Below are 55,234 nucleotides of genomic sequence, written 5' to 3'. Positions count from 1 at the left end.
CGAGTGCTCCCGAGACCAACGTGCGCACCCCCGGGGCGATCGTGGCCGGATCGGGCGCGAAGTGCGGGCTGTGATTGCTCGGTACGGCCGAGAACTTCTCGGACAGTGTCTCCCCGGGCGCCTGCTCCCACACCTCGGCCGGGGTGGTCGTCACGAACCAGTACGCGTACGGGATCGTGCCGAGCGCCAGTTCGGGGAAGTCCTCGCTGCCCATCGCCGGGCCCGGGTCGAACACCGTGCCCGGGCCGAAGACCTCGCCGTGCACGGCGGCCACCACGGCGTCGGTGGCGGCGTCGTTGACCGTCATCGGGAAGGTGTTGCCGACGCTCACCTCGGGCTCGCGAGGGCAGCCGGCGGCCAGGCACTCGCCGTGCGCGATGCGCCGGATCGCGGCCAGCATCCGCTGCCGTACCTCCTCGGAGCGCGTCCGCAGGTTCAGCGCGACGCGGGCCTCGGCGGGGATGATGTTGTGCCGGGTGCCCGCCTCGATACGGCCCACGGTCAGCACCGCGGACTCCCCGGCGGCGATCTCCCGCGAGACCACGGTCTGCAGCCGGGTGACGAGGTAGGCGGCCGTCACCACCGGGTCCACGGTGGCCTCCGGGCGGGAGCCGTGTCCGCCCCGGCCGTGCACCACGATGTCCACGTCCGTCGAGGCCGCCATGATCAGGCCGGGGACGTGCGGGTACAGCCCCACCGGGCCGGGCGCCGCGTGCTGGCCGAGCAGCACGTCGGGGCGGCCGAAGCGCTCGTAGAGCCCGTCGGCGATCATCCGGGCCGCGCCCTGCCCGGTCTCCTCGGCGGGCTGCCCCACCACCAGCAGGGTGCCCCGCCACGTCTCCCGCCCGGCGGCCAGCGCCTCGGCGGCCCCGGTCAGCCAGGTGACGTGCAGGTCGTGACCGCAGGCGTGCATCACCCCGGCCGTGTCCGAGGTGTACGGCAGTCCGGTCTCCTCCACCACCGGCAGGGCGTCCATGTCGGCCCGCAGCAGCACGGTCGGTCCGTCCCCGTTGCGCAGCAGACCCACGACACCGGTGCCGCCCACGCCTTCGGCGGTATCGAACCCGGCGTCCCGCAGCCGGCCGGCCAGTCGTCCGGCGGTGCGGTGCTCGCGCAGGGACAGCTCCGGATGGCGGTGCAGATCGCGGTAGAGGTCCTCCAGGGCCGGGACCGCGAAGTCGGCCGTCAGATCGAGGGCGGTACGGGCCGGGATCGCGGTAGAGGTCCTCCAGGGCCGGGACCGCGAAGTCGGCCGTCAGATCGAGGGCGGTACGGGCCGCGGGCGAGGTCACGGGAGGCAGCCTAGTGCCGGCGGCGGCGCCCCGGGGCGGCGAACGCCGCGTGGAATAAAGCCTGTTGCGCTCCGTGTCGGTAGAACGCGACGCGGCGGCGGACAGGTCGCACTCAGTGCCGGGTGAACGCGTGTCGCATCACGCCGTGTTGCGCGACCGGGCCGTGCCGGAGGTGCCCGGTGTGCTGGGTGGCCGAGGGGACGGCCCCGGCATCCGCCGCGCGGGCCGGGCCGGCGTTCGCCGCGACGACCAGGGCCGCCGTGGCGATCACGGCCGCGACCACGCCCCGGACGGTGGAGGCGCCCCGGGCGGTGGAGGCGCCCGCGTCCACGCGATGCCGTGAAGTGGCCGGATGGGGGGTGGGGCGTCCGTAGGGTGCGGATGTACGTCCGGGCACGGCGACCTCGCAACACGACAGCGGTCTGTTAAGCGGGTTTAATTCGCCGTTTAACCTAGGGCTGCGCAGGCTGAACGGCAAGGGTCACCAAGGGAGTTGGAGGCGCGTGGAATGCCGGAACGGGATGATCCGCAGGTCATCGGGCGGCGGGTGCAGCAACTGCGCGCCCAGCGCGGCCTGACCCAGCGGCAACTGGCGGAACCCGCCTACACGCCGGCCTACATCTCCACCCTGGAGGCCGGCCGGGTGCGGGCCTCCGACGAGGCGCTGCGGCACATCGCGGACCGGCTCGGCGTGGCCTTCGAGGAGGTCGCCGTGGGCCGGCCCGCCCACATCGCCACCGGTCTTCGGCTGCGGCTCACCGAGGCGCAGCGCGTCCTGGCCGACGGCAGGGCCGAGGAGGCCGCCACCCAGTACGCGGCGCTGTTCGCCGAGGCGGAGGCGCACGGACTCGCCGCTGAGCAGGCCACGGCGCTGCTCGGTCTCGGCGAGTGCGCCCTGGAGACGGGGGAGCTGGACAGGGCCCGCGAGTGCTTCGAGCGGGCCGAGCAGCGCCTGGCCGGCGAGTCGCTTCCGGTGCGGGTGCCCGCGGTGCGCGGCCGGGCGGTCTCCCACTACCTCGCCGGTGAACTCCGGTACGCCGTCTACCTGCTGGAGTCGGCCCTGGACGAACTGAACCGGGGTGGACTGCACGACCCCGACGCCCTGCTGCTGCTCTACGCCAGCGTCATCGGCCCGTACATGGACATGGGCGCGCAGGCCCGGGCCGCGCAGGCCGCCGAGTTCGCCCTCGCGCTCGCCTCGCAGGCCGGCGACCCCGCGCTGATCGCCCGGATGCACCGCTCGGTCGCCCGCACCCTGCTCGCCGAGGGCCGGGTCGCCGAGGCCGACGCCTCCCTCGCCAAGGCCGCCGAGCTGTACCGCCGGCTCCAGCTGCGCACCGAACTGGCCAACTGTCACTGGATGCGCGGTTACGTCCACGCCCAGAACGGCGAACTCCAGGCGGCCGAAGACGAGTTGCGACAGGCCCTCGCCATGCTCTCGGAGACCCGGGCCGCCCTCTACCGCAGCCAGGCCGCGGTCGAACTGGCCGACGTGCTGCACCGCCGGGACAAGTCCGCGGAGGCCGCGGTGCTGCTGGAGGGGGTGCTCGGGGACTTCTCCTCCGAGCGCGGCGCCGTCCACGCGGCCGCGGCCCACCGGCTGCTCGGCATCATCGCCGAGGACACCCGGGACACCGAGGCGGCCGAGGAGCACTACGTCCGCGCGCTCAGTCTGCTGGAACGCGCGGGCGCCGTCGGTGACCTGGCCGACCTGTGCCGTCTCCTGGGCGACCTGCTGCGCCGCACGGGCCGCGTCGAGGCGGCCCTGGACGCCTACCGCACCGGCCTCGGCCACCGCACCACCCCGGGCACCACCACCCTCGGCCCGGCGCCGGCCCAACCACCCCTGTAGCGCGAACGGGGCCGCGTGCGGGACCCCGGGGCCGGGGCGCGGCGCACACCGAGGCGTCCCCGGCGCGGGCGTCAGACCTGTGCGCGGCCCTGTCGGCGGATGTCCGCCAAGCGGAGTGCGCCGATCTGTACGGCGGCCTGGGTCGCGTCGTTCGGTACGTCCGCCAGGCCCGCGTTGGTGAGGGCGAAGGCGTCCTCGCCGACCCGGACGGCGGCCAGGTCCATCGTGAGCAGGTACTCCTGGCCCTGCGGCGACATCGCGCCGACGCTGACGCGCAGGCCCTGGCGGGCGTCGCCGACCTCGGGCAGCGGGGCGTCCACGACCCGCACGTCCTCCTGGAGCCCGGTCTCGGTGGTCGCCGTGAACTCGGCGCAGTGGGCCGGCAGCGTCGCCAGCCAGGCCAGGGCCGCGTCCACGTCCGCCGGGCGGCGCGCGCCGATCTGGTAGCGCAGCTGGGCCTCGGTGTCGGCGTCGTCGAGACCGACGGCGACGCGGGCGGGGCCGCCGAGGAGTTCGTCGCTGTAGAGGGCGTCCAGCAGCCGCTGGCACTCCGCGACCGAGGTGGTCGCCTTCAGCAGCCCGTCCCGCCAGGTGGCCGCGCCGCGCGTCGCGGTCCAGGGGGCGCCCAGGTCGGACTGGGTGATGAGCGCGGCCTGCGCCTGTTCGTCGCTGAGGGTGGAGCCGTCGGTCCGCGCGGACGACTTGGGCGTCGAGCTCGGCCGGTCGATCGTCGGGAGCGGGTACGGCGCGGTCGCCGGGTGCCGGAGACCGAGCGCCGCACAGCCGCCGACCGCGAGCAGGCCGACGGCTGTCAGGGAGAGCAGGAGGCCACGGGGACGTATCTCGGCGATCATGCGGGTGCCTCCTGGGCTGCGTGGGCTGCGTGCCGGTGACGGGGGCCGGTGAGAGGCCTGCTCTCACGCCACCACCGCCCCGCCCGCCCCACCAGCGCTCCGGTCCGTCCGGGTGACCCGGCCCCCCCGATACCGGCCCGCCCCCTGGGCCAGCCCTCCGCCCTGGGCCGGCCCCGCGCCCCAGGACCACGCCGCCCCGCAGACACGCGTCACCCTGGGCCCGGCCCCGCGCCCGGCCGACGCTGCCCCGCAGCCACGCGCCACGCGCCACGCGCCACGCGCCACGCGCCACGCGCCACGCGCCACGCGCCACGCGCCACGCGCCACGCTGGGCGCCTGGGCCCTGGGCTCGGCCGGGTGGCCCGCCCGACGCCGCCCCGCAGCCACGCGCCACCCTGGGCCCCCGCGCCCTGGGCCTGGTGGCCCCCGGCCTCGTGGACCTGTGCCCCGGACTCCGGGCCGCCCCCCGGCACCTCGCGGACCCCGTCAACGCGGCCTCGCATCCGCCCACCCCGGCGCCCGGGGGCGCAGTACCCGGCCCAGAAGTGACGGCCCGGCGTCTCCGCACCCCGCGAACACGCACCACGCGCAACGCGCCCCGGACATCGCGCCCCGGCGCGTCTCCCCGCCGACGCGCCGCCACCACGCGACACGCCTCGCACCCTCTTTCCGGGCCTCGCGCCCCGGAACCCGTGGCCCCGCATCCCGCGCCCCCGCGCCCGGGGGCCCCGCCCCTCAGCCCCCGCAGCCCCGCACGCCCCCCCCCGCACCCCGGAACCCACACCCCGCCGCGCGGCGCCGTGGTGGAGTTAATCCGTGGTCCGGGCCGCCGCCCCCTGCTAGCTTCGCGTTCATGCAGCGCGCCCAGCAGTGTCCGTCGAGCACGACGACGCCGGTGACCGTCCCGGCGCGCTGACATCCGACCAGCACCGAAGCCCCGGGGCGAGCGCCCCGGGGCTTCGGCGTGTCCGTACCCGGTTCCTCGCCCCCCGCCCCCCGGAGGAACCCGATGAGCGACCAACTGCCCGACCACCGCCGCCTCGGCCGCGAGCTCGGCCTGTTCGACACCGACCCGCTGATGGGCGCGGGGCTGCCGTACTGGCTGCCCGACGGCGCGGTCGTACGGCACACCCTGGAGGAGTACGTCCGGGAGAGGGAACGCGCCGCCGGGTACCGGCACGTGTACTCGCCCGCGCTCGGCAAGCGCGAGCTGTACGAGATCTCCGGGCACTGGGACCACTACCGCGACGACATGTATCCGTCGATGCGGCCGGGCCCGGCGGAGTCCGACGAGCTGGTCCTGCGCCCCAGCCTCTGTCCCCACCACGCCCTGATCTACCGCTCCCGCTCCCACAGCTACCGCGAACTGCCCCTGCGGATCGCCGAGCTGGGCCCCATGTACCGTGCCGAACTCTCCGGCGTCCTCGGCGGCCTGACCCGCGTCCGCGCCATCCAGCTCAACGACGCGCACATCTTCTGCACCCTCGACCAGGCCGTCGATGAGGCCCGCGCCGCCCTGGAGCTGATCGCCCGTGCCTACGCCGACCTCGGCATCGAGGCCGTGCGCCACCGCCTCTCCCTGCCCGGCGAGGGCGGCAAGTACGTCGCCGGTGCCGAGCTGTGGAGCCGGGCGACCGCCCTGCTGCGGCAGGCCCTCGCCGAGGCCGGGGTGGCCTACGAGGAGGCGGCGGGCGAGGCCGCCTTCTACGGCCCCAAGATCGACGTGCAGATCGCGGACCCGGCGGGCCGGGAGTCCACCCTGTCCACCGTGCAGATCGACTTCCACCAGCCGGCCCGCTTCGACTTGCACTACATCGCCGCCGACGGCACCAGGCACCGCCCGGTGATGGTGCACCGCAGCGTCATCGGCAGCGTGGAGCGGGCCGTGGCCCATCTGATCGAGGTGCACGGTGGCGCGTTCCCGGCCTGGCTGGCCCCCGTCCAGCTGGTCGTCCTGCCGGTCGCCGAGGAGCAGGCGGAGCGGGCGGCGGCCGTGGTCCGGGAGGCGGTCGCGCTCGGGCTGCGGGCCGAACTCGCCGACCCCGGCCAGGGCACCCTCGGCGCCCGGGTCCGCGCGGCCCGTCTGGTGCCCTACCAGGCGGTGATCGGCGCGCGCGAGGCCGAGGCGGGGCTGGCCGCCGTACGCCTGCGGGACGGCCGCCGCCCCGGCGCCCTGCCCGTGGCCGACCTGCTGCGCCGGATCGCCGGCCGGGTGGCGGCGCGCGGCACCGCTCTGTGGGAGTGACACGCCCGCTGCCCGGACGGCACCGGGGCGACCTGATCTAAGGTCGCCCCGACGGAAGGAGTCCGCTGTGACCGGTCAGCCCATTCCCGTGATCATCGACTGCGACACGGGTGTCGACGACGCTCTGGCCCTGCTGTTCGCCGTACGCCACCCGAACCTGGACCTGAGGGCGGTGACGTGCGTGGCGGGGAACACGGACGTCGACGGGGTGGTGCGCAACACCCTGACGGTGCTGGAGCGGGCGGGCGCCCCCGACATCCCGGTGGGGCGAGGTGCCGAGCGTCCGCTGATCGAGCCGGCCCGCTCGGCCCGGCACGTGCACGGCTCCGACGGCATGGGCGACCTGGGCCTGCCCGCGCCGACCCGGGCCCCGGCCGCCGAGGACGCCGTGTCCCTGCTGCGCCGCGAGATCCTCGCGTCCCCCCGCCCGGTGACGCTGATCCCGACCGCGCCCCTGACCAACATCGCCCTGCTGCTGCGCACCCACCCCGAGGTGACCGGCAACATCGAGCGGATCGTGTTCATGGGCGGCGCGGTGGCCACCGGAAACGCCACGCCGGTCGCCGAGTTCAACGTGTGGCACGACCCGGAGGCGGCGGCGGTGCTGCTGACCGCCGGGGTACCCATCACCATGTACGGCCTGGACGTCTTCATGCGGGTGGTCGTGCCCGGCCCCGAGGTGCACCGGCTGCGCGCGAGCACCGAGCCTGGCACCCGCCTGGCCGGCGACCTCCTCGCCCACCGGCCGACCACCCAGGGCGGCGAGCCCGAGGCGGAGGAGGCGGGCGGCCTCGGCGACGCGGGCGCGGTGTGCGCGGTCGCCGACCCGCAGGGCATCACCACCCGTCTCCTGCCGGTCGAGGTCTCCCTCGCCCCCGGCCCGTCCCGGGGTCAGACGATCGTCGACCGGCGCCCTCGCCCCGGCGAGTCGGAGATCCACGAGGGGCGCCGCGAACAGACGCTGGTGGACGTGGCGTTGCAGGTGGACGTGGACCGTTACGTGAAGCTGTACCTGGACACGGTCGAGCGGCCGTAGCGCGGCGCGCCGCATCGGGGTGATCCCTTCCGTGACGTGCGAGTGTTCCCTCTCGGGGCAAGGTGGACAGATTCTCTGCTGTCGTCCTTCCCCCGAAGGGATCCCCCTATGGCAGACCTTTCGTCCAGGAACCCCGACTGGTGGCGGCAGGCCGTCATCTACCAGGTCTACCCGCGCAGCTTCGCCGACGCCGACGGTGACGGCCTGGGCGACCTCAGGGGGGTCACCCAGCGGCTGGACCATCTCGCCGCGCTCGGCGTCGACGCCCTGTGGCTGAGCCCGTTCTACCCGTCCGAACTCGCCGACGGCGGTTACGACGTCGCCGACCACCGGGACGTCGATCCGCGCCTTGGCACCCTGGAGGACTTCTCGGCCCTGGTCGCCGAGGCCCACCGGCTCGGCCTGAAGGTCCTCGTCGACCTCGTCCCCAACCACACCTCGCACCTGCACCCCTGGTTCCAAGAGGCACTGGCCTCGGCCCCGGGCTCCGCCGCCCGCGACCGTTACGTCTTCCGGCCCGGCCGGGGGCCGCACGGTGAACTCCCGCCCACCGACTGGCCGTCCGTCTTCGGCGGCAGCGCCTGGCGGCGGACCGCCGACGGCGAGTGGTACCTGCATCTCTTCGCGCCCGAACAGCCCGACCTCAACTGGGACAACGAGGAGGTCCGCGCCGACTTCCGCACCACCCTGCGCTTCTGGTCGGACCGGGGCGTCGACGGCTTCCGTGTCGATGTCGCCCACGGTCTGGCCAAGGACCTCTCCGCACCGCTGCGGGACGTCGGCGGCATCGGCGCCACCGGCGAGGAGTCGCTGGCGCGGGTCGCGCCGGGCAGCCACCCCTACTGGGACCGGAACGAGGTCCACGAGATCTACCGCGACTGGCGCCGGGTCCTCGACGCCTACAGCCCGCCGCGCGCCGCCGTGGCCGAGGCCTGGGTACCCGCCGCCCGCCGCGCCCTGTACGCCCGTCACGACGAGCTGGGCCAGGCGTTCAACTTCGAGTACCTGGAGACCCGCTGGGATGCCGGCGACCTCCGCCAGGTCATCACCGACTCACTGGCCACGGCCCGTGCCGCCGGCGCCTCGGCGACCTGGGTGCTCTCCAACCACGACGTCGTCCGCCACGCCTCGCGCCTGATGCTCCCGCCCGGCACCGATCCGGGCGCCTGGCTGCTGTCGGGCGGAGCCGCACCCGGGATCGACGCGGCGGCCGGGTTGCGCCGGGCCCGGGCCGCGACCCTGCTGATGCTGGCGCTGCCCGGCTCGGCCTACCTCTACCAGGGCGAGGAACTGGGCCTGCCCGAGGTGGCCGACCTGCCCACCGACGTCCTCCAGGACCCCATCTGGGAGCAGACCAGGCACGTGCGCAAGGGCCGTGACGGCTGCCGGGTGCCGCTGCCGTGGACCACGACCGGACCCTCGTACGGCTTCGGGTCCGGCGGGGCCTGGCTGCCGCAGCCGTCGTCGTTCGCGTCGTACGCCGTCGAGGCCCAGGCCGGTGCGGAGGGCTCCACGCTGGAGCTGTACCGCACCGCGCTGCGGCTGCGCCGCAAGCTGCTGGAGGGCGAGACGCTGACCTGGGCGCCGCACGCCCCGGCCGGGGTCCTGGACTTCACCCGCCGCGAGAACTGGCGCTGTGTCACCAACCTCGGTGCCGCCCCGGTACCGCTGCCGCCGGGCGAGCCCCTGCTGAGCAGCGCCCCGCTGCCCGACCCGCGGACCCTGCCACCGGACACCACGGTCTGGCTGGCCTAGGCCCTCTCGTTGACCTGGCTAGGAGCCCCCGCCGGCGGGCGTATGCGCCGCGAATCCCCCGCCCACGGTGTACGCGTGGCCGTCGGCCGTCGCCGTGACGGTGCAGCTGTCGTCCTTGGCGTTGCGGCCGCCCTGCTGGTGGTTGTACTGGCCGGCGAAGACCCACTGGCCCGCCGGGACCGTACGGCCGTCCTTGAGCGTCCAGGAGTAGACGAGGAAGCCGCTCCGCTCCTGGACGGTCTGGGTGAAGTCCGCCTCGGGCAGGGAGCGCCAGGCGCCGGTGGAGGCCACACCCCCGGTCTGGGCGACCTTCAACTGAACGGTGAGCGCGCTGAGTTGGCTGGTCGTCTTCAGGGTGACATCGCTCTGGGCCCAGAAGTCGTTGCTGTGCGGGTTCACAGAGCCGTCCAACCACAGTGGGCCGCTCCGTTCGCCGGGGGGCGCGGGCGGCTGGGCGGAGGCCCGGGCGTTCGGGGACCTACCGGCACTCGGCGCACCGGACGGCCGCGTGGTGCCCACGCCGGGCGCCGGGGTGGCGGTGCGGACGGGCGGACGGCTCGCGGTCGCGTCCGGCGAGGTACTGGGTGTGGGGGAGACGGCGACCGTACGCTTCTGCTCCGGGGGCGCGTTCTTCACCGCGGACGCCACCGCGTACCCGCCGACGGCGAGCACCCCGGCGACCGCCGCGGACGCGCCGACCACCCGCACCCAGCCCAGCAGGGGCCGTGCGGCGCGGTGACCCACGGGGCGGGACGGCGGCGCGGCCATGCCGCGCTCCACGCGGGCCAGCATGCGCGCGCGGTCGGGTTCGTGGGCGCCGGCCGCCTCGTGCAGCCGGGCGCGCAGCTCGTCGTGCACGTCCTGCTGCCTCATCGGTTCCTTCCTCCGCTTTCGGCGCCGCCCCGGGCCATCGCCGCGTGCACCTTCCGCTCGGGACGCCGGGTGCCGAGCAGCCGTTGCAACTCGGCCATTCCCTTCGACGTCTGGCTCTTCACCGTACCCACCGACACGCCGAGGGCGAGCGCGGTGTCCTTCTCCGAGAGGTCGAACGCGTGCCGGAGCACCACGCACGCCCGTTTGCGGAAGGGCAGCCGACGCAGCGCCTCCTGGACATCCACCACGCCCGCGACGTCCGGGTTCTCGGTCCGCTCCTCGCGGTGCGACCAGAACAGTGCGATCCGCCGGCGCTCGCGCACCGCGCCGCGGATGCGGGAGCGGGCCAGGTTGGCGACCACGCCCCGCGCGTACGCCACCGGATGGTCGGCCGCCCGCACCCGGTCCCAGCGGTGCCACAGCGCCAGCAAGGCGTCCGCCGCCAGGTCGTCGGCGGCATCCGCCTCTCCGGTCAACAGGTGTGCCAGCCGGGAGAGTTCGGCGTAGTGCCGGTCGAAGAAAGCATGGAACTCCACGGAGGCTGCGTCGTCGACGACTGTGCCCACGGGCGACCTCTCCTCGGTGCGAGCTCTGCGAGTGTCATGCAAATGACATGCGGACATCCGGAGGGTGGGCCCGGACGGAGATCCGGAAGCGTAGCAGTGATCATTCGGTGAAGACGTACCTGGGTTCGGACGGTGTACGACCTGCTGAACCCGCTTCCTGGACGCGTGTTCGTGGATCTTCGGGCGCGCGGCAACCTTTCCGGCCGCCCGGACCACTCAGTGTTGCCCGGCCGGGTGGTCCGGTCAGATGCAACGCCTGAAAGTGAGCACAGACATGTCCCCTCGCCCACCCAAGTCGACCGACTCAACCGTCGCGGTGAGACGAAGAGCGGCACATCGTGGCCGACGGCTGATCGCGCGGCGCAGTGTCTGGGCGGCCGTCGTCATGGCTGTCGTGAGCGGCGCCGTCGTCGTGGTCAACAGCGCATCGGCCCAACCCGTGGATCCGAAGGCGTGGTACGTGCTGGTCAACCACAACAGCGGCAAGGTGCTGGACGGCCGTGCCGCCGCCACGAACGACGGGGCGGCGGTGGTGCAGTGGAACCGTCACGGTGGAGCCAACCAGCAGTGGCGGTTCATCGACGCCGGTGACGGCTACTACCGGCTGCAGAACCGGAACTCCGGCAAGGTGCTGGACGACTACCACTGGTCGAAGAGCAACGGCTCCGACCTCGTCCAGTGGAGCGACCGGAAAGGCTCCAACCAGGAGTTCAAACTGGCGAAGTCGCCGGACGGCTACGTACGTCTGATCAACCGCTTCAGCGGCAAGGCCGTCGAGGTCCACAACGCCTCGAAGGCCGACGGTGAACACGTCGTCCAGGACCGCGACCGGGGCGGCGCCGAGCAGCAGTGGAAACTCGTCCCGGCCGGGAACACGGGAAGCGCCGGCACGCCCCCCGCGACGGACGGCAGCTCGGCGAAACGCTTCATGGGCAGTAGCACGGTGCTCATCGGCGGCTCGATGTCCGACGCCTCGGCGAACGCCGCGCCGTTCGACGCGCGATACGCCTATGTGCACAGCCGGCCCGCGCCCTCGTCGGCCTACTACTCGGCATCGCGTTGCCAGGACGGGTGGTCGAACTGGTGGGGCTGCTGGAACGGCAGCACCACGGCGCCCGGCACCTACGTGACCTGGCGGGACAGCGAGGTGGCCAAGGCGACGTACAAGGGCCGGCCGCGTCCGCAGAAGATGCTCTGGACGTGGTACTCGTTGCGCGACCTCGGGGATCTGGCAGGCCAGGGCGACGGTCCGGGCGAGGTCCAGGCCATCGACCGGGTGGACCTGCTCACCCGGTACATGAACGACTACCGTTTCTTCCTCCAGAAGATCGGCACGTCGCGCGACATGATCGACCTCGAACCCGACTTCTGGGGGTACGTCCGGTCGCTCGGCAGTCCGCACAAGGTCGCCGCGCAGGTCACAGCCGCGAATCCGAAGGACTGCGGATCCCAGGAGAACAGCGCCGCCGGACTCTCCCGCTGCCTGATCTCGATGGCGCACAAGTACGCGCCGCACACCGCCGTGGGGCTCCACCTCACCTGCTGGGACTGGCAGAACAACACCCAGGCATGCGTCAAGGACTACGCGAACCTCGGGGCGCGGAACGCCGACTTCCTGGTCAGCGACGTGTCGGACCGCGACGCGGGCTGGTACGCACAGCCGGCCCAAGGCGGCCGTGACACCTTCTGGACCGGGCAGAAGGCCGCCGACTCGATGCGGTTCTACAAGACGATGGCCGAGTCCGTGGGCAAGCCGGTCGTCCTGTGGCAGATCCCCGTCGGCAACATGGCGCAGAACAACACCCTCAACCATTACAAGGACGACAAGGTGGACTGGCTCTTCGCCCACCTGGACCAGGTGGCGAAGGCCCATGTCGCGGGCCTGATGTTCGGTCCGGGGCAGCAGGAACAGACCTCGGTCGAGACCGACGGCGGGAACCTGATCGGCAAGACCATCGCCTACCACAACTCGGGTGGTACCGCGCTGAAGTAGGCGATGAGACGCCGCGCAGGAGAGGTGCCCCGGCCGACGTACGGCCGGGGCACCTCGAGCCGGTGAGTACCTTGCGGCGCGGCAGCTCGTACCTAGCCCACGGTGGGGCTCGGGCTGGGGGCGGGGGCGCCGCCGCCCGCGCCGCCGCCGCTTCCGGTGATCCCGTTCAGATCCAGCGCGGTGGACGTGGCGGTCGGCGGCGGAGTGAGGACCACCTCCGGCTGGCCGGCGGGCGGGGCCGGCGGGGTCAGGTCGGAGGAGGGCAGCTTCGGCGGGGTGGTCTGGTTGAAGATGGTCTGGTCGAAGTCGACCAGACCGGTCTTCTCCATCACCGTGATGTGGTCGAGCACGGTGTCGTTGGCCTGGTCGGCGAGGGCGCGCACCAGCGAGTTCTTGGTGGTGGAGCGGACCTTCGCGATGGTGTTGAAGATCGAGCCGTGCGTCATCCGCAGGATGTTGGCGAAGTCGGTGTCGAACTGCTTGCCGCTCTCCGCCTTCAACTGGGTGACGAACCCCTCCTGTTGTGGGCTCGCCACGTTGGGCAGCGTGATGTTCAGCATGGGCGCGATCTTGCGGCAGGAGGCGTCCAGCGCCGCGTGTCCGTCGACCAGGTGCGCGCTGGCCGTCTTGACCCCCTTGGAGGAGCCCTTCTGGAGGCCGATCTGACCGAGCGGGTACTCCCACAGCCCGGCGGCGCGCACCCTGACCACGAAGTCACGGTCGCCTTCGGTGAGCGGCCCCCACTGGGTCTGCGCGATGATCCGTGTCTGCGAGCTGGAGACGGTGTCCAGCCCGAGCATGCCCGGGTATGCGAGGGCCGCGAGGGTGAGGGCCATCGCACCGCCCACGAAGAGAGTTCCCGTCGCGTTCCGCGAAAAGCGCACCGTGCCTCCTGGTCGTGGAGCCGCCCACCATGTCGGCGCGGGCGGTTCGGACGCACAGGTGTACGGACGGGAGAGCGATCCGTCTCTGTTCCGCGGGTAAAAACTCCGGCTTGCCAAAAGTTGGTGCGCATGGCGAACGGTTGCCCAAACGTTGACCCGCCGCCGGGAGAAGCCCGATCGCACGCGTCCTAGATTCGCCGCATGCCCCCACAGCCTCCCAGAACGCCGGCCGCGCTGCCCGTCCTGCCCTACCGCAAGCCCACCAAGGGCCGCGACTACTGGGTGCTGGACGACGTCCTGCCCGACGTGGACGCCGTACGGGAGCGCTGTCTGGCCAAGGACGACTGGGTCGAGGGCTACCCGTACACCTCCGAGAGCTGGCCGGGCCTGCGCGCCATGCCCGGCCTGGAGCCGGCCGAACTCGCCCGCGTGGAACGGCTGGTGCGCAAGTCCACCGGCGCGCGGGAGCTGTGGGTGCAGCGAGCGCCCGGCGGCGGCACCCTCAACCACAACTGCGTCCAGGTGGTCGGCGAGGGCGAGAGCGAGCCACGCCCGCACACCGACTCGCGCGCCCTGTGCCGGTACGCGGCCGTGCTGTACCTCAACCCGGGCGTGCCCAAGGACTGCGGCACCAGTTTCTACCGCCAGTCCCTGCCCGGCGGCCGCCTCGGGGGGAACGTCGTCCAGGCCCCGCACAACAACCTCGTCGAGGCCCTCGGCACCCGTTTCGTGGCCCCGGACGCCTTCGAGGAGGACGTCCGCGTCCCGCACAAGTACAACCGCCTGCTGCTCTACAACGCCAACCTCGTGCACAGCGCGACCGGTTACGCCGGCCGGACGCTCGAGGACAAGCGCATGACGGCCGTCTTCTTCTGGATGGCCTGAGCCGGCCAGGTTATGGCCGCCGGGGCCGGCTGGGCGAGGATGAGGCGGTGACCGAACATATGGATCAGACATCTGCCCAGGGGCCCGGGCCGCGGCCCGTCCGGCTGTCCGGGCAGCTGGCTGTCGGGGGACTGTTGCTCGCCGGGCTCGCCTGGGTGGTGCGCGCGGTGTGGGAGATCCGGCTCGCCAGGGCCGGGGAGCCTGCCTCGGGGCCGCCGGACCAGGGCGGCGGGGTGCACCGGCCGCTCGACGGCCTGGAGAACTCCTACCACCTCGTCACCTCCCTCGGCGGTGGCGCCGCCTTCCTCTGCGCGCTGCTCTTCCTGTCGTGGCTGTGGCGGCTGCGGGACAACGCGCGCGCCCTGTCGGGCCTGACGCCCCGTTACTCCGGCTTCTGGGTGTACCTGGGATGGATCTTTCCCGTGGTGAACCTCTGGATTCCGCGCGGCATCGTCGTCGACGCCTTCGAGACCGGCTCGCCGGGCCGTAGGCTGCCCGTCTCCGTCAACGTCTGGTGGGGCCTGTGGATCGTCGGGCTGCTCAGCGGCGTCGGGATCGTCTACCGGGACTCCACCGACGAGATCATCGCCCGCGCCTACACCGAGGTGTGGCCGCTGCTCGCCAGTGACGTGGCGGTGATCGGGGCCGCCGTCGCGGGCGCGTTCGCCGTGCACGCCGTCACCCGCGCCCAGACGGAACGGACGCGGTCCGGCACGACGGGCGCCGACCCGGTCTGAGCGCAGGCGCCGGCGTAGCCCGGGTCGCCCGTGGCGGACCTGGTGTGTGTGCGGTCCCGGCCCGCGCGGTACGGATGCGGGTATGAGCAGCATCGCCATCGTGGGGGCCGGGCCCGGGCTGGGGGCCGCCGTCGCGCGCCGGTTCGGGCGTGAGGGGTACGACGTCGCCCTGATCGCCCGCGACCGGACCCGGCTGGACGAGCTCGTCGACGGACTCGCGGCCGAGGGGATCACCGTCCGCGGTTTCACCGCCGACGTGCGCAGGCCGCAGGAGCTGACAAACGCTCTGGAGGAGACCGCGGCGACCCTCGGGCCCGTCGAGGTGTTGCAGTACAGCCCCGTCCCGCACCGGGACTTCATGCGGCCCGTGCTGGAGACCGGGCACCGCGATCTCGTCGGCCCCGTCGAGTTCTCCGTGTACGGCCCCGTCGCCGCCGTACGGCAGGTGCTGCCGGGGATGCGCCGGCTGGGGCGCGGGACGATCCTCCTCGTCAACGGCGGGACCGCGGCCGTGCCCCATCCCGACCGGGCCGGCACCTCGATCGCGTTCGCCGCGGAGAGCGCGTACGGGCATCTGCTGCACGAACGGCTGGCCGGGGAGGGCATCCACGTGGCCCAGCTCGTGATCCCGGGAGCGATCGTCCCCGGGCACGCGCGCAGGGACCCGGCCGTGCTGGCGCGGAGCCTGTGGGGCATGCACCAGGACCGGCACGGGTTCCGGCACTACGCCGACGACCTCGACAGCTGACGGCGTTCCGTCGCGCTGCAGGGAGTGAGTTTCTGGGTCAATATGGTGACATTGGCCGCATTGCTCTCTTGACATGGGGGCCTCAATGGCTGTCGAAATCCCTACGCTCGTCAAACCGTCCCGGCTCAGAAGCCGGGGCGGGCTCCTGGGCGAGTGCCTGGCGGAGTTCCTGGGGACCTTCGTCCTCATCTCCTTCGGCTGTGGCGTGGTGGCCATGGCTGTCGCGGCCCTGCCCGGCTCGGGCCGCGCCGCGACCCCCACGACCATCTTCCTGGCGGCCGGTGACTGGCTGCTGGTGGCCTGGGGCTGGGCCTTCGCCGTCATGTTCGGCGTCTATGTGGCCGGTGGCGTCAGCGGCGCCCATCTCAACCCTGCGGTGACCCTGGCGATGGCCGTGCGCCGCGGGTTCTCCTGGGCCAAGGTGCTGCCGTACTGGTTCGCACAGGTCGTCGGCGCCCTCACCGGAGCGGCGCTGGTCTACCTCGTGTACCACAGCGCGATCAACGCCTTCGACCAGGCCGTGCCGGGGCCGAAGGTGAACGGGCACACGAACGCCACGTTCTCCATCTTCGCCACCTTCCCGGCCCCCTACTTCAACGGCGGCGTCTGGGGCCCGCTGATCGACCAGATCGTCGGTACCGCCTTTCTGCTGATGCTGATCGCCGCCGTCCTCGACCTGCGCAACCAGGCGGTGAAGGCCAACCTCGCGCCGCTGATCGTGGGCCTCGTCGTCGCCGCCATCGGCATGTCCTACGGCGCCAACGCGGGCTACGCCATCAACCCGGCCCGTGACTTCGGGCCGCGCCTGTTCACCTACGCGGCGGGCTGGAACAGTCTGGCGTTCCCGGGGAGCGTGTCCGGCGTGTTCAGCAACTACTGGTGGATCCCGATCGTCGGACCGCTGGTCGGCGGGGTCATCGGCATCGTGATCTACGACCTGTTCATCGGTGACGTGCTGGTCGTACGCACCGAGCTCGCCCAACGGCCCGAACCGGGCCGGTCCCGCCCGGTCCGCACGGTCGACGAGGACGAGGAGCTCTGACGGATGACGGGGGCTGCCGGGACTTCACGGCGGCCGTCGAACCGGGGCGTCACAGGGGCGAGTTGGGCCAGTTCAGCAGGCGGGCGCCGATCACGGCCGTCTGCAGCGTGTAGCGGTGGGCCGGGTCCGCCGGGTCGGCGCCGGTCAGGGCGCGGATGCGCTCCAGACGGTAGGTGAGCGCGCGCACGCTCAGCGCGAGCCGGCGGGCGGCCTCGGCGGCCACGCAGCCCGAGTCGAAGTACACGGTGAGGGTCCGCAGCAGGGGCCCGGCACCGCCCCGGGCCCCGGTCAGCGGGCCGAGCGTGTGCGACACCAGGTCCGCCAGGGCCTGCCGGTCGCGGGCGAGGACCGGGTAGACGAGCAGATCGGCGGTGCGCAGCACCGGTTCGGCCAGGTCGAGCCGGTCGGCCATCTCCAGCGCGGCGAGGGCCTCCTCGTACGACTGCACGACACCGCCGGGGCCGGGGCGGGGGCGGCCGATCGCGACCCGGCCGTCGTCCGCGGCCGCCGCCTGCCGGGCGAAGTGGGCGAGGACCTCGTCGTCCTCGCCGGGCGCGACACACAGCAGCCGGCCGTTCTTGGTGGTGAGCAGGATGTCGCGGGTGTCGAACCGGGCGAGGACGGACGCCTCCACCCGGCGGGCGGCCGGACCGCCCTCGACGAAGCCGGTTCGGCCCTCGGCCACGGCCACTGCGTGCGCGCGAGACAGCCGCAGACCGAAGCGTTCGGCACGCTCGGCGAGCCTGCCCAGGTCGCTGCGGCCGTAGAGCAGATCGTCGATGAACTCCCGGCGCACGGCCTCCTCCCGGCGGACGGCCAGGCGCTGAGCGCGCTCGTAGCCCTCGGCGAACGCGTCCACGGCCTGCTGTACGGCGGCCAGCGCGCTGTCGGCCGAGCCGGCCGTGGGCGGCCAGGCGGTGCGGGCGGCGGCGAGATGGGCGACGACGAGGGCGCGCAGGCCGTGGCCGGCGTCGGCGGCCCGCTCGCCCAGCGCCCGGCGGGCCGTCAGCTCCTCACGGGTCAGCCGGCGGCCGGTGGACGCGACCTCGGCCAGGGCACGGGCGAACCCCTCCACATACCGCTCCGGTATGTCCTGCTCCGACACGCCGTTGCCGCTCCCCCGTGATCCTGACGCTCCGGCGACGCTTCCTTGACGCCGGTCCGGCACGAAGACCCTAGTGAACACTGCCGGAGACCGGCAACGCGCGGACGCGTCCCCCCGACGCACCATCTCCGCGGCGAAACCCGGCTGTCGCCCCGTCAGCCCAGGCACACCACGACCAGGCAGAGGCGCGAGGACGACGTGGAGGTGGGCGTCGACGCCGGTGCGGGGGCGGACCCGGTCGTGCCGGAGGCGGTGCCGTCGGCGGCGGGGGTGGCGGGCGTTGCCGGCGCGGGTGCCGTACTCGTGCGCGCGGGCGTCGTGCCGACGGGAGCCGGGGCGGCGGACTGCGGCCGGGGGGTGCTCGGTCCGGCCGGACGAGGCGGTGTGGCGGTGTCCTGACGGGTGGTGACCTGCCGGACGGCCGGCGGTGCCGTACGGGGGGTGATCGACAGGGACCGCTGTCGGTCAGTGTCGGTGGCGGGCGCCTGTGCGGCGGCAGCGGTCGTGCGGGCGGCGGTGCGGTGCGCGGTGGGCACGGCCGGGGCCGGGCCGTCGGACCGGGCCGGCTGTTCGTCGGCCAGGCCGCCCATGGCCCGGTGGTCCGGCGCGGTCGCCGCTTGCGCCCGGCCGGCGGAGCCGCGCTCCATCGAGGCGACGGTCAGGCCGCCCCCGACGATCGCCACGGCGGTGGCCACCGCGGCCCTGCGCCGGCTCTTCTTCCAGCGGGCCCGCTGCCGACGGCGTGCGGCCCGGCCCCGCGACGCGGGGGGCGCTCCCTCGGCATCGGCGGCCGGCCCGGCGGCCACCGCCTCGCTCTCCGCGTCCGCCACCACCGGCCCGGCGTCGGGCGCCCCGGCGTCGGGCGCCCCGGCGTCGGGCGCGGCGTAGGCCAAGCCGTGCGGCGCCGGGTCCGGCCACGTCGGGTCCGGCCACGTCGAGTCCGCGGTCCGGGGCGGGTCGCTGAGACGGACGGTGACGGGTGGGGCGATGTCCGGGGCGTACGCGCCGCACCCGGGACACACCAGGGCGCCGTTGAGGTGCCGACGGCACGAGGTGCAGTAGTCCATGCGCGGTCTTCCTGAGTGGACTGCGCCGACGGCCCGCCGGGCCACGGCCTGGTCACGCTCGAACGGGAAAGCGAGCGACCAGCCACGGTAACGAGCCTTTCGAAAGGCTGTGTGCAGTCCATGTGCCACTCCTGCGCAGATTCGTTCGTCCCCGGCCGGGTGAACCCGCCCGGGTGTCCGGTCCGGCGCCCAGTGCCCCGCTCCCGCCGTCGGCATAGTGGCGGCGGCTTTCGGACCCCACTGGCAGGAGGAAGCGCATGCTCGGTACGGAATTCCGCACCGGATCGCCCATCTGGATCGACCTCGGCAGCCCCGACCCGGACGCGGCCGTCGCCTTCTACGGCGCCGTCTTCGGGTGGCGGTTCGCGTCCGCCGGTCCCGAGGCGGGCGGTTACGGCTATTTCCGGAAGGAGGGCAAGACCGTGGCCGCCCTCGGTCCGCTGACCGAACAGGGCGCCGCGTCCGCCTGGATGACGTACTTCCGGACCGACGACGTCCAGGCCACCGTCCGTGATGCCGTCGCCCTCGGCGGCACCGTGCGCGCCGAGCCCGTGACCATGGGCGCGGTGTCCATGGCCCAGCTCACCGATCCCGAGGGCGCGCGGTTCGCCGTGCTGCAGTCCCATCAGGGTCTGGAGGCGGCGTCCGAGGACGACACGCTGGTCTGGGTCGAACTGCACGTCGGCGACCCCCAGGGGGCGATCCCTTTCTACCGGGACCTGTTCGGCTGGCGCGCCGAGGAGATGCGGGCGCCGGGCATGTCGTACCAGGTGCTCAGCGTCGGGGAAGGCGACCGGCAGGAGGGCGCCTTCGGCGGCGTGGCCGCGCTGCAACCCGGTCACGAGGACGCGCGGTGGGTGCCGTACTTCGCCGTGGCGGACGTGGACGCCGTGGTCGCCGACGTCGAGGACAACGGCGGGACGGTGCTCATGCCGGCGGCGACCGTGCCGGACGTCGGCCGTATCGCCTGGCTGACCGACCCGGACCACGCGGTGTTCGCCGTACTGAGGCCGGACCCGCGCCCGGCGGCGGCCTGACCCGGCTCCCCTACCGCTGTTACTCACTTTCGGGTGACGGCACGTCCGGCTCCGGGACGCGACGCGTTGACGGTCAGGCCGGACAGGCCGGTACCGAAGCGGCCAACTCGGCTGACTCAGGGTCAATGCGGACGTTCGGAGGATATATGGACGTTACAGGTATCTGTAACAGGAAGATGTTGAAACGGTAATGGAAGCCACATCTCCTCCACATACCGGCTGCCCGGGTTGCAGAGTGTGGGTGCGCGGCCAGCCAGCCGCCGAACGCACTAGGCACCACCGCCGGCCTGCGACGTTGCGACGCTCGCGGCGCCGTCCGGAGGTGCTCCGGATCTCTGTAGGAGGATTCTCTTGACCGTTTCCGCTTCTGTGCGTCGCATGACCGCCGTTGCCGCCGTGGCGGCCGCCGCCGTGGGCGCCGTCGCGCTGCCGGCCGCGGCCGCCGATCACCACCCCTCACCCCGCGCGCACCACGGCACCGTCTACATCAGCCGCGTGCAGGCTCCCGCCCAGGGGCGCGACAACCGCTCCCTGAACCGGGAGTGGGTGGATATCACCAACGGTTCCCGCCACTCCGTCAACCTCGACGACTGGACCCTGTCCGACCGGGACGGGCACACCTACACGTTCCGTCACTTCCGTCTCGAGGGCCGCTCGACGGTCCGCGTCCACACAGGCGTCGGCGAGGACACCCGCAGTGACGTGTTCCAGGACCGCCACAAGTCCGTGTGGGACCGCGAGGACACGGCCACCCTGCGCAACGACCACCGCCGCTTCGTCGACGACGCCTCCTGGGGCGGCCGTCGCCACTGGTAGCACCGCGGTGGCGTACCGGGTCGGACCGACCATGCCCTGAGACCAGACCTGTCCGACCCCGGCGCACGAAGAGGCCCACGGTCCCGCGAGAGCGGTCACCGTGGGCCTCTCCCTGTCAGGTGTCCGACTCCTGCGCGCGGGGCAGGACCGTCCGGCGTGTCGACGTGCGCGACACGGGCGTACTTGCACGGGACCGGCGTACGGGGACTGCGCGCCGCGCTCGAAGGGCGGCGGTTCGGCCGGCCGGAGCGGCACGGGAAGTGGCTGCTCGCCCCCACCGGCGACGGCCCCACCCTGCTGCCGCACTTCGGCATGACGGGACTGCTGGTCTGCGGGCGGCCCGACGACCCGGTCGAGGCGTATGACCGCGTCCTGTTCACACTGTCCGGCGGTCACCGGCTGGTCTACCGCGACCAGCGCAAGCTGCGGGGCGTCTGGCTTGCCGAAGACGACGCGGGCGTCTCCCGGCTGTTGGAACGGCAGGTCCCGACGCCCTGGCGGTGGGCCGGGAGGAGTGGGCCGGGAGGAGTTCGAGGCGGCGCTCGCCGCGCGCCGCGGCCATCTCAAGACCGCCCTCACCGACCAGTCCGTCCTCGCCGGGCTGGGCAATCTGCTCGCCGACGAGATCCTGTGGCGGGCCGGGCTGCGCCCCGACCGGGGAGCGCGTGACCTCACCCCGGCCGACCGCCGCCGGCTGTACGCACGGATGCGCGGCACCCTGCGCTCGGCCGTCACCGCCGGCCGCGTCCCGCCGCGCGATACCTGGCTCACCGGCCACCGCGACGACGCCGACCCTCACTGTCCGCGCTGCGGCACCCGGCTGTGCCGGAGCCGTAGGTCCGGCCGTGGCACGGTGTGGTGCCCGCGGTGCCGGCCGGGCGACCCCTGACAGCCGGGCGGCTCCCGGGTGCGGGCCGCCGCTCAGCCGGCCGCCCGGGTCACCAGCCCCAGGAGTCGTCGGTGGTCGGCACTTCCTGGGCCGGCGTGGCGGTGGGGGCGTCGTGGCAGGTGAAGCCGAGCCGGGTCAGGGCCCTGCGCATCTCGGCCGCGGTGAAGTCGCGGCGGTCCTGCCTGGTGACGACTTCCCCGACCTGCTTCACGCAGAAGGTGCGGCGGCCGATGACCACGGACACGCCGGTGACGGGTTCGGGCGTGACGCCCTCCATCGACCGCTCGACCTCGTTCTTGGTGAGGTCGAAGGGGAATCGGGCGATGACACAGCGCATGATGCCTCCACAAAGCTACTGAGACGGCACGGAGTTCGGGGGACGAACGGCGGTCAGGGCGTGAGAGCGAGGACGCCCAGGGCGTAACCCTGTTCGTCGACGACGGGGGACACGTCCAGCGTCCGGACCCGCATGGCGGCTTCCGCGTCGTCGAGGACGGTCGTGGACGGGGTGAACGGCCCGCGGTCGAGCGGGATGTCCCGCAGCCGGGTCGGGTCGGTGTACCAGGAGCCGCCCCGGTGCGCGGCGAGCTGGTCCCGGGTGACCAGGCCCGTGCACCGGCCGTCCGCGTCCTGGAGCAGCAGGTGCGGGACGCGGGCGCCGATGAGCACGGACAACGCCACGTCGACCATCATGTGCTCGTCGACCTGGGGCCCGGGGGCGTGCATGGCGTCACGGGCGGTCAGCCCGGTGCCGTCGTTCCCGGCCCGGTAGGCGGCGGCCGGTACCCGCTGGGCGCGCGGGATCCGGCGGATGGGCGGCACCTGACGGGCATGGGACGGGAACGGCGGCAACGGCTTCTCCTCTGGGGCGGCGGCGACTTCGGCTCTTCGTCGGGCGGAGCGGGACGAGCGGGAGACGGCCTCGGCCGCGGGGAGCGAACCTGCGACCGCCGGAGCTACCCGTCGGTCCTCGGGGTGGAGCGGCGGCTGCGGGTGCCGGAGCGTCCGCGCCGGCCGCGACCGCCGCCGCCACCCGCGCGGTCGCGCCGCTCGGCGGGCGGCGTGGCCACCGGGACGGTGACGGTGACGGGGACGCCGGAGGGCGTCCGGGCGCCGGTGATGCGGTTCAGCTCGGCCTCGCCCGGGCGGACCCGGGCGCTGCGCGGAGTGATACCGGCGTCGGCCATCAGCCGGTCCATCGCGCGCCGCTGGTGCGGCAGGACGAGGGTGACGACCGTGCCGGACTCGCCCGCGCGGGCCGTGCGGCCACCGCGGTGCAGGTAGTCCTTGTGGTCGCCGGGCGGATCGACGTTGACGACGAGGTCGAGGTCGTCGACGTGGATGCCGCGGGCCGCGACGTTGGTGGCCACCAGCACCGTGACGTGGCCGTCCTTGAACTGGGTGAGCGTCCGGGTGCGCTGTGGCTGCGACTTGCCGCCGTGCAGGGCGGAGGCGCGGACACCGACGGACAGCAGGTGCTTGGCCAGCCGGTCCGCGGCGTGCTTGGTGTCCAGGAACATGATCACCCGCCCGTCGCGGGCGGCGATCTCGGTGGCCGTGGCGTGCTTGTCCGCGTCGGCCACGTGCAGCAGGTGGTGCTCCATGGTGGTGACGGCGCCCGCGGACGGGTCGACCGAGTGGACCACCGGGTCGTGGAGGTAGCGGCGCACCAGGAGGTCGACGTTGCGGTCCAGCGTGGCCGAGAACAGCAGGCGCTGTCCGCCGGGAGCCACCTGGTCGAGCAGCGCGGTCACCTGCGGCATGAAGCCCATGTCGGCCATCTGGTCGGCCTCGTCCAGGACGGTGATCGTGACCTGGTCGAGCCGGCAGTCACCCCGTTCGATGAGGTCCTTGAGACGGCCCGGGGTCGCGACGACGACCTCGGCGCCACCGCGCAGCGCACTAGCCTGGCGGCCGATCGACATGCCGCCCACGACGGTGGCGAGCCGCAGCCGCAGGGCGCGGGCGTAAGGGGTGAGCGCGTCGGTGACCTGCTGGGCCAGTTCCCGGGTGGGCACGAGGACCAGGGCGAGGGGCTGGCGCGGCTGGGCGCGCTGGCCCTGCAGCCGGGCCACCAGGGGCAGGCCGAAGGCGAGGGTCTTGCCCGAGCCGGTACGGCCGCGGCCCAGGACGTCCCGGCCGGCCAGGGCGTTGGGCAGCGTGGCGGCCTGGATCGGGAAGGGCACGGTCACGCCCTCGGCGCTGAGCGCGGCCAGCAGCCGATCGGGCATGTCGAGCTCGGCGAACTCCTCGACCGCGGGCAGCGGCTCGGTGAGGGTGACCGGCAGGGCGAACTCCTGCGGGCGCGGGGCGGAACGCGTGCCCTGGCCGTTGGGTCGTCCGGTGCCCGGACGGGGGCCTCGACGGCGGGACTCCTGTGGCCGAAAACGCTCGGAGCGGTCAGCGCGACCGGAGCGTTCGGAACGAGCGGAGCGGGTGCGGTTCATGGGGGAACCTTCCTCGATGCGGCACGTATCGAGGAATTCCTCCGCGGCAGCTCCTCGGCAGCCCTCCCGGCGGCGGAGAACCGCGCGAGTGGCGCGAGGATTCACAAGAATGAGCCGAATAAAAATCCGAAGACCTGCGTCTGGGCGGTCATTCGGAGAAGTGGAAAATGGACTGGGGCCCGCACCCCAAGAGCGCGGGCCCCAACCATGTGATGCGCGAGCCCTGGGCTCACGACTGTTTCGCGTCAGATCAGGCGGGAACGATGTTCTCGGCCTGCGGGCCCTTCTGGCCCTGCGTGACGTCGAAGGTAACCTTCTGGCCTTCCTGAAGCTCGCGGAAGCCGGAGGTGGCGATGTTCGAGTAGTGGGCGAACACGTCAGCGCCGCCGCCGTCCTGCTCGATGAAGCCGAAGCCCTTTTCCGCGTTGAACCACTTCACGGTGCCAGATGCCATATTGAATCTCCCTTGGGGGGCAGTGCCGGATGCCGCACTTTACGGATCCGAGTCGCCGCGATGATCACCCCTCCGGAAAGATCCGGAAAGCTCTGCAAAGAAACAAGTCTCTGGTAACCAAAACTGCAACTGGTATCACGCTAACACAGGTCCAGTGAAAACCCCATGTCTTTCAGATGTGGCGTGGAGCCCACGTGTCGGGGGTTGGAATAGCTGTACCGGCGGCTCTAGATATTCAGTCCCTGCTCGTCCAGCTTTCGGCGCATACCCTCGATCCGGCGCAGAGCGTCGCCGAGCCCGTCCTCCAGAGTGATGATGCGGCACGCCGCCTCGATGGGGGTGCCCTGGTCGACGAGCTCACGAGCCCGGGCGGCGACGCGCAACTGGCGGCGCGAGTAGCGGCGGTGACCGCCCCCCGAGCGCAACGGCGCGATCAGCCCGGCATCGCCGAGGGCCCGGAGGAAGGCCGGGGTGGTGCCGAGAACGGCGGCGGCCCGGCCCATGGTGTAGGCGGGGTAGTCGTCGTCGTCGAGGTGGCCGGCGACGGGAGGGTACTCGGCGGGCATGGCACCTTCGTACTGGGCTGCGTCTGTGTTGCTCCGCAACCCTATCCCCGGCATGCCCGAAGATGTGGGCCGGCCGCCGTAGATTTCACCTCGCCCCACCGCCGACGCCGACTTCACCCGTCGGCCACTCCGCGGTTTGAGTCCTTTGCCCTTGGTGACCTGTGTGGTGGAGAGCGGCCGTGCCGCGTGTGGGTTCGGACCAGCAGCCGGCATGTCGGCGCGTCCGTCCCGCACTCTGCCGCCCGGCCTTGACAGCGGGGCGGCAGGGTCGCGTTCGGGGCGTGACCGCCCCTGCCCGGCCGGGGCCACGCGGCGGCGCACCGGTACGGCCGTCGTCTGCCGCCCTCTCGCCGCCCGGCCGCGACGGTCCGTGCCCGGGAGTACGGTTGAAAGTACCGAGGGCGCCGCGCCGGCTTCCGGACCGGACCGGCGCCGCTGCCGCTCTCGGCGAGCGACGACGCCGGGCCGGGTGATTCCCGTGCCCGGGGCAGGGCGTGCACATGACCGTGCCCATGACCGCGAACACGCCGCTTCGGACCGCGAGGGTGCCGGGTCGGATGCCCCAGGTCTCCCGTGCCCCGCGTCCACGGCGTCCGGAACGCGGCTCCTCGCCCCACGAGGGCGAGCGCGTACGCCAGTTGACCCGAGGCCAGGTCGAGGACCGGCTCCGGGACCTGGGCGACTTGTACGCGGAGATCTCCGGCGGCAGTCCGTGGGCGTGGAACCAGGCCCGCGGTGCCTTCCTGCGCCGTCTGGCGGCCGACGCCCGGCGGCCGGGATTCTCGCTCCTCGTCGCGGAGACCACTGCCCTGACCGGGTACGCCTACGGTTTCCCCGCGTGCGGGGCCGGCCCTCGGTGGGTGGGGTTCGACGGCTACCTCTCCCGGAGCCTGCTGCACCGCGCAGCCTCCGGACGGCTCTTCGTGATCTCGGGGATCGTCGTGCCGTCCCGGGTGCGCAGGGAGTACCAGGACCGCGCCTGGAATCTCGCGCGCAGGCTGCAGAGGCGGCTGCTCGACGACCACGACGCCGCACTCGGCGTCACGCTGGTGAGCCGCCGCGACGTCGACACGGTGCAGACGCTGTGCTCCTGGGGATGGCGCCGCCCCGTCGGCGACGCCCCCAGGGCCCTCCTGACCGGCCCCTTCCGTGTCCTGGTCCTGCCCCGGGGGAGCTGAACTCCCCGCTCACGGCCGTAGACGGAGCGTGTCTCACCGGACCAAGTGGTGACGGGGTGGCGCCGAATCTGCCGTGGAGACAGGGGAGTGAACTTTACGTCACCTGTTTGACGAGTGACGTTGGCTATGTCACAGTCGGTCATCGCAGGGGTCGGGGCAGGTGATCGCGCGGAGGGATCGACATGATCGACAGGCGTGGGTTCAGCAAGGCGCTGGGACTGGGCGCGGGCGTGACCGCCGCCTCGCCGACCGGTCTGCTGGGGCGATCGACCGCGTCCGCCGCTCCCCGGAATGCCGCCACGCCGACGGCCGCCCCCCACCCGGTACACACCACGGGCCCCGGGCACACCACGTTTCCGCCGCTCAAGCGGGTCAGGGCAGGTCTGCTGGATGTCGGCTACGCCGAAGTGGGCCCCGCCCACGGCCCCGTGGTCATCTGCCTGCACGGCTGGCCGTACGACATCCACAGCTATGCCGACGTCGCCCCGCTGCTGGCCCGGGAGGGCTACCGGGTGATCGTCCCGTATCTGCGCGGCCACGGCACGACACGCTTCCTGTCCGGCCGGACGGTCCGCAACGCCCAGCAGTCGGCCGTCGCCCTCGACCTCGTCGCCCTGATGGACGCCCTGAAGATCGAGAAGGCCGTGCTGGCCGGTTTCGACTGGGGCTCGCGCACCGCCGACATCGTCGCAGCGCTCTGGCCCGAGCGCTGCGCGGCCCTCGTGTCGGTGAGCGGCTACCTCGTCACCGACCTGCGGGCCAACCGGAAGCCGCTGCCGGCCCGAGCCGAGCACACCTGGTGGTACCAGTACTACTTCGCCACCGAGCGAGGCCGGCTCGCCATGGAGGACAGGACCCTGCGCCGCGACCTCGCCCGGCTCGTCTGGGAGACCGTCTCCCCGACGTGGCACTTCGACGACGCCACGTTCGAGCGCACCGCGGCCGCGTTCGACAACCCGGACTACGCGGCCGTCGTCATCCACAACTACCGCTGGCGGCTGGGCCTCGCCGACGGGGAGCGCCGCTACGACGCACTGGAGCGGCGGCTCGCCACGCGGCCGGTCATCACGGTGCCCACCATCACCCTGGACCCCGAGCGCGACCCCTTCACGGCCCCGGGGAACGGGGCCTCGTACCGGGACAGGTTCACCGGCGCGTACGAGCACCGGACCCTGAGGGGAATCGGCCACAACCTGCCGCAGGAGGCGCCCACCGCCTTCGCGCGGGCCGTCGTCGACGCGGACAACCTCTGATCACCGCCGCGACGGCTGACGGGGCCCGCAGTCACCTGTCAGAATGGTGATGTGAATCTGGACCACGTCTTCGTCTGCGGGAACCCGGCCCTCGATTTCGCCGCCACGCTCCGCGCACGCCGCTCGGCGCGCTTCGAGATGTTCGCGACGCCGGACAGGCTGACCGCTTGGTACCTGGAGTCGGGCATCGTCGACGCGGTCTCGCCCGCCGAGGACGCCGACGTCGAGCAGGCGAAGACCGTGCGGGAAGCGGTGTACCGCCTGGTCACCTGCCGCCGGCTCGGGGAGGCGTACGACAGGGCGGCGCTGACCGTCCTCAACAACGCGGCCCGGACTTCGCCGGCGGTGCCTCAGCTCACCCCGTCGGGGCGATGGACGCAGGCGACACCGCAGGAGGCCCTCTCGCTCGTGGCGCGCCACGCCGTCGAGCTGCTGGGTGGCCCGGACGTGCCCCTGCTCAAGGAGTGCGGCAACCCGGAGTGCACCCGCACCTACATCGACCGCTCGCGGGGCACGCGCCGGCAGTGGTGCGGGATGGACTCGTGCGGCAACAAGATCAAGGCTGCCGCCTACCGGGCCCGCAAGAAGGCCACTCCCACGACACCGAACTGACGGAGTCGGCCGACACGGCCGCACGCCTCGGCGCGGTACCGCGGACGACCCCGACCGCCGAACCACGCTCGCATGGTCCCGCGGAAGGGCTAGGCCGCCGCCGTACGCCCCGCGTGCCCGCCCGAGCCCGTCTCCTGCGCGTCCTCGAACGCGAAGAAGTCGTCGTCCCCGAAGTCCGGGGCCTGGAAGGGGTTGGTCGCCGGGGGAGGCGAGGCCGCGGCGGAAGCGCGGGGCTGCCCGTCCGGAGCGGAGAACAGCGAAGTCAGATCGATGAGAGGTCTCTCCTTCGTGACGGCACCCCGAAGGGGCCGGGTGTGCCGTGACCGGGCACAGCGGTTCTACAGCTTGGTCATCTTCGCGTACGGGCTCAGGATCCGCATCTGCGCGGAACCGAAGTCCACGAGCGCGGCGATTCCGTCCTCGACGCCGATCACCCGGCCGAGGCCGTACATGTCGTGGGTGACCTGATCGCCGACGGCGAAGTGCTTGGGGGGCCGCGTGTCCGGGGCCTTGAAGGGACTGGTCGCCAGATGGCGCTTCTGTGCAGCAGGCTTAGTCATCCCCTCCAGTATGCGCCCAGCCCCGCCCCATCCGCTGCGGCCGTTCTCAACCGTTACCCGGCGACTTCTGCTCCAGGAGGGGGAACTGCCCGGGGACCGGCGGGGCGCCGCCCGGCGCCGGAGCTGACGCACGACTGCCGACGGTCGCCCTCGCAAATGATCCTCGATCTCCCCCTCCCCGCCCAGCCACCCGCCCCTCACCTGCGCCGACGTTGTCCATGGCGGTCCGGCTGCCGGGCCTCGCAGGGCGGTCGGCATCCCTTCGAGCAAACCCGACTCACACCGGGCTCACGCGTCCCCGCTGACCACCTGTACGAGTCTCCACCGGCCGCTCACCTTTACCGCCGACAGCAGGATTCGCCAGCCGGGCCGGGCGCGGGCGGCGATCTCGGGGCGTACGGGGACGGGACCCACCACCGGGCAGTCGTCCTCCTCCTCGTACCCCCTGTCGTAGTCCTTGAAGGTGAGGGAGCCCGCCGTCACTTCCGTGATCGTCAGGTACTGGCTGTCGACGCTGTCCTCGATGCGGGAGCGGTCGGGCCAGGAGACGAGATCGTCGTCGCCGAACGCGTCGACGAACTCCTTGAGCACGGCCCGTTCGTCCACGGTGATGTCGATGTCCGCGAGGCGGAGCCGGGCCGCGTCGGCGTCCAGGTGACCGTTCGCGACCAGCCAGTTCAGCAGGTCCGTCACCACACGCCGTGCCGTGCGCAGCTCGTGGGGCGAGGCGTGCTGCTTGTGGGGAAGCGTGCTGTTGAAGAAGGCGCCCAGTTCGTCGACGACCTCGGCGGGCGCCATCTCGCCGGATGGTTTGTCGCCGTACCAGCCGATGCTGAAGCGCAGCGTCGAGACGACCTCGTCGGCCTCCTCGAAGGCGTGCTTGTCGTCCCACCGCTCGAGCAGGAACCGCGACAGGGCGACGGCCAGCGTGGTGCGCTCGCCCCGCGCGCCGGCCCTGAGCACCGCGCCGCGGCGCTGGTGGTGGGCCAGTTCGGCGGCCAGCTCGCCGGGCGCCACCACCGCCTCCGCGTCGTCCTCGCCGAACTCGTCGCCGTCGTCCGCCCATTCGGCGGTGTCATCCCATGCGACGTCGTGCCGGGCCAGCAGCGGACGCAGTCTCCGCCACAGGTCCGGTTCGTCGGGCGGGCGGTGCTGGGCGCGCTTCGCGTGCAGGGCCTCGTCGGCCACCCGGATCAGCACCCGCGACGGCCGGGTCAGCACCGCGAGACCCTCCACGACCGCCGTCAGCGCCATCCGGTGGGACGTCGTACCGGTGCCGCTGCCGCTGATCTCACGCCGGTGGGACCCGTAGTTCAGGACCGCCGCCCACCCCCCGTGCCCGTCCTCGCACATTCCGGCCGCGTCCAACACGACGGTCCCGTCCGGGGCAAGACCCATCAGCCCTCCCGAGGCATGCCGAGACGACAAGACGACGAGAGGATCCCACCACTACCCGTTCGAGGGGAAGCGCGGACGTGGCACGGCGACTCCCGTCGGCCGAGGCAGGGGTGACATGTGGTCACCACCCGGCGTCCGGGCGGGCGCACGGGTCCTGGGAGGCGGCCCGACGGCTGCCCCGGGGATCGGCCCATCCGGTACGTCCACTCTTCTTCGAGCCCGGCTCGAGCAGTCGGAGCGAGCCTGCTGAGACCTTCGGCGCGGTTTCGCCGGAGAGCGCGAGCTCCGTCACGCGAAAGGAACGAACTGCGATGTTCTGCATGGAGGGAAGCCGCGGCCGGCTGCGGCACGGGCCCACGCGGCACCGCCCCGGCTCCACTCGCGCCCGGAGTGCCCGATGACCAGACGTGTAGTGATCACTGGTATCGGTGTCCGCGCCCCGGGCGGCTCCGGAACGAAGGAGTTCTGGGACCTGCTGTCCTCAGGGCGCACCGCCACTCGCCCGATCTCGGCCTTCGACGCCGGCGCCTTCCGGTCCCGCGTCGCGGGCGAGGTGGACTTCGACGCGGTGGCCGAGGGGCTGAGCCCCCGGGAGATCCGCCGGATGGACCGGGCCAGCCAGTTCGCCGTCGTCTGCACCCGGGACGCGGTGGCCGACAGCGGGCTGGACTTCGACGACGTCGACCCGGCCCGGATCGGCGTCGGCCTCGGCAGCGCGGTCGCCTCCGCCACCAGCCTGGAGAACGAGTACCTGGTCATGTCGGACGCGGGCCGCGAGTGGCTCGTCGACGCGGACTACATGTCCCCGCACATGTTCGACTATCTGAGCCCGGGCGTGATGCCCGCCGAGGTCGCCTGGGCGGTGGGCGCGGAGGGCCCGGCGGCCATGGTGTCGGACGGCTGCACCTCCGGACTCGACGCGGTGGGCTACGGCGTCCAGCTCATCCGGGAGAACTCCGCCGACATCGTGCTGGCCGGTGCCGCGGACACGCCGATCTCGCCCATCGTCGTCGCCTGCTTCGACGCGATCAAGGCGACGACTCCCCGCAACGACGATCCGGCCCGGGCGTCCAGGCCCTTCGACGGCTCCCGGAACGGGTTCGTCCTGGCCGAGGGCGCCGCGATGTTCGTCCTGGAGGAGTACGAGCGGGCGGTGCGCCGCGGCGCCCGCATCTACGCGGAGGTCGGCGGCTACGCGACCCGCTGCAACGCCTACCACATGACGGGCCTGAAGGCGGACGGCCGTGAGATGGCCGAGGCGATCCGGGTCGCGCTCGACGAGTCCCGGATCGACCCCACCGGCATCGACTACGTCAACGCCCACGGATCGGGCACCAAGCAGAACGACCGGCACGAGACCGCCGCGTTCAAGCGCAGCCTCGGCCCGCACGCCTACGACGTCCCGGTGAGCTCCATCAAGTCGATGGTCGGGCACTCGCTCGGCGCCATCGGCTCGATCGAGATCGCCGCCTGCGCCCTGGCCATCGAGCACAACGTGGTGCCACCGACGGCCAACCTGCACACTCCCGATCCCGAGTGCGACCTGGACTACGTGCCGCTGACCGCGCGCGAACAGCGGGTGGACACCGTCCTCACCGTCGGCAGTGGTTTCGGCGGCTTCCAGAGCGCCATGGTCCTCCACCGTCCCAAGGGGGCATCGGCATGAGCGCCACGGTGATCACCGGAATCGCGGTCGCGGCGCCGACCGGGCTCGGCAGCGACCAGCACTGGAAGTCCGTGCTGGACGGCGAGAGCGGCATCGGCGAACTCACCCGTTTCGACACGTCGGGCTACGCCTCCCGGCTGGCCGGCCAGATCACGGACTTCGACGCCAAGGAGCACCTGCCGAGCAGGCTGCTGCCGCAGACCGACGTGTCGACCCGGTACGCGCTCGCCGCCGCCGACTGGGCGCTGGCGGACGCCGCCGTCGGTCCGGACACGCTTGCCGACTACAGCATGGGCGTGGTCACCTCCAGCTCCCTGGGCGGCTTCGACTTCACCCACCGCGAGTTCCGCAAACTGTGGAGCAAGGGACCGGAGTTCGTCAGCGTCTACGAGTCCTTCGCCTGGTTCTACGCGGTCAACACCGGCCAGATCTCCATCCGCAACGGCATGCGCGGGCCGAGCGCCGCCCTCGTCGCCGAGCAGGCCGGGGGGCTCGACGCCCTCGGGCATGCCCGGCGTACCGTGCGCAACGGCACCGAACTGGTGCTCGCCGGCGGGGTCGACTCCGCCTTCGATCCATGGGGCTGGGCCTCGCAGCTGGCCGGCGGCCGGGTCAGCACCGAGGACGATCCGGCGACGGCCTACCTGCCGTTCGACCGCCGGGCGAGCGGGTACGTGCCCGGAGAGGGCGGCGGCATCCTCATCGTCGAGGACGCCGACTCGGCCGCCCGGCGCGGCGCCCCGCAGATCTACGGCGAGATCGCCGGCTACGCGTCCACCTTCGACCCACGGCCGGGCTCCGACCGGCCGCCCACGCTGCGCAGGGCCGCCGAACTCGCCCTCGCCGACGCCGGGTTGCGGCCCGACGACATCGACGTGGTGTTCGCCGACGCGGCCGGTCTGCCGGAGCTGGACCGTGCCGAGGCGCAGGCCATCACCGGGATCTTCGGACCGAAGGCGGTCCCGGTGACCGCGCCGAAGGCCCTCACCGGCCGGCTGTACGCGGGCGGCGGCCCGGTCGACGTCGTCACCGCCCTGCTGAGCATCCGCGACCAGGTCGTACCGGCGACCGCGCACACCACCGACGTGCCGGAGGAGTACGGGCTCGACGTGGTCCGGCACGAGGCACGAAGCGTGCCCGTCAAGGCGGTCCTGATCCTCGGCCGCGGCCGCTGGGGGTTCAACTCGGCCCTCGTCGTGACCGCCCCGACCCACTGAACAGGCGACAACGCAGGAGGAATCACCACCCATGGCAACGATGGACATCGAAGACCTGCGCCGCGTCCTCGTGGCGTGCGCGGGCGAGGACGACGCGGCCGACCTCGGCGGCGACATCCTCGACATGACGTTCCAGGACCTCGGCTACGACTCGCTGGCGATGATGGAGACAGCGGCCCGCATCACCCAGGACTACGGCGTGGACCTCTCGGACGACGAGATCACCGAGGTCGCCACCCCGCGCGCCCTGCTCGATCTGGTCAACCGTTCCGTCACCGCGACCGCCTGATCCCCTTCCCCCTCTTCCGACGGTGCCCGTACCCGCAGGACGCGGGTGCGGGCACCGTCGTCGTTCCGCGCCGCCCGGCAGACCGAAGGAGTTCCCCGTCCATGACGAACCGGCACCGCACCGAACACACCCTGACCGTGTCCGCGTCTCCCCGCACGCTCTACGACCTGGTGGCGGACGTGACCCTGTGGCCCGCGGTGTTCGGGCCGACCGTGTACGTACGGCACTTCGAGCGCACCCCGCGACAGGAGCGCTTCCAGCTGTGGGCCGTGGTCAACGACCAGGTCACCAGCTGGATCTCACGGCGCACCCTGCACCCCGAGGAGCTGCGGATCACCTTCCGGCAGGAGCACAGCCGGCCGCCGTTCGCCTCCATGAGCGGTGAGTGGATCTTCCAGGAGCTGCCCGACGGACACTGCCGGATCGTCCTGGTGCACGACTTCGTCCCGGCGGACGACAGCCCCCGGACGCTGGCCGCGATCAAGGCGGCGCTGGACCGCAACAGCCCCGAGGAACTCGGCGCGCTCGCCCGGCTGTCGGGCCTCGGCCACCCGCTGTCGGAGGTGGTCTTCTCGTTCACCGACGTCCTGCCGCTGCGCGCGGGCGTGGCCGAGGCCTACGACTTCGTCCACCGCGCCGACCTGTGGGCCGAGCGGCTGCCGCACGTCGCCGACGTGCGGCTCGGGGAGCCGTCCCCGGGTGTCCAGGAACTGGAGATGGAGACCGTGACGGCGGACGGCTCCACCCACACGACCCGATCGTTCCGGGTGTGCCAGGACGGAGAGTGGATCGCCTACAAGCAGCTGCGGATGCCGAGGCTGCTGCTCGGACACAGCGGCCTGTGGACGTTCTCCGACGGTGACGAGGGACCCGTGGCGACCGCCCGGCACACCGTGGCCCTGAACCCGGACGCGGTGACCGAGGTGCTCGGCGCCGGCAGCACCCTCGAAGATGCCCGCGCCTACATCCGCGAGGCGCTCGGCAACAACAGCAGGACGACCCTGTCCTACGCGGCCGCGGCCGTCGAGGGCACCCACTGACCCACGAATGGTGAAGGGGCGGTCCGCACAGGCGGACCGCCCCTTCACCATGCCCGGATCAGTGATCGGCGTCGGCCGCCGCCACCGGGACGCTGGAGACGACGTAGCGGCTCATGTCCAGTCCGGCGCCCTGGCCGAACAGCCGGTTGCCGGGCGCGCTGGCGTTGTCGTAGAACGTCTGCGGGGTCGGAGCGCCGACCCGCGGGCCGTAGTAGTGGTCCGGGGCGTTGGTCAGCCGGATCAGGGCCGAGGCGTCGGAGGTCCCGGGCCGGCCGCCGTCCATGATGGTGAACAGGCCCATGCCGCAGCTGAGTTGGCGCGGCGCCGCCGTCATGTCGGTGCCGCCGTTGTCGAGCATCATGTACTTCCGGGACGGCAGGCGGTGTCCGATGCGGTCCACCGTGAAGACCACGCGCCCGTCGAGCACCCAGCGCACCACGCCGGCGGACCGGTCGTAGGAGATCTTGAAGTGGTGCTCCCGGCCCGCCGCGGTGGACGCCACGGGGACCGCGTAGGTGAAGGCGGAGTAGTTCCCCAGCGTCGCGCGGTTGTCGGGGACCCGCTCGTAGAAGGCGTAGACCCGCTTGTTCGTCACGAAGAAGTCGAAGATCATCGACGTCTCGGGGTCGAGGACCGGCATGCCCACCGAGGCCAGCCGCAGGTCGTCGTCCGGATCGGTCACCCGGCCCCCGAACGGGTGGGCTCGGGTGCCGTAGGTCCGGCCCGACATCCAGGTCTCGCAGGAGAGCACCCGGCCGGGCTCCGCGTCGAAGCCCTGGTAGCCCGCCGACGAGGTGTGGTTGGTGAACGCCAGCCACTTGACGTGGTCCAGGTTGCCCGGCAGCCCCGAGCCGTCGCTGTTCTCCTGGCCCACGGTGTGGGTGAAGGCCGGCTCGCCCGTGGCCGGATTGACGCCGCCGGAGACGAGGTGGAGACCGTCCCCGGAGGTCGATGTCCTCCCGTCGTCCGTGACGAAGGAGCCGATCGTGGGAAAGGCCCAGCGGGCGTCGGGACCCGAGGAGGAGAAACCACCCCGGAAGTCGTCCCATGTGATGCGGTACGAGGTCGGGTCCGCTCCGCGGTCGCCCGCGGCCGACGCCGCCGGAACGGTACCGGTCACCGCCGCGCAGCACAGGGCGGCGGCTGTCAGCAGCCGCTTCAGGCTCCTCTTGCGTGCCATGGAAACGCGCTCACCTTCTCCAACGGGGACGGGCCCCGGCAGTGGTCGTGTCGTGGTGGGCCGACGGCGGCCCGTCAGGCGCGCAGGCCCAGACGCAGGGCGTGGACCTGGTCGGCGATCATCCGGCGGGAGATCTCCGCGTCGATCGCCACGGAACCGTGGAAGGTTCCCGGATAGTGACGCAGTTCGGTGCGCACACCGGCCTGGATCAGCCGGTGGGCGTACCCGATGCCCTCGTCCCGCAGCGGGTCGAACTCGCAGATCATGACGAAGGCGGGGGGAAGGCCGCGCAGATCGTCGGCGCGGGCCGGGGCGGCGAGCGCCGGGACCGCGCCGGTTCCCGGTTCGGCGGTCCCCGTCAGGTAGTACCGCCAGGTCGACCGCGCCCCGTCGCGGTCCAGCTTGGGGGTGTCCGTGAACGAACGGGCGGAGGGGGTGTCCAGCCGGTCGTCCAGCTCCGGCTGGAAGAGGCACTGGAAGCTCAGCCGTGGCCCGCCGCGGTCACGGACCAGCAGGGTCAGTGCCGCCGCGAGACCGGCGCCGGCGCTCTCGCCGCCCACCCCGATACGGTCCGGGTCGACGCCCAGTTCCACAGCGTTGCGCGCCGTCCACTCCAGGGCGGCGTAGCAGTCGAGCAGGGCGGCCGGATAGGGATCCTCCGGGGCGTTGCGGTAACCGACCGACACCACGAGGGTACCGACCCGGTCGGCGAGCCGCAGCGCCGTGGAGTGGATGGAGTCCAGGCCGCCGAAGACGAAACCGCCCCAGCGCAGATAGAGCAGCGCGGGCAGCGGCCCGGTCCGCCCGGCCGGACGGTAGAGGCGCACCGGGACCGCGGGGGCGCCGGGCGGCCCGGGGACGGTCCGGTCCGTCACCCGCACCGGTAGCTCGGGCTCGTAGGCCGGGGCGTTGTCCGTCGCCGCGCGCAGCAGCGTGCGCGCCGCGTCGAGATCGCGGTAGTCGACGGCCGGGAACTTGGCCGCCCAGGGGGCCAGCTCAGGGTCGTAGTCGTAAGCCACGGCAGACCTTCCGGGGAGGGCGGAGCGCGGTGCCCGGCCGCCGCGCGGCCGGGCACCGTCCTGTCCGGGAAACGTCGTCCGGCGCCGGATCCGGCGTCAGACGGTGATGACGACCTTGCCGACGGGGTGCTTGCCGGCGGCGAAGTCGCCGTACGCCTGCGCGGCGTCCGCGAGCGGGTACGTGCCGCCGACGTGGACGGTCAGCTCGCCCGCCGCGACCTTGGCGACCAGCTCCTCGAGCCGGCCGATGCCGTTCTCCACTCCCACGTGCACCGGCGTCACGTCCCGTTCGAGGGTCTCGGGGACGCCGATCGAGGAGACCAGCCGGCCGCCCGGACGGACCGCGGCCGCCGTCTTCTCCACCGCGGGGCCGCCGTTGACGAGGTCGACGACCACGTCGACGCCGCCCGGGAAGAGCCGCAGCGCCTCGGCGACGGGGTCGGTGGAGGTGTAGTCGACGGCGTGCGCGGCACCGAGTCCGCGGACGTGGTCGAGGGCCGAGGGCTGCGCGGTGGCGATCACCTCGGCGCCGACGCCGGCCGCCAACTGCACCAGATAGGTGCCGATCCCGCCGGTGGCGCCGACGATCAGCACGCTCTGGCCGGCCGTGAGACCGGACGCCTCCAGCAGGGCGGCCGCGGTCATCCCGGACACCGGCAAGGCCGCCGCGCTGACCGCGTCCACGGAATCGGGCCGGTGGACGAGCCCGGGACCGTCGGCGACCAGCGTCAGCTCGGCCAGGGTGCCCGTCGTGTCGTGGGTGAACGCCACGACCTTGTCGCCGGGCGCGAAGCGCGTCACACCCTCACCGACGGCCTCCACGACGCCGGCCGCGTCCATGCCGGGCACGAAGGGATGTTCGACGGGCATCACCTGGCGTAGCCGGCCGGTGATCAGGATGACGTCGATCGGGTTGAGCCCCGCCGCCTCCACCCGCACCAGCACCTGGCCGGGGCCGGGCGTGGGGGCCGCCCGGTCGGTGACCGCGAGCTGGTCGACGGGGGCGTACGACTGGGCGATGACTGCCTTCAAGGACTGTGCTCCTTAGTAGCGAGGTTGTGCGAAGGACGTGCCGGCCGGACGCTGTGCCGGGACGGGGGCGGGCACCCGCCGCCAGGTCAGCCTGCGGCGCCGCGGTCGGCCGTCGATGACCGCGACCCCGTGCAACACGAGATGGTCACCGTCGAGTTCGGCCTCCCGCGTCAGCTCGGTGCCGACCTGGAAGGGATGGGCGCTCACGGTGACGTCGTGCTTGACCACACCGTCGACCAGCCGCCAGGTGCCGGCATAGCCCATGAACACCGTGGCCGACGCCGGAGCGGTCGCGTGGTCGCCGCGCATCATCGACACGGACATGTGCCCGTGGTCGCCGTAGATCAGCAGGCCCCGGGGGTCGGGGCCCAGCGGGCCCTCGTGGCTGCCCCCCTCCTCGTCGAGGTCGACGTAGGCGATCAGGCTCCATACGCCGATCAGGTCCTCCACAGCCCACCGCACCCTGTCTCCCTGCGTCCGGGTCGTCGGGGTGTCCGCGTCCGAGCGCGGCCACCGCACCGACAACGGTATGCGCGCAACACCGGTCCGGTTATAGGCAATTCCGGTCGAGGACGACTTGAGCGGGGCTCGCGCCAGCTCCGGGCGGGGCGGGTTCCAGCCGGGTTCGAGCCACCTTCCACCGCCGCTCGCCAGGGTCGGCGCCACCAGCGAGACCAAGGAGTGTGCAGGGATGCCCGAGCGAACCCTTCCGAACACCGGTCTGCTGTCCGCCGCGAAGGACGTCGCGCAGGCAGCCGAGCGGAGCGCGGCCGCGGCGGAGGCCAACCGCCGGCTCGACGCCGAGGTGGTCGAGCAGGTGATCGCGGCCGGTTTCGCCCGGCACTTCGTCCCGGTCGACGCGGGCGGAAACGCGGGGACCTTCACGGAGCTGAGCGAGGCCGTCGTCACCGTCGGCGCCTCCTGCGCCGCCACCGCCTGGTGTGCCTCGCTCTTCGCGAACCTGGGCCGGATGGCGGCGTTCCTGCCCGCCGAGGGCTACCGGGAGATCTGGGCCGACGGCCCCGACACCGTGGTCGTCGGCTCGCTCAGCCCGGCCGGAAAGGCGACCGCGGTGCCCGGCGGCTGGCGGCTCTCCGGCGCGTGGCCCTACATCAGCGCGGTCGACTTCTCCGACTGGGCCCTGGTCGCCGGTATGGCCGCGACCGGAGGCGAGCCGCAGGCGCTGATGTTCGCCGTCCCGCGCTCCGCGTACTCCGTGGTGGACTCCTGGTCCAGCGTCGGCATGCGGGCCACGGGCAGCAACACCCTGGTGCTGGACGAGGTGGTCGTGCCCACGGCACGCGCCTTCCGCCGGGAGGACCTGTTCGCGGGACGGGCCGTGGACTCCACCGCCGCCTGCCACAGCGTGCCGTTGCAGGCGGCCAACGGCCTGTCGTTCGCCACGCCGACGCTCGGCGCGGCCCAGGGCGCGCTGCGCTCCTGGTCGCAGTACGTCGGCGAGAAGCTGCGGACCGCCTCGGTCCCGGGCCGGCCACCGGTCAACCGGGCGGCGCACGAACAGACGCTCAGCCGGTCGTCCGGCGAGATCGACGCCGCCCGGCTGCTGCTGGAGCGGGCGTCCGCCGTGGCCGACCTGGGCGCGGCCGTCAGCCCGCTGCAGACGGCGCGCAACCTGCGCGACTGCTCGCTCGCGGTGCAGCAGCTGGTGACCGCGGTGGACCGGCTCTTCCGCGCCGGCGGCACCAGCGGGCAGTCCGAGCACAGTCCGATGCAACGCTTCTGGCGGGACGTCAACTCGGCGGCCACGCACGTGGCCCTGCAGTTCGAGGCCGCCGCCAGTGTGTACGGGGGAGAGGTGTTCCCCTCCTGAAATCCCATGAAGGGGAAGCCGGTCGCGCAGTCGCGGGCCGGCGGACGGGGGTCCCCAGGGGAACACACAGCACGAAGTGAGACGCACGATGAACAACAGACGAGAGCTGCTCAAGCTGATGCTGGCGACGGGCGGCGCGCTGGTGGTGACCGGCGGCCTGGCCGCGCGGACCATGCGCCCGGACAGCGAGCCGGTCGCCGGCACCGTGCCCGCCCTGGCGGGCCCGATCACTCCCTTCCAGACGGCGATGCCCATACCGGAGGTGTTGCAGCCCACCAGCCGTTCCGGCAAGACCGACTACTACACGCTGGACGTGCGGCAGGCCGTCACCGAGATCATCCGCGGCAAGGACACGACGGTCCTCACCTACGGGGGCACGCTGCCCGGCCCCGTCATCCGGGCCCGGTCCGGCCGCACGGTGGTGATCCGGCAGACCAACCGCATCGACGAGGGCACCTCGATGCATCTGCACGGCGCCGTGGTGGACCCGGAGAACGACGGTGGTCCGATGGACCTGGTCGCTCCCGGCGCCACCCGGACCTACACGTACCCGAACCAGCAGGTCGCGACCACCCTCTGGTACCACGACCACGCCCACATGACCGACGCCGAGCACGTCTACCGCGGCATGTCGGGCTTCTACCTCATAGGCGACGCGAACGAGGACGCGTTGGGCCTGCCGAGCGGCGGCTACGACGTGCCCGTCATGATCCGTGACGTCGGCCTCGACGACGACGGCTCCCTCTACTTCGACCACCTGTTCACCTCGCGCCCGCAGATCCTGGTGAACGGCAAACCGCAGCCCTACTTCCGGGTCCGCGCCCGCAAGTACCGGCTGCGGATGGTCAACGGTTCCAACCTGCGCCCGTTCGAGTTCAAGCTCTCCAACGGTGACTCGTTCCAGCAGATCGGCACCGACCGCGGGCTGCTGCCGGCACCCGTCACGACGACCAGCCTGCCGCTGTCGCCGGGTGAACGGGCGGACATCGTCGTGGACTTCTCCCGATACGCCTCCGGCACCCGGATCGTGCTGGAGAACACCCTGTTCCCGACGGACACCACCGCCCAGATCATGCGGTTCGACGTCGGCGACACCGCACGGGACACCAGCCGGGTGCCCGGCAAGCTGGCCACGCTGCCCGCCCTCGGCACGCCCACGGTCACCCGGACCTTCACGCTGACCCTCGACCCGGCGACCGGTGCCGGCCTCATCAACGGTCGCCAGTTCGACATGGACCGGGTGGACTTCACCGTCCGGCAGGGTGCCACCGAGATATGGGAGATCAGCAACATCGACCAGATCCCGCACAACTTCCACATCCACCTGGTCGACTTCCGTGTCCTCGACATCGACGGCACGCCACCCGCCCCGGGCCAGGCCGGCCTCAAGGACATCGTGAGCGTCATGCCGGGCCAGAAGGCCCGCATCCAGGTGGGCTTCGACTACCCCTACCTGGGCCGCTACTACTACCACTGCCACCTCATCGACCACGGAGCCATGGGCATGATGGGCCAGTTCGACATCGTCCGCTCCTGACCAGGCACCGCGCACACCCGCGTACCGACATGGAAAGGAGCGGCCATGGGCGTCAACTCCGAGTTCGCGCCGATCACCGCCGCGGACGACGTCATCCGGGCCCACCTCGAAAGCGCCGAGATACCCGCCCTGTTGATGGCGGTGGCACATCTGACGGGGGACGTGACCTTCCTCGGGGACTACTCCGGACCCAGCGGATGGCTCACCCTGCCGCAGGGCGGCCTCACCCCCGAACAGCAGTCCGCGGCACGCGAGCTGGCGTTACGCGCGCTGGTCCGCCACCGCGACGGCGGGAGCGTGGCGCCGCCCCCGCCCGGACCGGAGCTGCTGCACGCGATCACCTCCTGGGCGATGGGCGAGGACGCCGAGGAGCTGCTGCCGCTGATCGCCGAGGAGGTGACGGCGCCGGGCGCCGACCCCAAGGCCCCCGGCTGGAACCTGCGGGACCTGGCACCGGACAGCGACATGCGGGTGGGCATCATCGGAGCCGGCATGAGCGGTCTGCTGGCCGCTCACCGGCTCGCCCAGGCCGGCGTGCCGTTCGAGATCTACGAGAAGAACAGCGACGTCGGCGGCACCTGGTTCGCCAACCGGTATCCCGGGTGCCGGGTCGACGTGCCCAGCCATCTCTACAGCTACTCGTTCGCCACCAGGACCGACTGGCCGGAGTACTTCTGCACCCAGGACGTCCTGCTGGAATACTTCCGGGACGTGGCCAAGCGCTTCGGCCTGTACGACCACATCCGCTTCGGCACCGAGGTGCGCGAAGCGGCCTGGGACGAGGAACGCGGCCGGTGGTCGCTGGCACTGGACACCCCGGACGGCCCCGAGCGGGTCGAGTGCACCGTGCTGGTGAGCGCCGTCGGACAGCTGTCCCGACCGAGCCTGCCGGCGATACCCGGGCGGGACACCTTCCGCGGCCCGGCCTTCCACTCCGCCCGCTGGGACCACTCGGTGGAGCTGGCGGGCCGGCGCGTCGGAGTGATCGGCACGGGCGCGAGCGCCTTCCAGTTCATCCCGGAGATCGCCGAGGAGACGGCCGAACTGCGGGTGTTCCAGCGCACACCGCCCTGGCTGCGGCCCACCTCGCACTACCACGAGCCGGTACCGCCCGGCGCCCGCTGGCTGTTCGAGCACGTGCCGTACTACGCGGACTGGTACCGGTTCTGGCTCTTCGCGCCGGGACTGCGCGGGGTGCTGGAGGCGTGGATCGTCGACCGGGCCTACCCGCCGACGGAACGCGCCGTCTCCGCGCTGAACGAGAAGATGCGGGTGGCCCTCACCCGGGCCCTGGAGAGCCAGCTGACCGACGCCCCCGAACTGCTGCCCGGGGTACTGCCCCGCTACCCGGTCGGGGCCAAGCGGGTGCTGCGGGACAACGGGAGCTGGATCCGCACCCTCAAGCGGGACGACGTCACGCTGGTCTCCGACGCCATCGAGGAGATCACGCCCACCGGTGTGAGGACGGCAGACGGCCGCCACCACGAGCTGGACGTCCTGGTGTACGGCACCGGCTTCGAGGCCTCGCGCTTCCTGATGCCGATGAAGGTGACCGGCCGGGACGGCGTGGACCTGCACACCATGTGGGGCGGCAGCGCCCGCGCCTATCTGGGGCTGACCATCCCCGGCTTCCCGAACCTGTTCTGTCTGTACGGCCCGAACACCAACCTCTCCGGCCAGGGCGGCAGCATCTTCTACTTCTCCGAGTGCGGGACCACCTACCTGCTGGACGCCCTGCGCCTGCTGCTGACCGGCGGCCACCGCTCGCTGGAGCCGCGCCGGGAGGTCTACGAGGAGTACAACGCCCGGGTCGACGAGGCGAACGCGGAGCGGGCCTGGGGGTTCTCCTCGGTGAGCAACTGGACCTTCGACCGGGCGGCCGGCCGTTCGGCGCAGAACTGGCCGTTCACCACGCTGGAGTACTGGACCCGCACCCGCCGTGTCCGGCCGGGGGAGTACCACCTGCGCTGACCCGTAACGGGCACGACGAGGGGCCCTCCCGCCGGTACGTCCGGTGGGAGGGCCCCGAGTGCGTGCCGCCGCGGTCAGTCCGTGACGTACACGCCGAAATCGCGGAGCGTCAGGCGTACGCCCTGGCCCCAGAGGGACGGCCGGGCCGCGCTGCCGCCCAGAGGTTCCAGCGGGGGCCCGCCGTCCGGGCCGCCCGCGTTGAGCAGTGTGAAGCAGGCGTACCCCGTCAGCAGTTGCCGGGGTGCGATCGCCTCCTCCCGGCCGTGCGCGCCGAGGAGCAGCCGGCCCCGGTCGGGACCGTGGCTGCCGAGGCGGTCGACGGTGAGCACCTCGACGCCGTCCACCCACCAGTGGGCGGTCCCCGCCGTGCGGTCGTAGGCCAGGGCGAGGCGGTGCACCTGGCCGGGGACGCGGTCGGCGACCGGAACGGCACGGCAGAAGGCCGTCGGGTCGTCCGGCCCCTGCGGGAAGCGCTCGTACAGGGCGTAGACGCGGCGGTTGGTCAGCGAGAGGTTGAGGACCAGGCGGGTCTCCACGTCGGCCGCGATCAGCGCGCCCGCCGCGAGCCGCGGATCGGTGTCCGGATCGGCGACGGCGTCACCGAACGGATGCCGCGCCACACCGAAGGCCTCGGCCCCCATCTCGCTGTGGACGGTGAGTGTGTCGGTCACGTCGAAACCGGGGAAACCGGAGGACGCCGTGCGGCGGGGAATGGCGCGCCACCGCATGTGGTCCTCACCGGTCCCGGGCGAGGCGCCGAATGCCCAGCTCGGCTCGCCGGTCTCGGGGTGCCGGGCGGTGGGGTCCACGACCAGGCCGCCGGGCGTGGCCGTCACCGCCGCGTCGCCGTCGGGCAGCGCACCCGACGCGCGCAGTTCCCAGCGGGCGCCGACGCCGTGCGCGTCCAGGCCGCCGGAGAAGTCGTCGAGGAAGGCCGGGCGGCGGGCCGCACCGGCCACACCGCCCGCCATCACGTCGTCGAGGGACGTCACGCGGCGTTGCCCTTCGCCAGTGCCGCGACGACGTCGACCACCTCGGCCGGGCTCGGCAGCTCCGCGATCTCCTGGGCGATGTCCCGCGATCGCTTGAGGTAGGAGGGCTCCTTCAGCAGCTCCTGGCATGCCTCGGCGATGGCCTCGGCGGTGTCCTCCCCGTCGATCAGCATCTTGGCCGCGCCGTACTCGACCAGGTTCTCGGTCATGCCGACCTGCTTCGGCATGGCGGGGATGACCAGCTGCGGGATGCCCGCGGTCATCGCGGACAGCATGGTGTTGCCGCCGCCGCGGTGCACCAGCAGATCGCTGGAGCGCATCAGCACGTCGACGGGCAGCCAGCCGGCTCGCACCCCGTCGGGCAGCGGACCGAGCAGGTTCGCGACCTCGTCGGGCACCGCGATGATCATCTCGAGGCCGAGCGGCTGGACCTTCTCGACCAGGTCGCGCAGCGCGGGCAGTTCGTAGTCCGGGGTGACCCGGCTGCCCGCCGAGATCACGACCCGAGGCACCTGGGGCCGGGTGTACATCCACGGGTCGAGCTTCTTGTGCGTGTTGTACGGCACGTACCGCATCGACTGCGACGGGATGGCGTCCGCGGGGCGCACGCTCGGCGGGCAGATGTCGATGAACAGGTCCTCGCCGGGGATGTCCGGCAGCCCGAACTTCTCCAGCTCCGGGGCGAGTTCGGCCGCGGCGCCGAGGTCGATGTTGGCCGGCTCGCCCATGTTCAGCGAGTGCCGCACGAACGGGATCCCGAAGTGCGCGGCGATGATGGGGGCGGCGTAGGACAGGGAACCGCCGACGATGACGTCCGGCCGCCACCGCTCGATCAGCGGGACCAGGCCCTCCAGGCTGGCCGCCGCGAGCCGGCCCATGCCGTGGCCGTTGAACAGGTTCCACTCCTCCGGGTCGTCCGGTTCGACGGCCGGATTCCCCTCGCGGTCCTGGTACATGTACTGCGGCATCGTGCCGGTGGCGAGGGCGACGCCGGGCAGGCCGGCGCTCGCCACCGCGGGCAGGGTGTTCTCGGTGACGCCGACGAAGACCTCGTGACCGGCGTTGCGCGCTGCGGTGGCGAGCGGGACCAACGGGAAGACCGCGCCCCGGCTGCCACCCGAGATGAAGAGGATTCGCATACGGGCGACGCTAGGCCGCGGGGGTCGAACCCCCCTTGAGCCGGACTGGACCGTGGTGCGGCCGGCGGTGGTCTCAGAACAGGCCGAGCTGCAGACAGGCGATGAGCGTACGGGCCTGAACATTGAGGTAGTTGCTGTGCCGCAGCAGTGCCTGCGCCTGGTGCAGCGTCACCCAGCAGTGGCCCTCCGGCTCGACCGTCGCGAACGCGTCGTCGACCTCGACGATCAGGTTGCGGGTCACCGCGTGGTGGAACCGGCCGCCCTCCTCGGACTGCACGGCGTCGTAGCGTATCCGCTCGCGCGGCGCCGACAGCAGACGGTCCAGCAGTTCGGGACGTTCGCCGGCCCCCTGGTGGGAGGGCGAGCACTGCACACTCGGCGCGTACTCGCACACGTTCAGGGTGCCCGCCTCGACGCGTGCCTCCAGCAGCAGGTGGAGAACCCCGTCGATCCGCTTGACGAACAGCCCCGACAGTCCCGCCACGGGTGCGATGAGCGGCTGCGACCAGCGGCCCACCTCGCGCCGCTCGGCGCGCACATCGACCCCGATCACCTCGAAGTGCCGTCCGTCGGGCCGGGCGATGCCGGTCTCCGTCCGCCGCCACGGTCCCTCGTCGAGGACATCGCGCAACGGCACGCGGCGCTGCACCAACTCGTGGCGGGCCCGGCTGTCGGTGAGCCGGCGCAGCACCTCGTGCAGCGTGTGCACGGACCCGTACCGCGGCGCGAGAGAGCGCAGGGCGGCTCGCCGGTAGGGGTCCGCGACCGTGTCGACCAGCCCCGGCGCGGGCTCTCCGCAGGGGAGGGTGGACAGCACGGTGCGCGAGTCCATGTTGACCAGGTTGTCGGTCCTCAGCAGTTCGCCGAGCTGCGCGAGCGTCAGCCAGCTGAAGCCGTCCAGCAACGGCACCTCGTCCCGCGTCTCGACCACCATGTTGCGGTTCCGCTTGTGCAGGAACCACCAGCCCTGCTCCGACTGGAGGGAGTCGGCGAGCACCGTGCCCCGGCGCGGCCCCATGAAGTACTCCACGTAGGGCACGCGCCGGCCCCGGTGCACGCCGGTGTAGTTGCTGCGCGTGGCCTGCACCGTGGGCGACAGCTGGAGGGTGTTGACGTTCCCGGGCTCCATCTTCGCCTGCATCAGCAGGTGCGGTACGCCGTCGAAACGCTTGACGAGGATGCCCAGCAGGCCGATCTCGGGCTGCACGATCACCGGCTGCGTCCATGCGCGCGGGCGCCGGAAGTCGGTGCGCACGCGCAGGCCGGAGATGGCGAAGAACCCGCCGGACTCGTGTACCAGGTCGCCGTCGGCGTCGAAGTGCCATCCGGACAGCGCGGAGAAGGGGACGCGGTCGACCGCGTACCGGTGGGCCCGGGCCTGCCGGGTGAACCAGTGCCGAAACTCGGCGATACCGGCGACCGGGCCGCCGGCCGGCCGCGCGAAGTCCCAGAAGCCGTCTGCCGGACCGTGGTCGTGGAGTTCGCCGGCCGCCTGCGTCGCCGTACCATGCGCCAGTGTCATATCGGACACCGTCGCCCGCCCGGCTCGAGGCACGGTCGAACGCCGGCCGAGCACCCCGCCTCTTCGCGCGGCCTCCCACGCTCGGGGTCACGGCGCGAGCCAGTGTCGACCGGGGCTTGAGCGGCGGTCCGCAGGCTTCCCGGCATGAAGGCGCTTGTATTGTCCGGAGGAACAGGCTCGCGATTGCGGCCTTTCACATACTCGACGGCCAAGCAACTGCTCCCGGTGGCCAACAAGCCCGTGCTCCGGCACTGCCTGGAGAAGATCCGGGAGACCGGGGTGAGCGAGGTCGGGATCATCGTCGGCGACCACGGCGATCAGATCAGGGCGGCCATCGGCGACGGGGCGGACCTCGGCCTGGAGATCACGTACATCAGGCAGCAGGCCCCGCTCGGCCTGGCCCACTGCATCGCCATCGCCGCCGGCTTCCTCGGCGACGAGGACTTCGTGATGTACCTGGGAGACAACATCCTCGCCGACGGCATCGTGGCCGCCGCCGAGACGTTCCGGGCGTCCGGGTGCGACGCGACCGTGCTCGTCGCCGGCGTGCCCGACCCACGGGCATACGGTGTCGCGGAACTGGACGCCGACGGCCGCATCCTCCGGCTGGTGGAGAAGCCGCCGGAACCCAAGAGCGACCTGGCGGTCATCGGTGTGTACTTCTTCACCGCCGCGATCCACCGCTCGGTCGCCGCCATCCGCCCGAGCGGCCGCGGCGAGCTGGAGATCACCGACGCGATCCAGCACCTGCTGGACAGCGGTGGCACGGTGCTCGCCGAGAAGTACCAGGGCTACTGGCAGGACACCGGCCGTCCCGAGGACCTCCTGGACTGCAACCGGGAGCTGCTGGCCCGGCTCGGACCGCGGATCGACGGCGAGATCGACGCCGAGACCTCCGTCGAGGGGTCCGTCGTCGTCGAGGCGGGCGCCAAGGTCATCCGGTCCCGGCTGGTCGGCCCGCTGGTCGTCGGCGCCGGGAGCGTGATCTCGGACAGCGCCATCGGGCCCGGCGTCGCGGTCGGCCGTGAGTGCGTCGTCAGCGGCGCGGGTGTGACGGACTCGATCCTGCTGGAGGGCGCGGCGGTGGACAGTGTGCCCGCCCTGCGTCACTCGATCATCGGACGGTGGGCCAAACTCAGCGCCGCGGACGGCACCCGGCCGTCGCGGCTCATCGTCGGTGATCACGCCCAAGCGGAGGTGGCGACATGAAGGTATTGGTGACCGGCGGGGCCGGTTTCATCGGATCCCACTACGTGCGGTCCATGCTGGCCGGGACGTACCCCGGCTACGAGGACGCCGAGGTCACCGTGCTCGACAAGGTGACCTATGCCGGCAGCCTGGACAACCTGCCGACCGACGACCCCCGGCTCTTCTTCGTCCGCGGGGACGTCTGCGACCAGGACCTGCTGCGGCTGCTGCTGCCAGGCCACGACATGGTGGTCCACTTCGCGGCGGAGAGCCACGTCGACCGCTCGGTGCGGTCCGCCGCGGAGTTCGTGCGCACCAACGTCGGCGGGACCCAGTGTCTTCTGGAGACCTGCGTGGAGGTCGGCGTGGACCGGGTCGTGCACGTGTCGACCGACGAGGTCTACGGCTCGATCGCCACCGGATCCTGGGACGAGAACGAGCCGCTGCTGCCCAACTCCCCCTACGCGGCGTCGAAGGCGGGCAGCGACCTGATCGCCCGTGCCTTCTGGCGCACCCACGGTCTGGACGTGCGCGTGACCCGCTGCTCCAACAACTACGGTCCGCGCCAGCACCCCGAGAAGTTCCTGCCGCGTTTCATCACCAACCTGCTCAGCGGCCTGTCCGTCCCGCTCTACGGCGACGGGGCAAACTCCCGGGAATGGCTGCACGTCGACGACCACTGCCAGGCCATTCAGCTGGTCCTCACCAAGGGCGCGGCCGGGGAGATCTACAACGTGGGCGGCGGCACGGAACTCACCAACCGCGAGGTCACCGCCCGGCTGCTGGAGCTGTGCGGAGCGGACTGGGACCTGGTCCGGTACGTGGAGGACCGCAAGGGCCACGACCTGCGCTACTCGATAGACGACAGCAAGATCCGCGAGCAGCTGGGGTACGCGCCCCGGTGGTCCTTCGACGTCGGACTCGCCGACCTCGTCTCCTGGTACCGGGAGCACCCCGGCTCCTGGGAGCCGCTGCAGGCGCTGGAGGGCTCGGCATGACAGCCGCCGCCGGGCCGCCGGTCCGGCTGGGGCTGCTGGGCTGCGCGGACATCGCCCTGCGCCGGGTGCTGCCCGCGGTGGCCCGGCTTCCCCGGCTCTCGCTCACCGGGGTGGCCAGCCGCGACCCGGAGCGTGCCGGGCGGGTGGCGGCCCGGTTCGGCGGACGGCCGGCGGCGCACTACGAGCAGCTGCTGGCCCGGGAGGACGTCGACGCCGTCTATGTGCCGTTGCCCACCGCACTGCACGCCGAATGGGTCGAGCGGGCCCTGGCGGCGGGCAAGCACGTGCTCGCGGAGAAACCGCTCACCGCGGACCCCGCGGTCACCGAGGCGCTCGTGGCGCGGGCGCGGGCGGCCGGGCTGGTGCTCCACGAGAACTTCATGTTCCTCCATCACGCGCGCCAGCGACGGGTCCGCCGGCTCCTGGAGAGCGGCGCGATCGGCGAACCGAGGGCGTTCTTTGCCGCCTTCGCCATACCGCCCCGCGACCGCTCGGACATCCGCTACCAGGCGGCCCTGGGCGGCGGCGCCCGGCTCGACGTGGGCGCCTACCCGGTGCGGGCGGCGCTGTACTTCCTCGGCCCCACGACACAGGTCGTGGGATCGTCCCTGCGGTACGAGGAGGCCTCGGGTGTGGACGTCGCCGGAGGGGCGCTGGTGTACCGGCCCGACGGGGTCGTCGGTCAGCTCGTCTTCGGCCTGGACCACGCCTACACCTCCCGCTACGAGCTGCTGGGCACGGAGGGCCGTATCACGGTGGACCGCGCGTTCACCCCGCCGGCCGACCACGCGCCGGTGATCCGGCTCGAACGGGGCGCGCACACCGAGGAGTTGGTCCTCGAACCGGACGACCAGTGCGCCAACACGCTGACCGCGTTCGCGGACGCCGTGCTGCACGGGCGGACCGGGGCCGACCCCTCGCTCGTGCACCAGGCCCGGCTGCTCGACGACGTGCGCCGACTGGCCGCCGTGACGGGCGCACACGGCGCGGGGGCCTCCCGGTGAGAGACCCCCGAGCCGGCCGGCGGCCGGGTCCCGCTCAGTAGTTGCCGAGTCCGCCGCAGACGTTGAGCGCCTGCGCCGTCACCGCGGCGGCGTCGTCGCCGACCAGGTACTCGACCATGGCGGCGACCTCACGCGTCTCCACGTAACGGCCCAGCGGCACGCGCGTGGTGATGCGGTCGTGCGTCTCCTGCTCGCTGACTCCCCAGATGGTGCCGTAGTGTTCGCGCACCCGCTCCGCCATCGGGGTCTCGACGAAGCCCGGGCACACCGCGTTCACGGTGATCCCGGTTCGGGCCAGTTCGAGCCCGAGCGCCTTGGAGAAGCCCACGACGCCGTGCTTGGAGGCGGAGTAGGGGGCCGCGTGCACGACGCCCTGCTTGCCGCCCGTGGAGGCGATGTTGATGATCCGGCCGCGGTCCTTGTCGAGCATGCCGCCCGTGGTGAGGACCTCCTTGGTGACCAGGAAGACGCTGTTGAGATTGGTGTTGATCACATCCAGCCACAGCTCGTCGGGGATCTCCGCGGTGGCTCCGCCGCCGCTGCGGCCGGCGTTGTTGACCAGGATGTCGATCGGCCCGAAGCGCTCCACCGCGGCCCTGACCAGGGCCCGGATCTGCTCGGGCCGCGCCACGTCGCACGTGGTGCCGTCGACGTCGAGGCCCTGGTCCTGCAGCTCCTTGACCGTGGCGGCCAGCTGCCGCTCCTGCCGGGCGCAGATGTAGACGCGGGCGCCGAGCCCGGCCAGACGCTTGGTGATCTCCAGCCCGATACCGCTGGTGGCCCCGGTCACGAGTGCGACCGGCTTGACTGCCTCCGCCATGTTCTCTCCCTCACCTGCGTTCACTCCAACGGACCGAGCCTGCGCCGAAGTCCTTGAGCGGCGGTCGAAGAGTTCTCGACACCGCCGCGGCGCGGCCCACGTCAGCGGCGCTCAAGCCGCCTTCGAGTCGGGCGGTCCACGGTGGGACCCTCGCTGACCTGGCACCGGAGGAAGCCCATGACCAGCACGACCGTGCCGCCCCATGAGTACGCGCGGATCCAGCAGTTCTACGCACGCCAGATGCAGGCGTTGGACGAGGGCCGGTTCGAGGAGTACGCCGCGACGTTCACGCGGGACGGCGTCTTCCAGCACACCCCCGGCACCGAGCCCGCCCGTACGCGGCAGGGCATCCTCGCCGAACTCGTCCGCTTCCAGGAGCGGTACCGGGACGAGCCGGTCCAGCGGCGGCACTGGTTCAACCAGATCGTGCTCGACCCCCAGCCCGACGGCACCCTGCGGTCCACGGTGTACGCCCTGGTGGTGCGCACCCGCCCGGGCGGCAAGCCGGAACCGGAGATCTGGCCCAGCTGCATCGTGCGTGACGTGCTGGAGGTCTCCGACGACCGGGTGCTGATGCGTTCCCGCGTCGTCGATTACGACCACCTGGGCTGAACTCGCCCACCCGCCCGTCGTCGGGTGCGGCGGCGGCGACCGTTCAGGCCGGGCGACCGCACCCGCGGCGGGCCGATCAGGCGGCCACGGACAGTGGCGCGTCCATCGTGAACTGCGGGGCGTCCAGGGCCGGGTCGCCGACCAGGATCGCCTGGTGCAGCTGCTGCAACCGCGGGGAGGGCACGATGCCCAGCTCGTCGTCGAGTGTCCTGCGCAGCTGCTGGAAGAGTTCCAGTGCCCGCCAGACTGCCCCCGACCGGTAGAAGGCCAGCATCAGATTGCCCGCGAACATCTCGTGCAGCGGGTGCTGGGTGGTCAGGACGCGCAGCTCGGCGAGCAGCTCGGCGTGCCGGCCCAGCTGCAGATCGGCCTTGATCCGCTGCTCCAGGACTCGCATACGCGCCTCGTGGAGGCCGAGCGTCTCCATCTCCAGCACCCGGCCCATCGGCACGTCCAGGAGCGCGGTGCCCCGCCACAGGGACAGCGCCTGTCCGAGCCGGGCGGAGGCGGTCCGCGCGTCGCCGGCCTCCAGGGCCGTCATGCCCTGCGCGGAGAGCCGCTCGAACTCCCGCAGGTCGCAGACGTCCGGGCGCACGCCGATGCTGTAGCCGCCGAACCGGGTGCTCAGGACGTCCTTGGCGGTCGTGGCCTGCTCCGGCGGCAGGGTCGAGGCGATCTTCCGCCGCAGCTGCAGTATGTACGTCTGCAACGTGGTGACGGCGCTGCGCGGTGGATCGTCGCCCCACACCTCTTCCATCAGGGTCGTCACCGGCACGATCTGCCCCGCACGGATGCCGAGCAGGGCCAGGACCTGCCGCGGCTTTCCCGCGCTCGGAACAATCGACACCCCGTTCATCCGGATTTCGACAGGACCCAGTATCTCGATTCGCATGTGGGAGCCTCTCCTCGGGGCGAGTCCTGGTCATGGGAGCCGCCCTGGTCGCTGAGTGCTTCTCGAGCATTCCACGAGGTCCTCGCCGAAAGTAGTGACCCCTTCACAGAGACCTTGTGACGAACTCACGCAACCGGAAGGCGTGCTTGAAGCTGTAACGAAGTGCTGGTGACATGGTGACCTTCTTTACGGCCGTATGACGGCACAGTTAGTCACCCATTACAGGTCTCGGTAGAAGGAATCTCACCCGTGGACGGAAGACGCCCCCGGTCCCTGTGGTCGCTGCGCGACGACGCCGTGCTGGAGGACGTGGAGGGCGGCCGCGTGCTCGTGGTCCGCAGTGCCGTCGACCGGGTGCGGTTGCCGTCCCCGCACCCCCTCGTACGCAGGGCGCTCGACCGGATGATGCTGGGACCGATCTCCCTGGAGAACGTGGTGGACGCGCCGCGCGGGGCATTCGAGGGGTCGCCCGGCACCGATCTGATCCCGGCTCTGCCCGTCGTGCTCGCCACCGCGCTGGGCCGGTTGCAGCACCTCGTGGTGCGTTCGATCGGGCTGGACGACAGGCGAGGGCCGGTGCTCTCGGTGGTCCCGGTGTGCCGTCAGGCCCGGTTCCGGCCGGTCCTGCCCCCGCCGCAACGGCGAGTGCGGCTGTCCTGCCGGTGCAGGCTGACCCTGCGCGGCGCCGACGCCGAACTGTTCTCCTCGACGGCGTGTCACCGGGTGCTGCTGCACCGGCCGGAGGCGCTGCTCACGACGCGGATGCTCCAGCGGTGCGTCACGCCGGCGCAGGCCGCGGACCGGGCGACGGCGCCGCTGCTGGCCCAGGCGATCATCGCCCATGTCGCGGGGGCGGGCATGGTCACCGCCTTCCCCGGGGAGGGGGCCGATATTTCACCGTTGCGCGATCCGGGAATATTCGATCAGTTCTTGCCGCGGTGGCCGGATTGATTCCCGCGCCGACGACCACCCGTCGACGCCCCGCCACCACACGAGAAAACGGATCCCTGTCGTCCGATTCGACTGTGAGATGCGGCTTTACCACGGGAAGGGGCGGCGCCGGGGAGTGACGCACCACATTTCCTTCGTTCGGGCGGCCGACTTCCGTATGCTTCGTGTGGAATGGCTTGTCCGCGTGGTCTGTCGAGGAGGACCCATGAGCGGTATAGCACGGGGGAACGCATTAACCGAAGCGGCTTTCGAAATAACCGGCACGAGTAACCGGCACCTGTCACCGTGGTTTCCGGTGATTGTCATCGCCCTCGCCCAGTGCGGGTTCGGCCTGACCGGCATGTTACGACTGGTGGCGGCCCATCCGGGGGCCCGGTCCATCGTGGTCTGCCTGATCTCCTTCTTCGCGGTCCTGGGGCTGCAATTCGTCCACTGCGCCGAACCGGGCCGGCGAATCCGGGCCCGATACGGCAAATGGACGCTCCTGCTCCAGGCGTTCTTCACTTTCGCCCCGGTCGTGCTCTTCAGCGCCGCCTGGGGCGGCATGGGCGGGTTCGTGGCGGGCAGCACCCTGCTGATCGTGGATGCCCCGCTCTCGTGGATCCTGTTCGCTCTCTATCCGGTGACGGCGGGCGCCCTGGCCGTCTTCATGGGCTTCCCGATGCTCGACATCGCCTGCCTGACCGTCGGCACCGCGATGACCGGGCTGATGATCTACGGCCTGCTGTGCCTGGCGGAGCTGCTGAGCGAGGCCCATCGCAACCAGGGCGAACGCGCCCACCTCGCCGTCAGCCGGGAGCGTCTGCGCTTCTCCCGGGACCTGCACGACCTGCTCGGGTACAGCCTCGCCTCCATCACGCTCAAGAGCGAACTGGCGTACCGGATGGTCGAGGACAACGACCGGGCCCGTACGGAACTCGGCGAAGTGCTGGACATCTCACGTCAGGCCCTGTCGGACGTGCGGACGGTGGCCTACTCCTACCGGGAGCTGTCCCTCGAGGACGAGGTCGCCGCCGTACGACGGGTGCTGGCGACCGCCGGCATCGATGCCGACATCAAGGCCCAGGAGGGCCGTTGGGGCTGCCAGATCGAGACCGTGCTCGCCACGGTGCTCCGCGAGGGCGTCACCAACCTGCTGCGGCACGCCGATCCGAGCCGGTGCCGCATCAGCCTGCGGGAGGAGGACTCCCATGTGCGGCTGACGCTGTCCAACGACGGCGTACGGGAGAGCGGTCCGCGGATGCCGGTGGTCGGACGGGGCCTGGACAACCTGGCCGAACGGATGTGCCGTCTGGGCGGCGCGCTCACCGCCGAGGTGGACGAGCAGGGCTGGTTCCACGTCATCGCCAGCTGCCCGCTCGCCACCTCCCGGCCGGCGGTCACAACCAGCCCGCCTCCGACGCGATCCGCACCGCGTCAAGCCGATTGCGTGCGTTGAGCTTGGTCACGGCCGCGGTGAGGTAGTTGCGCACGGTACCCACCGACAGATGGACCTGGGCGGCGATCTCGGTAGCCTCCGCACCGGACGCCGCCCAGCGCAGCACCTCCGTCTCCCGGCTGGTGAGCGGGTTGTCCTCGTGGCTCCACGCCGCGTGCATCAACCGGCGGTCCACCGCCAGCTCGTGGGCCGCGACCTTGCGTACCGCCTCCGCCAGTTCCTGGGACGGGGCGTCCTTGCGCAGATAGCCCAGGGCCCGGGCGGCCAGCGCGCGCCGCAGGGTGCCCGGGCGGTCCAGACTGGTCAGGATCAGGACCCCGCACTCCGGGACCCGGTCCCTCAACTGGGCCGCCGCGCTGAGGCCGTCGAGGCCGGGCAGATCGATGTCGACGACGACCACATCGGGCCGTTCCCGCAGGGCGACCGGCAGGATCGCGTCGCCGTATTCGACCTCCGCCACCACTTCGAAATCCGGTTCAAGATTCAGAAGTGCCACCAAGGCCCCGCGCACCATGTGCATATCTTCGGCCAGCATGATTCGTATCACAAATCCCCCCCGACTGATCGGTGAGTCGATACTAGCCCGGCGTGACTCGATGAAATGAGAAATATTACCCGCAATAGACGAGGTGAGTTCCCGTGCCCCGGCCGCCCGGCAAGGCGGACTCGACCGGCTCTCCAGAGGCAGGCGCGACAGTCCGTGCACGACCACGCCGCCGGACGTCCACGGGAGAGAACCATGAGCGCAGGAC

General features: G+C 72.3%; 54 protein-coding genes and 1 pseudogene (2 of these 55 only partly in view). 30 read left to right on the top strand and 25 right to left on the bottom strand.

Annotated features, from left to right (window positions below; translation table 11 throughout):
• Both ACIBA9_RS23495 and ACIBA9_RS23490 read right to left on the bottom strand, forming a co-directional pair.
• Window positions 1-1,213: the 5' portion of an amidohydrolase gene (locus tag ACIBA9_RS23495; RefSeq protein ID WP_399366022.1), read on the bottom strand. The gene continues 20 nt to the left of window position 1, outside the view; the window shows 1,213 of its 1,233 coding nt (coding positions 1-1,213); its start codon is at window positions 1,211-1,213; its stop codon lies beyond the left edge, outside the window.
• A 191-nt stretch (window positions 1,214-1,404) separates the two neighbouring features.
• Complete coding sequence (locus ACIBA9_RS23490) at window positions 1,405-1,623, bottom strand: hypothetical protein (RefSeq protein WP_399365862.1); 219 nt, start codon at window positions 1,621-1,623, stop codon at window positions 1,405-1,407.
• Window positions 1,624-1,800: 177 nt separating this feature from the next.
• Between ACIBA9_RS23490 and ACIBA9_RS23485 the strand changes: the two genes are divergently transcribed.
• Window positions 1,801-3,144: a helix-turn-helix domain-containing protein gene (locus ACIBA9_RS23485; protein WP_399365860.1), complete on the top strand. Its 1,344-nt coding sequence runs from the start codon at window positions 1,801-1,803 to the stop codon at window positions 3,142-3,144.
• Between the two features lie 71 nt (window positions 3,145-3,215).
• On the opposite strand, the gene ACIBA9_RS23480 is transcribed toward ACIBA9_RS23485, so the two are convergent.
• Window positions 3,216-3,998, bottom strand: coding sequence for a hypothetical protein (locus tag ACIBA9_RS23480; RefSeq protein ID WP_399365858.1), 783 nt, complete (start codon window positions 3,996-3,998; stop codon window positions 3,216-3,218).
• A 1,009-nt stretch (window positions 3,999-5,007) separates the two neighbouring features.
• On the opposite strand from ACIBA9_RS23480, the gene thrS reads away from it, so the two are divergent.
• The 3 genes from thrS to ACIBA9_RS23465 all read left to right on the top strand — a co-directional run bounded on the left by thrS (window position 5,008) and on the right by ACIBA9_RS23465 (window position 9,034).
• Window positions 5,008-6,243 (top strand): threonine--tRNA ligase, encoded by a 1,236-nt coding sequence (thrS, locus tag ACIBA9_RS23475; protein ID WP_399365856.1) that lies wholly within the window; start codon window positions 5,008-5,010, stop codon window positions 6,241-6,243.
• Window positions 6,244-6,310: 67 nt separating this feature from the next.
• Entirely contained in the window at window positions 6,311-7,279 is a 969-nt protein-coding gene (locus ACIBA9_RS23470) for a nucleoside hydrolase (protein ID WP_399365854.1), read from the top strand.
• Window positions 7,280-7,387: 108 nt separating this feature from the next.
• The gene (locus ACIBA9_RS23465) at window positions 7,388-9,034 is read left to right on the top strand and encodes a glycoside hydrolase family 13 protein (RefSeq protein ID WP_399365852.1); all 1,647 of its coding nucleotides are present in this window, start codon (window positions 7,388-7,390) and stop codon (window positions 9,032-9,034) included.
• A gap of 18 nt (window positions 9,035-9,052) precedes the next feature.
• Here the strand turns inward: ACIBA9_RS23465 and ACIBA9_RS23460 are convergent, their stop codons facing one another.
• The gene (locus tag ACIBA9_RS23460) at window positions 9,053-9,907 is read right to left on the bottom strand and encodes a hypothetical protein (RefSeq protein ID WP_399365850.1); all 855 of its coding nucleotides are present in this window, start codon (window positions 9,905-9,907) and stop codon (window positions 9,053-9,055) included.
• On the bottom strand, window positions 9,904-10,473 hold the full coding sequence (locus tag ACIBA9_RS23455; RefSeq protein ID WP_399365848.1) for a SigE family RNA polymerase sigma factor: 570 nt from the start codon (window positions 10,471-10,473) through the stop codon (window positions 9,904-9,906). The genes ACIBA9_RS23460 and ACIBA9_RS23455 overlap by 4 nt, the downstream gene beginning before the upstream one ends.
• Before the next feature lie 385 nt (window positions 10,474-10,858).
• On the opposite strand from ACIBA9_RS23455, the gene ACIBA9_RS23450 reads away from it, so the two are divergent.
• Entirely contained in the window at window positions 10,859-12,466 is a 1,608-nt protein-coding gene (locus ACIBA9_RS23450; RefSeq protein ID WP_399365845.1) for an RICIN domain-containing protein, read from the top strand.
• A 92-nt stretch (window positions 12,467-12,558) separates the two neighbouring features.
• On the opposite strand, the gene ACIBA9_RS23445 is transcribed toward ACIBA9_RS23450, so the two are convergent.
• Window positions 12,559-13,302 (bottom strand): DUF4142 domain-containing protein, encoded by a 744-nt coding sequence (locus tag ACIBA9_RS23445; RefSeq protein ID WP_399366020.1) that lies wholly within the window; start codon window positions 13,300-13,302, stop codon window positions 12,559-12,561.
• 249 nt (window positions 13,303-13,551) lie between these two features.
• Here ACIBA9_RS23445 and ACIBA9_RS23440 point away from each other — a divergent pair, with 249 nt between their 5' ends.
• From ACIBA9_RS23440 to ACIBA9_RS23425, 4 genes are all read left to right on the top strand, one after another.
• Complete coding sequence (locus tag ACIBA9_RS23440) at window positions 13,552-14,235, top strand: DUF6445 family protein (protein ID WP_399365843.1); 684 nt, start codon at window positions 13,552-13,554, stop codon at window positions 14,233-14,235.
• A gap of 59 nt (window positions 14,236-14,294) precedes the next feature.
• A complete protein-coding gene (locus ACIBA9_RS23435) occupies window positions 14,295-14,972 on the top strand; it encodes a DUF4328 domain-containing protein (protein WP_399365841.1) in 678 nt (225 codons plus the stop codon).
• Between the two features lie 82 nt (window positions 14,973-15,054).
• Window positions 15,055-15,720: an SDR family NAD(P)-dependent oxidoreductase gene (locus tag ACIBA9_RS23430; RefSeq protein WP_399365839.1), complete on the top strand. Its 666-nt coding sequence runs from the start codon at window positions 15,055-15,057 to the stop codon at window positions 15,718-15,720.
• Window positions 15,721-15,805: 85 nt separating this feature from the next.
• Window positions 15,806-16,762 (top strand): MIP/aquaporin family protein, encoded by a 957-nt coding sequence (locus ACIBA9_RS23425; RefSeq protein ID WP_399365837.1) that lies wholly within the window; start codon window positions 15,806-15,808, stop codon window positions 16,760-16,762.
• 49 nt (window positions 16,763-16,811) lie between these two features.
• On the opposite strand, the gene ACIBA9_RS23420 is transcribed toward ACIBA9_RS23425, so the two are convergent.
• The gene (locus tag ACIBA9_RS23420; protein WP_399365835.1) at window positions 16,812-17,867 is read right to left on the bottom strand and encodes a PucR family transcriptional regulator; all 1,056 of its coding nucleotides are present in this window, start codon (window positions 17,865-17,867) and stop codon (window positions 16,812-16,814) included.
• 155 nt (window positions 17,868-18,022) lie between these two features.
• Window positions 18,023-18,934, bottom strand: coding sequence for a hypothetical protein (locus ACIBA9_RS23415; RefSeq protein ID WP_399365833.1), 912 nt, complete (start codon window positions 18,932-18,934; stop codon window positions 18,023-18,025).
• A gap of 257 nt (window positions 18,935-19,191) precedes the next feature.
• Between ACIBA9_RS23415 and ACIBA9_RS23410 the strand changes: the two genes are divergently transcribed.
• The 4 genes and pseudogenes from ACIBA9_RS23410 to ACIBA9_RS23395 all read left to right on the top strand — a co-directional run bounded on the left by ACIBA9_RS23410 (window position 19,192) and on the right by ACIBA9_RS23395 (window position 21,676).
• Window positions 19,192-19,971: a VOC family protein gene (locus tag ACIBA9_RS23410; protein WP_399365831.1), complete on the top strand. Its 780-nt coding sequence runs from the start codon at window positions 19,192-19,194 to the stop codon at window positions 19,969-19,971.
• A 378-nt stretch (window positions 19,972-20,349) separates the two neighbouring features.
• Entirely contained in the window at window positions 20,350-20,787 is a 438-nt protein-coding gene (locus tag ACIBA9_RS23405; protein ID WP_399365829.1) for a lamin tail domain-containing protein, read from the top strand.
• Between the two features lie 156 nt (window positions 20,788-20,943).
• Window positions 20,944-21,156: pseudogene (locus ACIBA9_RS23400) on the top strand (DNA-formamidopyrimidine glycosylase family protein); the annotation flags it as partial.
• 145 nt (window positions 21,157-21,301) lie between these two features.
• The gene (locus ACIBA9_RS23395; RefSeq protein ID WP_399365827.1) at window positions 21,302-21,676 is read left to right on the top strand and encodes a hypothetical protein; all 375 of its coding nucleotides are present in this window, start codon (window positions 21,302-21,304) and stop codon (window positions 21,674-21,676) included.
• Window positions 21,677-21,725: 49 nt separating this feature from the next.
• Here ACIBA9_RS23395 and ACIBA9_RS23390 read toward each other — a convergent pair whose 3' ends face one another.
• The 5 genes from ACIBA9_RS23390 to ACIBA9_RS23370 form a co-directional block, all read right to left on the bottom strand.
• Window positions 21,726-22,013 (bottom strand): SCO5918 family protein, encoded by a 288-nt coding sequence (locus ACIBA9_RS23390; RefSeq protein WP_362149940.1) that lies wholly within the window; start codon window positions 22,011-22,013, stop codon window positions 21,726-21,728.
• A gap of 53 nt (window positions 22,014-22,066) precedes the next feature.
• Window positions 22,067-22,402 (bottom strand): hypothetical protein, encoded by a 336-nt coding sequence (locus tag ACIBA9_RS23385; RefSeq protein ID WP_399366018.1) that lies wholly within the window; start codon window positions 22,400-22,402, stop codon window positions 22,067-22,069.
• A gap of 230 nt (window positions 22,403-22,632) precedes the next feature.
• Window positions 22,633-24,123, bottom strand: coding sequence for a DEAD/DEAH box helicase (locus ACIBA9_RS23380; protein ID WP_399365824.1), 1,491 nt, complete (start codon window positions 24,121-24,123; stop codon window positions 22,633-22,635).
• Window positions 24,124-24,373: 250 nt separating this feature from the next.
• Window positions 24,374-24,577: a cold-shock protein gene (locus ACIBA9_RS23375; RefSeq protein WP_007383480.1), complete on the bottom strand. Its 204-nt coding sequence runs from the start codon at window positions 24,575-24,577 to the stop codon at window positions 24,374-24,376.
• Window positions 24,578-24,804: 227 nt separating this feature from the next.
• The gene (locus ACIBA9_RS23370) at window positions 24,805-25,143 is read right to left on the bottom strand and encodes a MerR family transcriptional regulator (protein ID WP_399365822.1); all 339 of its coding nucleotides are present in this window, start codon (window positions 25,141-25,143) and stop codon (window positions 24,805-24,807) included.
• Between the two features lie 557 nt (window positions 25,144-25,700).
• Between ACIBA9_RS23370 and ACIBA9_RS23365 the strand changes: the two genes are divergently transcribed.
• The 3 genes from ACIBA9_RS23365 (at window position 25,701) to ACIBA9_RS23355 (ending at window position 28,186) form a co-directional block, all read left to right on the top strand.
• Complete coding sequence (locus ACIBA9_RS23365; RefSeq protein WP_399365820.1) at window positions 25,701-26,321, top strand: hypothetical protein; 621 nt, start codon at window positions 25,701-25,703, stop codon at window positions 26,319-26,321.
• Window positions 26,322-26,503: 182 nt separating this feature from the next.
• The gene (locus tag ACIBA9_RS23360; RefSeq protein ID WP_399365818.1) at window positions 26,504-27,574 is read left to right on the top strand and encodes an alpha/beta fold hydrolase; all 1,071 of its coding nucleotides are present in this window, start codon (window positions 26,504-26,506) and stop codon (window positions 27,572-27,574) included.
• Window positions 27,575-27,625: 51 nt separating this feature from the next.
• Window positions 27,626-28,186 (top strand): CGNR zinc finger domain-containing protein, encoded by a 561-nt coding sequence (locus ACIBA9_RS23355; RefSeq protein WP_399365816.1) that lies wholly within the window; start codon window positions 27,626-27,628, stop codon window positions 28,184-28,186.
• Between the two features lie 338 nt (window positions 28,187-28,524).
• On the opposite strand, the gene ACIBA9_RS23350 is transcribed toward ACIBA9_RS23355, so the two are convergent.
• Entirely contained in the window at window positions 28,525-28,746 is a 222-nt protein-coding gene (locus ACIBA9_RS23350) for a hypothetical protein (RefSeq protein ID WP_393899429.1), read from the bottom strand.
• A 288-nt stretch (window positions 28,747-29,034) separates the two neighbouring features.
• Window positions 29,035-30,144 carry a hypothetical protein gene (locus ACIBA9_RS23345; protein WP_399365814.1) on the bottom strand — a complete coding sequence of 370 codons (1,110 nt, stop codon included), beginning with the start codon at window positions 30,142-30,144 and terminating at the stop codon, window positions 29,035-29,037.
• Between the two features lie 397 nt (window positions 30,145-30,541).
• Between ACIBA9_RS23345 and ACIBA9_RS23340 the strand changes: the two genes are divergently transcribed.
• The 4 genes from ACIBA9_RS23340 (at window position 30,542) to ACIBA9_RS23325 (ending at window position 34,356) form a co-directional block, all read left to right on the top strand.
• A complete protein-coding gene (locus ACIBA9_RS23340) occupies window positions 30,542-31,810 on the top strand; it encodes a beta-ketoacyl-[acyl-carrier-protein] synthase family protein (RefSeq protein WP_399365812.1) in 1,269 nt (422 codons plus the stop codon).
• Complete coding sequence (locus tag ACIBA9_RS23335; RefSeq protein ID WP_399365810.1) at window positions 31,807-33,027, top strand: ketosynthase chain-length factor; 1,221 nt, start codon at window positions 31,807-31,809, stop codon at window positions 33,025-33,027. Before ACIBA9_RS23340 ends, ACIBA9_RS23335 begins: the two co-directional genes overlap by 4 nt.
• Window positions 33,028-33,058: 31 nt before the next feature.
• Window positions 33,059-33,316, top strand: coding sequence for an acyl carrier protein (locus ACIBA9_RS23330; RefSeq protein ID WP_362149949.1), 258 nt, complete (start codon window positions 33,059-33,061; stop codon window positions 33,314-33,316).
• Between the two features lie 101 nt (window positions 33,317-33,417).
• On the top strand, window positions 33,418-34,356 hold the full coding sequence (locus ACIBA9_RS23325; RefSeq protein WP_399365808.1) for an aromatase/cyclase: 939 nt from the start codon (window positions 33,418-33,420) through the stop codon (window positions 34,354-34,356).
• A gap of 58 nt (window positions 34,357-34,414) precedes the next feature.
• On the opposite strand, the gene ACIBA9_RS23320 is transcribed toward ACIBA9_RS23325, so the two are convergent.
• From ACIBA9_RS23320 to ACIBA9_RS23305, 4 genes are all read right to left on the bottom strand, one after another.
• On the bottom strand, window positions 34,415-35,536 hold the full coding sequence (locus ACIBA9_RS23320; RefSeq protein WP_399365806.1) for a DUF6081 family protein: 1,122 nt from the start codon (window positions 35,534-35,536) through the stop codon (window positions 34,415-34,417).
• Between the two features lie 74 nt (window positions 35,537-35,610).
• A complete protein-coding gene (locus ACIBA9_RS23315; protein ID WP_399365804.1) occupies window positions 35,611-36,555 on the bottom strand; it encodes an alpha/beta hydrolase in 945 nt (314 codons plus the stop codon).
• Window positions 36,556-36,651: 96 nt separating this feature from the next.
• Complete coding sequence (locus ACIBA9_RS23310; protein ID WP_399365802.1) at window positions 36,652-37,587, bottom strand: NADP-dependent oxidoreductase; 936 nt, start codon at window positions 37,585-37,587, stop codon at window positions 36,652-36,654.
• Between the two features lie 12 nt (window positions 37,588-37,599).
• The gene (locus tag ACIBA9_RS23305) at window positions 37,600-38,049 is read right to left on the bottom strand and encodes a lipocalin-like domain-containing protein (RefSeq protein WP_399365800.1); all 450 of its coding nucleotides are present in this window, start codon (window positions 38,047-38,049) and stop codon (window positions 37,600-37,602) included.
• A 229-nt stretch (window positions 38,050-38,278) separates the two neighbouring features.
• On the opposite strand from ACIBA9_RS23305, the gene ACIBA9_RS23300 reads away from it, so the two are divergent.
• The 3 genes from ACIBA9_RS23300 (at window position 38,279) to ACIBA9_RS23290 (ending at window position 42,926) form a co-directional block, all read left to right on the top strand.
• Window positions 38,279-39,418, top strand: coding sequence for a hydrolase (locus ACIBA9_RS23300; RefSeq protein ID WP_399365798.1), 1,140 nt, complete (start codon window positions 38,279-38,281; stop codon window positions 39,416-39,418).
• An 88-nt stretch (window positions 39,419-39,506) separates the two neighbouring features.
• Window positions 39,507-40,955 carry a multicopper oxidase family protein gene (locus ACIBA9_RS23295; RefSeq protein WP_399365796.1) on the top strand — a complete coding sequence of 483 codons (1,449 nt, stop codon included), beginning with the start codon at window positions 39,507-39,509 and terminating at the stop codon, window positions 40,953-40,955.
• Between the two features lie 45 nt (window positions 40,956-41,000).
• Window positions 41,001-42,926 carry a flavin-containing monooxygenase gene (locus ACIBA9_RS23290; RefSeq protein ID WP_399365794.1) on the top strand — a complete coding sequence of 642 codons (1,926 nt, stop codon included), beginning with the start codon at window positions 41,001-41,003 and terminating at the stop codon, window positions 42,924-42,926.
• A gap of 74 nt (window positions 42,927-43,000) precedes the next feature.
• Here the strand turns inward: ACIBA9_RS23290 and ACIBA9_RS23285 are convergent, their stop codons facing one another.
• From ACIBA9_RS23285 to ACIBA9_RS23275, 3 genes are all read right to left on the bottom strand, one after another.
• Entirely contained in the window at window positions 43,001-43,918 is a 918-nt protein-coding gene (locus tag ACIBA9_RS23285; RefSeq protein WP_399365792.1) for a DUF6081 family protein, read from the bottom strand.
• Window positions 43,915-45,057, bottom strand: a complete 1,143-nt coding sequence (locus ACIBA9_RS23280) for a nucleotide disphospho-sugar-binding domain-containing protein (protein ID WP_399365790.1) — start codon at window positions 45,055-45,057, stop codon at window positions 43,915-43,917. The genes ACIBA9_RS23285 and ACIBA9_RS23280 overlap by 4 nt, the downstream gene beginning before the upstream one ends.
• A 73-nt stretch (window positions 45,058-45,130) precedes the next feature.
• The gene (locus tag ACIBA9_RS23275; protein WP_399365788.1) at window positions 45,131-46,579 is read right to left on the bottom strand and encodes an NDP-hexose 2,3-dehydratase family protein; all 1,449 of its coding nucleotides are present in this window, start codon (window positions 46,577-46,579) and stop codon (window positions 45,131-45,133) included.
• 144 nt (window positions 46,580-46,723) lie between these two features.
• Here ACIBA9_RS23275 and ACIBA9_RS23270 point away from each other — a divergent pair, with 144 nt between their 5' ends.
• The 3 genes from ACIBA9_RS23270 to ACIBA9_RS23260 are packed head-to-tail and all read left to right on the top strand — an operon-like array spanning window position 46,724 to window position 49,769.
• Complete coding sequence (locus ACIBA9_RS23270; RefSeq protein WP_399365786.1) at window positions 46,724-47,788, top strand: glucose-1-phosphate thymidylyltransferase; 1,065 nt, start codon at window positions 46,724-46,726, stop codon at window positions 47,786-47,788.
• On the top strand, window positions 47,785-48,765 hold the full coding sequence (gene rfbB, locus ACIBA9_RS23265; RefSeq protein ID WP_399365784.1) for a dTDP-glucose 4,6-dehydratase: 981 nt from the start codon (window positions 47,785-47,787) through the stop codon (window positions 48,763-48,765). Before ACIBA9_RS23270 ends, rfbB begins: the two co-directional genes overlap by 4 nt.
• The gene (locus tag ACIBA9_RS23260; protein ID WP_399365782.1) at window positions 48,762-49,769 is read left to right on the top strand and encodes a Gfo/Idh/MocA family protein; all 1,008 of its coding nucleotides are present in this window, start codon (window positions 48,762-48,764) and stop codon (window positions 49,767-49,769) included. The genes rfbB and ACIBA9_RS23260 overlap by 4 nt, the downstream gene beginning before the upstream one ends.
• 34 nt (window positions 49,770-49,803) lie before the next feature.
• Here ACIBA9_RS23260 and ACIBA9_RS23255 read toward each other — a convergent pair whose 3' ends face one another.
• Window positions 49,804-50,589 (bottom strand): 3-oxoacyl-ACP reductase, encoded by a 786-nt coding sequence (locus ACIBA9_RS23255; RefSeq protein WP_362149964.1) that lies wholly within the window; start codon window positions 50,587-50,589, stop codon window positions 49,804-49,806.
• A gap of 177 nt (window positions 50,590-50,766) precedes the next feature.
• Here ACIBA9_RS23255 and ACIBA9_RS23250 point away from each other — a divergent pair, with 177 nt between their 5' ends.
• A complete protein-coding gene (locus ACIBA9_RS23250) occupies window positions 50,767-51,201 on the top strand; it encodes a nuclear transport factor 2 family protein (protein ID WP_362149965.1) in 435 nt (144 codons plus the stop codon).
• A 76-nt stretch (window positions 51,202-51,277) separates the two neighbouring features.
• Here the strand turns inward: ACIBA9_RS23250 and ACIBA9_RS23245 are convergent, their stop codons facing one another.
• Window positions 51,278-52,093, bottom strand: a complete 816-nt coding sequence (locus ACIBA9_RS23245) for a BTAD domain-containing putative transcriptional regulator (protein ID WP_399365780.1) — start codon at window positions 52,091-52,093, stop codon at window positions 51,278-51,280.
• Between the two features lie 249 nt (window positions 52,094-52,342).
• Here ACIBA9_RS23245 and ACIBA9_RS23240 point away from each other — a divergent pair, with 249 nt between their 5' ends.
• The gene (locus tag ACIBA9_RS23240; RefSeq protein ID WP_399365778.1) at window positions 52,343-53,044 is read left to right on the top strand and encodes a hypothetical protein; all 702 of its coding nucleotides are present in this window, start codon (window positions 52,343-52,345) and stop codon (window positions 53,042-53,044) included.
• Window positions 53,045-53,339: 295 nt separating this feature from the next.
• Window positions 53,340-54,482: a sensor histidine kinase gene (locus ACIBA9_RS23235; RefSeq protein ID WP_399365776.1), complete on the top strand. Its 1,143-nt coding sequence runs from the start codon at window positions 53,340-53,342 to the stop codon at window positions 54,480-54,482.
• Here the strand turns inward: ACIBA9_RS23235 and ACIBA9_RS23230 are convergent.
• On the bottom strand, window positions 54,424-55,017 hold the full coding sequence (locus ACIBA9_RS23230) for a response regulator transcription factor (protein WP_362149969.1): 594 nt from the start codon (window positions 55,015-55,017) through the stop codon (window positions 54,424-54,426). The two genes, ACIBA9_RS23235 and ACIBA9_RS23230, sit on opposite strands and share 59 nt — an antisense overlap.
• Window positions 55,018-55,221: 204 nt before the next feature.
• On the opposite strand from ACIBA9_RS23230, the gene ACIBA9_RS23225 reads away from it, so the two are divergent.
• Window positions 55,222-55,234: the 5' portion of an MBL fold metallo-hydrolase gene (locus ACIBA9_RS23225; RefSeq protein ID WP_399365773.1), read on the top strand. The gene runs 908 nt beyond the window's last position; only the first 13 of its 921 coding nucleotides appear in the window; it begins with the start codon at window positions 55,222-55,224; the stop codon falls past the right edge of the window.

Source organism: Streptomyces sp. NPDC051452 (assembly GCF_044454765.1).
Lineage (GTDB): Bacteria > Actinomycetota > Actinomycetes > Streptomycetales > Streptomycetaceae > Streptomyces.
The sequence above is the reverse complement of the archived record's forward strand: the minus strand, read 5'-3'. Positions and strand labels throughout refer to the sequence as shown.

Coding starts and splice junctions, on each gene's coding strand:
- rfbB (WP_399365784.1), top strand. CDS start 47,785: ATGAAGGTATTGGTGACCGGCGGGGCCGGTTTCATCGGATCCCACTAC.
- ACIBA9_RS23385 (WP_399366018.1), bottom strand. CDS start 22,402: ATGCACGCCCCCGGGCCCCAGGTCGACGAGCACATGATGGTCGACGTG.
- ACIBA9_RS23405 (WP_399365829.1), top strand. CDS start 20,350: ATGACCGCCGTTGCCGCCGTGGCGGCCGCCGCCGTGGGCGCCGTCGCG.
- ACIBA9_RS23330 (WP_362149949.1), top strand. CDS start 33,059: ATGGCAACGATGGACATCGAAGACCTGCGCCGCGTCCTCGTGGCGTGC.
- ACIBA9_RS23440 (WP_399365843.1), top strand. CDS start 13,552: ATGCCCCCACAGCCTCCCAGAACGCCGGCCGCGCTGCCCGTCCTGCCC.
- ACIBA9_RS23320 (WP_399365806.1), bottom strand. CDS start 35,536: ATGGCACGCAAGAGGAGCCTGAAGCGGCTGCTGACAGCCGCCGCCCTG.
- ACIBA9_RS23430 (WP_399365839.1), top strand. CDS start 15,055: ATGAGCAGCATCGCCATCGTGGGGGCCGGGCCCGGGCTGGGGGCCGCC.
- ACIBA9_RS23260 (WP_399365782.1), top strand. CDS start 48,762: ATGACAGCCGCCGCCGGGCCGCCGGTCCGGCTGGGGCTGCTGGGCTGC.
- ACIBA9_RS23415 (WP_399365833.1), bottom strand. CDS start 18,934: ATGGACTACTGCACCTCGTGCCGTCGGCACCTCAACGGCGCCCTGGTG.
- ACIBA9_RS23275 (WP_399365788.1), bottom strand. CDS start 46,579: ATGACACTGGCGCATGGTACGGCGACGCAGGCGGCCGGCGAACTCCAC.
- ACIBA9_RS23450 (WP_399365845.1), top strand. CDS start 10,859: ATGGCTGTCGTGAGCGGCGCCGTCGTCGTGGTCAACAGCGCATCGGCC.
- ACIBA9_RS23485 (WP_399365860.1), top strand. CDS start 1,801: ATGCCGGAACGGGATGATCCGCAGGTCATCGGGCGGCGGGTGCAGCAA.
- ACIBA9_RS23345 (WP_399365814.1), bottom strand. CDS start 30,144: ATGGGTCTTGCCCCGGACGGGACCGTCGTGTTGGACGCGGCCGGAATG.
- ACIBA9_RS23360 (WP_399365818.1), top strand. CDS start 26,504: ATGATCGACAGGCGTGGGTTCAGCAAGGCGCTGGGACTGGGCGCGGGC.
- ACIBA9_RS23445 (WP_399366020.1), bottom strand. CDS start 13,302: ATGGCCCTCACCCTCGCGGCCCTCGCATACCCGGGCATGCTCGGGCTG.
- ACIBA9_RS23325 (WP_399365808.1), top strand. CDS start 33,418: ATGACGAACCGGCACCGCACCGAACACACCCTGACCGTGTCCGCGTCT.
- ACIBA9_RS23480 (WP_399365858.1), bottom strand. CDS start 3,998: ATGATCGCCGAGATACGTCCCCGTGGCCTCCTGCTCTCCCTGACAGCC.
- ACIBA9_RS23390 (WP_362149940.1), bottom strand. CDS start 22,013: ATGCGCTGTGTCATCGCCCGATTCCCCTTCGACCTCACCAAGAACGAG.
- ACIBA9_RS23250 (WP_362149965.1), top strand. CDS start 50,767: ATGACCAGCACGACCGTGCCGCCCCATGAGTACGCGCGGATCCAGCAG.
- ACIBA9_RS23410 (WP_399365831.1), top strand. CDS start 19,192: ATGCTCGGTACGGAATTCCGCACCGGATCGCCCATCTGGATCGACCTC.
- ACIBA9_RS23365 (WP_399365820.1), top strand. CDS start 25,701: ATGCCCCAGGTCTCCCGTGCCCCGCGTCCACGGCGTCCGGAACGCGGC.
- ACIBA9_RS23425 (WP_399365837.1), top strand. CDS start 15,806: ATGGCTGTCGAAATCCCTACGCTCGTCAAACCGTCCCGGCTCAGAAGC.
- ACIBA9_RS23230 (WP_362149969.1), bottom strand. CDS start 55,017: ATGCTGGCCGAAGATATGCACATGGTGCGCGGGGCCTTGGTGGCACTT.
- ACIBA9_RS23245 (WP_399365780.1), bottom strand. CDS start 52,093: ATGCGAATCGAGATACTGGGTCCTGTCGAAATCCGGATGAACGGGGTG.
- thrS (WP_399365856.1), top strand. CDS start 5,008: ATGAGCGACCAACTGCCCGACCACCGCCGCCTCGGCCGCGAGCTCGGC.
- ACIBA9_RS23280 (WP_399365790.1), bottom strand. CDS start 45,057: ATGCGAATCCTCTTCATCTCGGGTGGCAGCCGGGGCGCGGTCTTCCCG.
- ACIBA9_RS23270 (WP_399365786.1), top strand. CDS start 46,724: ATGAAGGCGCTTGTATTGTCCGGAGGAACAGGCTCGCGATTGCGGCCT.
- ACIBA9_RS23375 (WP_007383480.1), bottom strand. CDS start 24,577: ATGGCATCTGGCACCGTGAAGTGGTTCAACGCGGAAAAGGGCTTCGGC.
- ACIBA9_RS23335 (WP_399365810.1), top strand. CDS start 31,807: ATGAGCGCCACGGTGATCACCGGAATCGCGGTCGCGGCGCCGACCGGG.
- ACIBA9_RS23350 (WP_393899429.1), bottom strand. CDS start 28,746: ATGACTAAGCCTGCTGCACAGAAGCGCCATCTGGCGACCAGTCCCTTC.
- ACIBA9_RS23435 (WP_399365841.1), top strand. CDS start 14,295: ATGGATCAGACATCTGCCCAGGGGCCCGGGCCGCGGCCCGTCCGGCTG.
- ACIBA9_RS23465 (WP_399365852.1), top strand. CDS start 7,388: ATGGCAGACCTTTCGTCCAGGAACCCCGACTGGTGGCGGCAGGCCGTC.
- ACIBA9_RS23380 (WP_399365824.1), bottom strand. CDS start 24,123: ATGAACCGCACCCGCTCCGCTCGTTCCGAACGCTCCGGTCGCGCTGAC.
- ACIBA9_RS23295 (WP_399365796.1), top strand. CDS start 39,507: ATGAACAACAGACGAGAGCTGCTCAAGCTGATGCTGGCGACGGGCGGC.
- ACIBA9_RS23370 (WP_399365822.1), bottom strand. CDS start 25,143: ATGCCCGCCGAGTACCCTCCCGTCGCCGGCCACCTCGACGACGACGAC.
- ACIBA9_RS23300 (WP_399365798.1), top strand. CDS start 38,279: ATGCCCGAGCGAACCCTTCCGAACACCGGTCTGCTGTCCGCCGCGAAG.
- ACIBA9_RS23460 (WP_399365850.1), bottom strand. CDS start 9,907: ATGAGGCAGCAGGACGTGCACGACGAGCTGCGCGCCCGGCTGCACGAG.
- ACIBA9_RS23290 (WP_399365794.1), top strand. CDS start 41,001: ATGGGCGTCAACTCCGAGTTCGCGCCGATCACCGCCGCGGACGACGTC.
- ACIBA9_RS23255 (WP_362149964.1), bottom strand. CDS start 50,589: ATGGCGGAGGCAGTCAAGCCGGTCGCACTCGTGACCGGGGCCACCAGC.
- ACIBA9_RS23340 (WP_399365812.1), top strand. CDS start 30,542: ATGACCAGACGTGTAGTGATCACTGGTATCGGTGTCCGCGCCCCGGGC.